The organism is Chloroflexota bacterium (assembly GCA_026710945.1).
Classification (GTDB): Bacteria; Chloroflexota; UBA11872; order VXOZ01; family VXOZ01; genus VXOZ01.
Window position 1 is genome coordinate 57,672 of sequence record JAPOQA010000059.1, and the last position, 57,671, is coordinate 115,342.

The 57,671-nt window shown below is 59.5% G+C and carries 42 protein-coding genes (1 of these 42 only partly in view); 22 read left to right on the forward strand and 20 right to left on the reverse strand.

All coding sequences use genetic code 11. The annotated features are described in order from the left end of the window. The first annotated feature begins 477 nt into the window (after positions 1-477). The 4 genes from OXE05_12060 (at position 478) to OXE05_12075 (ending at position 5,628) form a co-directional block, all read left to right on the forward strand. Entirely contained in the window at positions 478-624 is a 147-nt protein-coding gene (locus OXE05_12060; GenBank protein ID MCY4438052.1) for a YHS domain-containing protein, read from the forward strand. 426 nt (positions 625-1,050) lie between these two features. Then, complete coding sequence (locus OXE05_12065; protein ID MCY4438053.1) at positions 1,051-2,412, forward strand: extracellular solute-binding protein; 1,362 nt, start codon at positions 1,051-1,053, stop codon at positions 2,410-2,412. Between the two features lie 115 nt (positions 2,413-2,527). Beyond that, positions 2,528-3,895: an extracellular solute-binding protein gene (locus tag OXE05_12070; GenBank protein MCY4438054.1), complete on the forward strand. Its 1,368-nt coding sequence runs from the start codon at positions 2,528-2,530 to the stop codon at positions 3,893-3,895. Positions 3,896-4,266: 371 nt separating this feature from the next. Beyond that, entirely contained in the window at positions 4,267-5,628 is a 1,362-nt protein-coding gene (locus OXE05_12075) for an extracellular solute-binding protein (protein ID MCY4438055.1), read from the forward strand. Between the two features lie 188 nt (positions 5,629-5,816). Here OXE05_12075 and OXE05_12080 read toward each other — a convergent pair whose 3' ends face one another. The 6 genes from OXE05_12080 to OXE05_12105 form a co-directional block, all read right to left on the reverse strand. Then, complete coding sequence (locus OXE05_12080) at positions 5,817-7,247, reverse strand: sulfatase-like hydrolase/transferase (protein ID MCY4438056.1); 1,431 nt, start codon at positions 7,245-7,247, stop codon at positions 5,817-5,819. A 298-nt stretch (positions 7,248-7,545) separates the two neighbouring features. Beyond that, positions 7,546-8,601 (reverse strand): zinc-binding alcohol dehydrogenase, encoded by a 1,056-nt coding sequence (locus tag OXE05_12085; GenBank protein ID MCY4438057.1) that lies wholly within the window; start codon positions 8,599-8,601, stop codon positions 7,546-7,548. A gap of 542 nt (positions 8,602-9,143) precedes the next feature. Next, positions 9,144-10,856: a CocE/NonD family hydrolase gene (locus OXE05_12090; GenBank protein MCY4438058.1), complete on the reverse strand. Its 1,713-nt coding sequence runs from the start codon at positions 10,854-10,856 to the stop codon at positions 9,144-9,146. A 296-nt stretch (positions 10,857-11,152) separates the two neighbouring features. Then, the gene (locus tag OXE05_12095) at positions 11,153-11,440 is read right to left on the reverse strand and encodes a DUF2442 domain-containing protein (protein MCY4438059.1); all 288 of its coding nucleotides are present in this window, start codon (positions 11,438-11,440) and stop codon (positions 11,153-11,155) included. Between the two features lie 45 nt (positions 11,441-11,485). After that, positions 11,486-12,568, reverse strand: coding sequence for a type I restriction endonuclease (locus OXE05_12100; protein MCY4438060.1), 1,083 nt, complete (start codon positions 12,566-12,568; stop codon positions 11,486-11,488). 224 nt (positions 12,569-12,792) lie between these two features. After that, positions 12,793-13,983, reverse strand: a complete 1,191-nt coding sequence (locus OXE05_12105; GenBank protein MCY4438061.1) for a PmoA family protein — start codon at positions 13,981-13,983, stop codon at positions 12,793-12,795. 422 nt (positions 13,984-14,405) lie between these two features. Between OXE05_12105 and OXE05_12110 the strand changes: the two genes are divergently transcribed. Beyond that, complete coding sequence (locus OXE05_12110; protein MCY4438062.1) at positions 14,406-15,791, forward strand: extracellular solute-binding protein; 1,386 nt, start codon at positions 14,406-14,408, stop codon at positions 15,789-15,791. Between the two features lie 472 nt (positions 15,792-16,263). Here OXE05_12110 and OXE05_12115 read toward each other — a convergent pair whose 3' ends face one another. Both OXE05_12115 and OXE05_12120 read right to left on the reverse strand, forming a co-directional pair. Next, complete coding sequence (locus OXE05_12115; protein ID MCY4438063.1) at positions 16,264-17,805, reverse strand: hypothetical protein; 1,542 nt, start codon at positions 17,803-17,805, stop codon at positions 16,264-16,266. 1,109 nt (positions 17,806-18,914) lie between these two features. After that, the gene (locus OXE05_12120) at positions 18,915-20,567 is read right to left on the reverse strand and encodes a hypothetical protein (GenBank protein MCY4438064.1); all 1,653 of its coding nucleotides are present in this window, start codon (positions 20,565-20,567) and stop codon (positions 18,915-18,917) included. A gap of 992 nt (positions 20,568-21,559) precedes the next feature. On the opposite strand from OXE05_12120, the gene OXE05_12125 reads away from it, so the two are divergent. Both OXE05_12125 and OXE05_12130 read left to right on the forward strand, forming a co-directional pair. Further along, positions 21,560-22,795, forward strand: a complete 1,236-nt coding sequence (locus OXE05_12125) for a DegT/DnrJ/EryC1/StrS family aminotransferase (GenBank protein ID MCY4438065.1) — start codon at positions 21,560-21,562, stop codon at positions 22,793-22,795. Between the two features lie 1,214 nt (positions 22,796-24,009). Further along, the gene (locus OXE05_12130) at positions 24,010-25,185 is read left to right on the forward strand and encodes a tetratricopeptide repeat protein (protein ID MCY4438066.1); all 1,176 of its coding nucleotides are present in this window, start codon (positions 24,010-24,012) and stop codon (positions 25,183-25,185) included. An 819-nt stretch (positions 25,186-26,004) separates the two neighbouring features. On the opposite strand, the gene OXE05_12135 is transcribed toward OXE05_12130, so the two are convergent. After that, the gene (locus tag OXE05_12135) at positions 26,005-26,724 is read right to left on the reverse strand and encodes a hypothetical protein (protein ID MCY4438067.1); all 720 of its coding nucleotides are present in this window, start codon (positions 26,722-26,724) and stop codon (positions 26,005-26,007) included. A gap of 213 nt (positions 26,725-26,937) precedes the next feature. On the opposite strand from OXE05_12135, the gene nusA reads away from it, so the two are divergent. The 7 genes from nusA (at position 26,938) to OXE05_12170 (ending at position 35,534) form a co-directional block, all read left to right on the forward strand. Beyond that, on the forward strand, positions 26,938-28,125 hold the full coding sequence (gene nusA / locus OXE05_12140) for a transcription termination factor NusA (GenBank protein ID MCY4438068.1): 1,188 nt from the start codon (positions 26,938-26,940) through the stop codon (positions 28,123-28,125). Between the two features lie 154 nt (positions 28,126-28,279). Continuing rightward, complete coding sequence (locus OXE05_12145; protein MCY4438069.1) at positions 28,280-28,564, forward strand: YlxR family protein; 285 nt, start codon at positions 28,280-28,282, stop codon at positions 28,562-28,564. 62 nt (positions 28,565-28,626) lie between these two features. After that, entirely contained in the window at positions 28,627-30,516 is a 1,890-nt protein-coding gene (gene infB / locus OXE05_12150) for a translation initiation factor IF-2 (GenBank protein ID MCY4438070.1), read from the forward strand. Between the two features lie 702 nt (positions 30,517-31,218). After that, entirely contained in the window at positions 31,219-31,644 is a 426-nt protein-coding gene (rbfA, locus tag OXE05_12155; GenBank protein ID MCY4438071.1) for a 30S ribosome-binding factor RbfA, read from the forward strand. 429 nt (positions 31,645-32,073) lie between these two features. After that, entirely contained in the window at positions 32,074-33,093 is a 1,020-nt protein-coding gene (locus OXE05_12160; GenBank protein MCY4438072.1) for a DHH family phosphoesterase, read from the forward strand. A 45-nt stretch (positions 33,094-33,138) separates the two neighbouring features. Continuing rightward, entirely contained in the window at positions 33,139-34,032 is an 894-nt protein-coding gene (gene truB / locus OXE05_12165; GenBank protein MCY4438073.1) for a tRNA pseudouridine(55) synthase TruB, read from the forward strand. Between the two features lie 542 nt (positions 34,033-34,574). Next, a complete protein-coding gene (locus OXE05_12170; GenBank protein ID MCY4438074.1) occupies positions 34,575-35,534 on the forward strand; it encodes a bifunctional riboflavin kinase/FAD synthetase in 960 nt (319 codons plus the stop codon). Positions 35,535-36,099: 565 nt separating this feature from the next. Here the strand turns inward: OXE05_12170 and OXE05_12175 are convergent. From OXE05_12175 to OXE05_12210, 8 genes are all read right to left on the reverse strand, one after another. After that, positions 36,100-38,037, reverse strand: coding sequence for an ABC transporter ATP-binding protein (locus tag OXE05_12175; GenBank protein ID MCY4438075.1), 1,938 nt, complete (start codon positions 38,035-38,037; stop codon positions 36,100-36,102). 677 nt (positions 38,038-38,714) lie between these two features. Next, on the reverse strand, positions 38,715-38,972 hold the full coding sequence (locus OXE05_12180; protein MCY4438076.1) for a hypothetical protein: 258 nt from the start codon (positions 38,970-38,972) through the stop codon (positions 38,715-38,717). A gap of 45 nt (positions 38,973-39,017) precedes the next feature. Next, positions 39,018-39,380, reverse strand: coding sequence for a hypothetical protein (locus OXE05_12185; protein ID MCY4438077.1), 363 nt, complete (start codon positions 39,378-39,380; stop codon positions 39,018-39,020). Between the two features lie 129 nt (positions 39,381-39,509). Further along, entirely contained in the window at positions 39,510-39,872 is a 363-nt protein-coding gene (locus tag OXE05_12190; protein MCY4438078.1) for a hypothetical protein, read from the reverse strand. A 165-nt stretch (positions 39,873-40,037) separates the two neighbouring features. After that, positions 40,038-40,397, reverse strand: coding sequence for a hypothetical protein (locus OXE05_12195; protein ID MCY4438079.1), 360 nt, complete (start codon positions 40,395-40,397; stop codon positions 40,038-40,040). A gap of 249 nt (positions 40,398-40,646) precedes the next feature. Further along, positions 40,647-41,654 (reverse strand): Gfo/Idh/MocA family oxidoreductase, encoded by a 1,008-nt coding sequence (locus tag OXE05_12200; protein ID MCY4438080.1) that lies wholly within the window; start codon positions 41,652-41,654, stop codon positions 40,647-40,649. Positions 41,655-42,237: 583 nt separating this feature from the next. Then, the gene (locus tag OXE05_12205) at positions 42,238-42,645 is read right to left on the reverse strand and encodes a transposase (GenBank protein MCY4438081.1); all 408 of its coding nucleotides are present in this window, start codon (positions 42,643-42,645) and stop codon (positions 42,238-42,240) included. 495 nt (positions 42,646-43,140) lie between these two features. Then, complete coding sequence (locus tag OXE05_12210) at positions 43,141-43,989, reverse strand: sugar phosphate isomerase/epimerase (protein MCY4438082.1); 849 nt, start codon at positions 43,987-43,989, stop codon at positions 43,141-43,143. Between the two features lie 474 nt (positions 43,990-44,463). Here OXE05_12210 and OXE05_12215 point away from each other — a divergent pair, with 474 nt between their 5' ends. The 3 genes from OXE05_12215 (at position 44,464) to OXE05_12225 (ending at position 47,161) form a co-directional block, all read left to right on the forward strand. Then, positions 44,464-45,117 carry a hypothetical protein gene (locus tag OXE05_12215; GenBank protein MCY4438083.1) on the forward strand — a complete coding sequence of 218 codons (654 nt, stop codon included), beginning with the start codon at positions 44,464-44,466 and terminating at the stop codon, positions 45,115-45,117. Positions 45,118-45,521: 404 nt separating this feature from the next. Then, positions 45,522-46,694 (forward strand): ImmA/IrrE family metallo-endopeptidase, encoded by a 1,173-nt coding sequence (locus OXE05_12220; protein ID MCY4438084.1) that lies wholly within the window; start codon positions 45,522-45,524, stop codon positions 46,692-46,694. Continuing rightward, positions 46,691-47,161: a DUF4411 family protein gene (locus OXE05_12225; GenBank protein MCY4438085.1), complete on the forward strand. Its 471-nt coding sequence runs from the start codon at positions 46,691-46,693 to the stop codon at positions 47,159-47,161. The genes OXE05_12220 and OXE05_12225 overlap by 4 nt, the downstream gene beginning before the upstream one ends. A 100-nt stretch (positions 47,162-47,261) precedes the next feature. Here the strand turns inward: OXE05_12225 and OXE05_12230 are convergent, their stop codons facing one another. Continuing rightward, positions 47,262-48,692, reverse strand: coding sequence for a sulfatase-like hydrolase/transferase (locus tag OXE05_12230; GenBank protein MCY4438086.1), 1,431 nt, complete (start codon positions 48,690-48,692; stop codon positions 47,262-47,264). Positions 48,693-48,799: 107 nt separating this feature from the next. On the opposite strand from OXE05_12230, the gene OXE05_12235 reads away from it, so the two are divergent. From OXE05_12235 to OXE05_12255, 5 genes are all read left to right on the forward strand, one after another. Beyond that, complete coding sequence (locus OXE05_12235) at positions 48,800-49,675, forward strand: methylated-DNA--[protein]-cysteine S-methyltransferase (GenBank protein ID MCY4438087.1); 876 nt, start codon at positions 48,800-48,802, stop codon at positions 49,673-49,675. Positions 49,676-49,859: 184 nt separating this feature from the next. Next, positions 49,860-50,645: an ABC transporter ATP-binding protein gene (locus tag OXE05_12240; protein ID MCY4438088.1), complete on the forward strand. Its 786-nt coding sequence runs from the start codon at positions 49,860-49,862 to the stop codon at positions 50,643-50,645. Continuing rightward, positions 50,642-51,352, forward strand: coding sequence for an ABC transporter ATP-binding protein (locus OXE05_12245; protein ID MCY4438089.1), 711 nt, complete (start codon positions 50,642-50,644; stop codon positions 51,350-51,352). Before OXE05_12240 ends, OXE05_12245 begins: the two co-directional genes overlap by 4 nt. A 427-nt stretch (positions 51,353-51,779) precedes the next feature. Then, complete coding sequence (locus OXE05_12250; protein ID MCY4438090.1) at positions 51,780-52,697, forward strand: branched-chain amino acid ABC transporter permease; 918 nt, start codon at positions 51,780-51,782, stop codon at positions 52,695-52,697. 338 nt (positions 52,698-53,035) lie between these two features. After that, complete coding sequence (locus OXE05_12255) at positions 53,036-54,025, forward strand: branched-chain amino acid ABC transporter permease (protein ID MCY4438091.1); 990 nt, start codon at positions 53,036-53,038, stop codon at positions 54,023-54,025. Positions 54,026-54,183: 158 nt separating this feature from the next. On the opposite strand, the gene OXE05_12260 is transcribed toward OXE05_12255, so the two are convergent. Both OXE05_12260 and smc read right to left on the reverse strand, forming a co-directional pair. Further along, the gene (locus OXE05_12260; protein ID MCY4438092.1) at positions 54,184-55,077 is read right to left on the reverse strand and encodes a PASTA domain-containing protein; all 894 of its coding nucleotides are present in this window, start codon (positions 55,075-55,077) and stop codon (positions 54,184-54,186) included. A 296-nt stretch (positions 55,078-55,373) separates the two neighbouring features. Further along, positions 55,374-57,671, reverse strand: the 3' portion of a protein-coding gene (gene smc, locus OXE05_12265) for a chromosome segregation protein SMC (protein MCY4438093.1). Its footprint extends 1,221 nt past the window's final position; 2,298 of the gene's 3,519 nt are visible here — the last part of the coding sequence; the start codon falls outside the window, past its right edge; it ends in the stop codon at positions 55,374-55,376.

Consider the following 57,671-nt stretch of genomic DNA (forward strand, 5'->3'; position numbering starts at 1 on the left):
TCAACTGCTTGCGCGTTAGGCAGCGGGGGTAATAGTCAACATGCAGTCGCGCAAACCACTGTGGCGAGGGAAACGAGACTCTCGATCCGCTCACATCCTCGGTAGCGCAGGTTTGCAACCTGCGTCTGCTGTAGGGAAAGTCTCTATGTGCCCTATTCTCTCGTGTGACAATGTTGGAAAATACGCCCTGTGCTACTTACTCCTGCGGTAAGCCCTCTTGCTAGCTTAACGCGAAAGCATGAGGCGCAAGTCCCCGCGCTACGGCAAGTGCAAGAGTCTCGTGGGTAGCGGCACCGGCAGTCCGGCAAGAGTGGATCACTTTGGAGACACGGTCATTGCGAAATCCAAATGGGAAATTGCGTAGAATGAACGTAGCATACAGAGGCTTACGCCTTGCCACTGGCCGGACGGCAGGAGCAAGCCCACTCTCATGCAGACACCGGCCACGATCGAATAGACGCTGAAAGGAGCGCCACAATGGCAAAATGCGCAACCTGTAATGAATCAGTAGACACTGCTACTGCCGAGACCAAGGTAGAGTACCGGGGCACGGTCTACTACTTCTGCTGCGGCCACTGCCAGGCCGCCTTCGAGCAGGAGCCGGAGCGGTACGCCGAGGCCTAGCCGGAGCAGTGGAGCGGAAAGGCCTCACCGCTGCCTCCCCCTTTCATACGCGTGAGATGTGGTGGTCTTCGCGCACGATCTTTACAGTGATACCCGCATAATGTCTAGATTCTTAGCTGTTTCTTAGGCAGCATTGCAAAGACCCCCGATTCCTTGCAATATGAGGGATCCACGGCGTGTCTTGCCTTCAAAATGCCATTTCAAGTCCTGCCCAAGCGGCAGGACTTCGTCCTTTAATGCTTGACATACTGCATCTCTGTGCAACCATGGATTCAATACTAGGCGCCGGATTGGGCAAAGGCTTGGGGGTGTGTAGGCGTCGTAAAACCAAGGCGTCGCTTGGCGCTCTTGCCAGACGACATGAGCGTTTTCACAAGCGATTGCCAAACTGTCTAGAACTGCACTTTGGGGGAAAGGAGCAGAGCAATGCTTACACGTCGTTCGTTACTGGGAAGCACGGCAGTTCTCGGAGGTTCGGCGGTCCTTGCTGCCGGCTGCAGTACGGCGTGGAAACCCTTTGCGCCGCCTAGCGCGCCGCAGGATGCGGAAGTTAAAGTCGCGGCATTCACGAGATCCATTTATCTCTCAATGCCCTACGGCAGTTACGTAGATGGCGACGACAATGAAGATAGGTTCGAACGGGCCCTGGTAGCGCTTGAGGAAGATGAGGCTAATGCGTACGGCCCGAAGCGCGGCGGATACTCGCTGGCACTGCGGTTTGTAGAGAACTTTTACCCACCGTATGAAGAGGCCGCTGAAGAGCCCAAGACGGATGAAGAGATCGAAGTGGCCCGGGAGGCAAGCCTTGCCTCGGTTGCAGAGACGTTGGATACCCTTGATGCCGACCTCGTGACCGTTTGGCCGCATGAGGCCCGGTGGTGGGGCGAGAAAGGGCTCCTGCTGCCTTTAGATCGCTTCAGCGGCGCCGAGGAGTCTGAACTCAATCGGGAATTCTTCCCCACCGCACTCAATCAATACCGGCGCGACGGCGCGCTCTACGCGCTGCCGGTGGACACGGCCCCGCTCATGCTCTTCTACGATCCGGAACACTTCTTCAATCAAGGTGTGCCGATGCCGGACGCGACTTGGGATTGGGATGACCTGGTGAGAAGTGCCGTCAAGCTCATAGCTTCGAAACAAAACGGCACGGTGGCGCGTTGGGGCCTGATCGCGCATGCCAATGGCGTCTCCTGGGCACTCTGGCAAAATGAAGCAACCATAGTTGATGTAGATACGCAACAATGCCACTTGCAGGAACCAGCGGCTGTGGAAGCTCTGAAATTCGTGCACGACCTGCTGCACAAGCACCGCGTCTCACCGTTGGCAGAGATGCGGGACCTTTGGGACTACCTCTGGGTAACGCCGCCGGCCATGTTATACGACTATCCTCCCATGATTCTCAATCAGAGGAATAGCTTTCGCATGGCGTCGCTGCCTCGGGGCAAGGTGTCCGCAACGCCGGTAAGAACCCATCTTGGGATCGGCATCGCCGCCCGCACGCAAAGAACGGAGGCGGCGTTCATGGCCCTAAAAGGCTTCAACCGCGCCATGCAGGAGCATGTGGCTATACCTGCCGGTAGAGAGGCCGTCGCGCGCTTGGCAGACATCCGCACGGATATTAGTCCGGAGGAGGTCGTAGCGGTGCAGAGTTCTCTAGATCACGGGCGCGAATGGCCGCAGCACGGGTTGCAATTGCAAATTATGTGGGAATTGACACAGAGTCTCGGCCGGGGCGACGACGTGGCAACCATCGTCAATCAGGCCTGCTCCATCGCCCACGAGTACTAGACCGCAGGTTTTCTAGGCGTCTCCTCCCAGGAAGAAGGAGACTCCCATTGATGCAGTCATGCGAGCGACCAATCCGAAATTGCGTTCCGAGGACAAGAGTTAGGGAAGCAAGATAATGCTTACGCGTCGATCGTTACTTGCGGTCCCGGCGGCGCTCGCCGCCGGGTGCAGTGCGTTCGGGGCACGGGTCTCGTCCCCTGTAGCGCCGCAGTCCTCTGAGATAAACGTCGCAGCATTCACAAAGTACGCGTCCCTTAGCACGGCGTCTGGCGCAGGCGGGTTGCACGAGAGTCCTGAAGAGAAATACCAACAGGCGGCCGCGGTGCTTGCGGAGGATAGGGACAGCCCTTTCGGCCCGGTGCGCGGCGGCTACACGCTCGCGCTGCGGTTCTTCGAGGATGATTATTCGAAAATGGAAGAGCCGCCCAGATCGCAGGAGGAATTTCAGGAGGGGCAAGCGGCCGCACTCGAGGCTGCAGCGGGCATTCTGGATAGCCTTGAGGCCGACCTCGTGACCGTGTGGCCGGAAGAAGCCCGGTGGTGGGGCAGGAGCGGGCTCTTGCTGCCGCTAGACCGCTTCACGGGACCCGAAAGCACTGAGCTCAACCGCGAGTTCTACCCAAGCGTACTCAACCAATATCAAGTAGACGGCGTGCAATACGCGCTGCCGGTGGATGCGGCCCCGCTCATGCTCTTCTACGACGAAGCATATCTCGCCAGTTTGGGGGTGCCGCCGCCGGACACCAATTGGCACTGGGACGACGTAGCTAGGCATGCTGCCACGCTGACACGGCGCGGCAGTAGCGGCTTCGCCCTGCGCTGGGGGCTGGTGGCCCGCGGACAGCGCATCTTCTGGGCGCTGTGGCAGAATGAGGCGTCCCTGGTGGATATGGACACGTTGCAGTGCAGTTTGCAGGAACCGGCGGCAGTAGCAGCCCTGCAATTCGTGCACGACCTCATGCACAAACACCGTGTTTCCCCGATAGCAACCCGCCGGGATCTGTGGAGCTACATCTACCAAACGCCGCCGGCGCTGCTGTACAGCTATCCCCCCTTGCATCTCAATCAGCAAAGTGGCTTCCGCATGGCGCCGCTGCCCCGCGGCAAGGTGCACACGGCGCCGGTGCGTACCACGTTTGGCATCGGCATCGCCGCCCGCACGCCGAAGATGGAAGCGGCGTATACGGCGCTGAGGGGGTTCACGCGCGCCATGCAGGCGCAGGCGGTCATCCCCGCGAGCCGGGAAGCAATGGCGGGGCTGGCGGATACCCACAAGCATTTCCTCCCGGAAGAGGTTGCCGCCGTGCAGCACACGATGGCTCATGGGCGCGAGTGGCCGCAATATGGGCTGCCCCTGCACGTCATGGACGAATTGACCGGCAGTCTCGGTCGCGGCGACGACGTTGCAACCGTGGTAAACGCCGCGTGCAGCACGATAGACGATTTTCGGCAGACAGGCAAGCTGCAGATGCCATGGGACTAGGACACACCGTTCTCCACTTGGCCACTGCCGGAGAGCGGCGGCTATTTGCCGCCAAAGGGTAGCATGGGGGCTTGTCCCCAATGGTTTCGCATAAAGGTAGCGCGGGGGCTTGTCCCCCGCCGGAGCAAAGGGAAACAGGCACGCACAGGATTGACCGTACAGGAACACAGGTGCAAACCTGCGCTACCGGAGACCTGGGGCGCGGTTTCCTTCTTCATGAAGTCTAATGCGACAGCATTAGGGCTTGTCTCCCGCTACCTGGAGGAATTGACAGCACAAGTGTACGTCAGCTATCGAGAGACAGGTCAGCCCCAACTGCAAAGGAGAGGGAATCGGTCTCAATACTGTAGCGTGACCGAAGGAGCAGGGCTATGCTTTCGCGCCGTTCGTTACTCGCAACATCGGCGGCGCTTGCCGTGGGCTGCGGGCGCGTCACGCCGCCGGTGTTGGAGCCGGTCCAGCTAAACGTGGCTGCGTACATTGGGTTCGTTACTATTGAATTGCAGGGAGTGCGGTGCTATGAGGGAGCGTACCAAGATGTGTTAGCGGCGCTAGAGCGAGACACGGAAAGCCCGTTTGACCCAACACGGGGTAGATACGAACTGAAATTAAAGTATATTGAGGAATTGTTTCCAGGGGCCGATTGGGAGACGCCGGCTGACGAGGCACTTGACACGGTTGCTGCATTACTCGACGAGCTTGACGCAGACCTCGTGACCGTGTGGCCGGAGCTCGCGCAGTGGCTGGGGAGGCGCGGCCTCCTGATGCCTTTAGACCAGTTTGGCGGGGCGGATAAAGAGACTCTTGAGCGGGAGTACTTTCCGGTTGCGCTTGACCGCTATCGAGCCGATGGCGCGCTCTACGCCCTGCCGGTGAGCGTCTCGCCGCTCATGCTCTACTACCATGCCGGTCACTTTCTCCGGCAAGGGGTGCCGCCGGTGGACACGGGTTGGGATTGGGACGATCTGGTAAAGCAGGCGACCGCGTTGACAACCTACGGAGAAGACGGCGGCATACAGCGATGGGGGTTAGTAGCGCACGGGCACCAAATCAGAACAGACATCTATTGGGCACTATGGCAAAACGGGGCGGAAGCGCTACACCCAAACACCTTGGCCTGTCGCTTGCAGGAACCGGCAGCCGTTGCGGCTTTGCAGTTTATCCGTGATCTCATGCACACGCATCAGGTTTCACCACCGGCTTCCGACGTGGAACTCTTAAATGTAACCGAATCCATACCGCCCGCTATGAGGTATTCCTACGCGCACAACCGTCCCGATCCCGCCATCTACCGTATGGCGGCGCTGCCAGAGGGGCAGGAGTTCGTCGTGCCGGTTCATGACGGCTTTGGCATAGGCATAGCCACCCGCACACCCCGCACGGAGCGCTCGTTTACGGCTTTGCGGGGACTTATCCACGCTATGCAGCAACGAGTATCGATGCCCGCAAAGAGGGAAGCCGTCGCTGGACTAACGGGCTTTCAGGTAACGCTAAAGCCTGAGGAAGTTGCGGCAGTCGCGCGTTCGCTGGAGCACGGGCGCCCTTTGCCACAGCATGAACTGCAGGATCTCGCTACGGTCACCGTTGTGGAGTCACTGGCGCGCGGTGAGGATGTCGCTACCGCAGTTAACAAAGCCTGTGCCATCATCGAAAAGTACGCGGATATTGGTGACTTGACGCCTGCTGTGCCGCTACGTCCGAATCCATGGGGTAGGTGTGAATCGGTAAGGTGACACCTCCGCTCCGGTTGAGTCATAGATTCCGATTGTTCCTGTGCGCACGTGTCCCGGATGGGGGGCAATCCCCCGCCCTGCGAATTTACCGCCAAGCCGCGCCGGTACCCAGCCGGAATTGCCGGCGTCGAGTCCCGGGCAGGCTGTTTCCCATGGGCTTACGTCGCTGTAATTAGCCCGCGCCAGCGCTACGGCCACTCCGGTCCGATCATGTCCAGGGGCGGCGTGGTGGTGGCGAGTAGGCGTTCGGTGAGCAGGCCGTGGTATTCGCGGATGCGGGATTGGGCGGCGGGATCGAGGGCGAGGTTGCGCATTTCGTGGGGGTCTTCCTGCAAGTCGTAGAACTCGCTGCCGTATTCCTGTCCCCAATAGGCGTACTTATAGCGATTGGTGATAACCGCCGTGCCGCGCGTGACGCGGTCGCCGTGGATGTAGTCGGAGAACGCCATGCCGGGCAGTTTGGCTGTTCCTTCGATGACGGGTCGCAAGCTGGTGGCGGCCATGGCCTCGGGGACGGGGATACCGGCGTAGTCGAGGATCGTGGGGGCAATTTGAAAGGTCTCCACCGCGTCCTCCACCACCGGAATGCGTTCGTGACCGGCGGGTGGAATCACGATGAGCGGCACCCGCGCCGACGGCTCCCAGAACGTGCCCTTGCCGCCGCGCGACCAATCGCCCATGTGGTCGCCGTGGTCGCTGACGTAGATGATGAGCGTATTGTCCAGCGTACCGGCGTCGGCCAGCGTCTGCACCAACTGGCCCACCATGTCGTCGATCATGGTGCAGAGACCCCAGTACTTGGCGATGGCGTTGCGGATGATGCGGTCGTCGGGCTCTTTGGCAAAGCGGCCGCCGCCGTTCTGCAGGTGCTTGGGCTTATCGCTATCGTCGGCGAGATACGTCACCGGCATGTCCACCTCGGCGGGATCGTACATGCTGGCATACGGTTCCGGCGGGTCCAGGGGGCCGTGGGGACCGCAAATGCCGCACCAGGCGAAGAACGGCCGGTCGCGGCTCTCGCGCATGAAACCGGCGGTGTTATTGGTGATCCAGGTGTCGATATAGTCTTCCAGCGGCAGCACGTTCGTGATGGCCGTCATCTCTTTGTACTGCGGCTCGCGCCGCTGGGTGTAAATCTTCTCATAGCCGCCGGGATGCCGCTCTTCCAGCCAGGCGGCGTAGATGGGCCCCAGGGGCCCGGGCCCCAACGACAGGCCGGATGATTCCGTCCAGCGGGAGCCCTTGCCCTCGGTCAGCACCGTAAAGCGGAAGCCTTTCGGCGGCCACATGTGGATTTTGCCAAACGCGGCGGTGTAGTAACCTCCCACGTCGTGAAGGTGCTCCATGAAGGTCAACTCATGATGAGGCAGTCCCGGCGTGCGGTCGATGGGATTCGCCTGAAAGGTGACACCGTGCTGGTGAATGTAACGTCCGGTCTGCAGGCAGGCACGGGCCGGCGTGCAGATGGTGTTCTGCGTGTAGGGACGTTCAAAGCGAGTTCCCTGAGCGGCCAGCGCATCGATGTTGGGCGTCTTGACCTTCTTGTTCCCATAGCAGCCAAGCGTATCCCAGCGCTGCTGGTCGGTGGTGATAAGTAAGACATTCGGGGCTTGAGCCATAGAGCGCCTCCAGGACGGGGTTTGGATAGCAGCGGATGTGTCTGTATTAGGAAGTATAGCCTTTGTGCTGCGCCTTTGAAACGTGCCAACGTTATCCGCGCAGGCCGCGCGTTCGGCAGCGAAGATCCGACAATGCCCGTTTACCCTTCGACAGGCTCAAGGCGAACGAATGCAGCATCTCTCGCTGGCCACCGTTCGTACTTCGTTTGTGCAGCAAGTTCAGGACGGACAGCCTCGGGACGAACGGATCGATTTCCACGGTTAAGAGTGTGTAGGGCTTTGGACAACTATTCTGCCGTTATGCGTATTCCAATGCTACGCCAAGGGCTTCCGCGGGCAGATTGATGGCGACTTCCGCTGCTTCCGGCGCTTGGTCGAATGGGAAGCGGTGGGTGAGCAGCGGGTCCACGCGCACCTTGCCGGTCGCTTGCAGGGCGAGGAGGGCTTGGAGGTTCTGCTCCTGGTCCCAGCGCACAAAGCGGTCCGGGTAGTCCGTCTCGCCGCGCAGGTAGTCCCGTTCGCGGCTGCCGGGGCCGCGTCCGTTCACCCAGTGGATGTTGATTTCCTTCGTGTGGGGGTCGGCGTCCGGGTGGGTGGGGGTGAAGTCCCACATCACGCGGCCGATAAACAGCAGCCGGCCGCCCTCCCGCACCAAGCGCACGGCCAAAGACGCCGGACCGCGGATGCGGGCCGAGGTTGCCACGAAGACGGCGTCCGCGCCCCTGCCTGCGGTGAATTCATCCACTGCAGCAGCCACTTCGTCGTCGGTGCCGCTCGCCGTGGCCGCCGCGCCAAGTTCACGGGCTTTCGCCAAACGGTATTCGTGCAGGTCCACGCCAATGACCTGTCCGCCCACCATGCCGACGAGCTGCGCCGTGATCTGCCCCACCATGCCGAGACCGAGCACCACCGCCGTCTCGCCCGGCTGTAGCACCGCGCGGCGCATGGCGTGAAATGCCGTGAGGCCCACGTTCGTGGTCGCGGCTTCCAGTGGCGACAGACCGTCCGGAATCTTGGCAAATGAATGCTTCCACACGAAGCCCTGCTCGGCGTGAAAGCCGAACCCGCCGCCTGCCGCCGCCACCAAGTCGCCCGGCTGGAAGCGGTCCTGCAAGTCAGGCGACACCTGCAGAATCTCTCCGGCTGATTGATAGCTGTGGGCCTTTTCTGAAAACGCACCGGGGTCTTGGCCCTCCGCCAGCGCCTTTCTCCGACGTCCCACGCCCGCCATTTCGGAACCGGCCCCAAAGACCGACGCCATCGTCCGAATGACCACGCCGGAGCCCTGCAACGTGGGCTCGGGGACTTCTTTGAGGTACACTTCGCCGCGATTGTTCGAGTAAAGAGCGCGCATTGTGACTTTCCTTGAGTAGTGTCCGGCCTTTTGGTATGACGGTTGCAATGCAATCATTGTACACAGTCATCCGTTCACCCTTCGACAGGCTCAGGGCGAACGGAACTGCTTCCAGCTTGCCCTCACGCCGTTCGTGCTAAGCTTGGCGAAGTACGTCCGGATTTGCTCCCACTTCGCCTTCACGCCTCTCACCCTTCGACAAGCTCAGGGCGAACGGAACTGCTTCCAGCTTGCCTTCGCACCGTTCGTGCTGTGATTGTCGAAGTACACTCAGAATCACTCCCACTTCGCCTTCACGCCTCTTACCCTTCGACAGGCTCAGGGCGAACGGAATTCCCTCCAATTTGCCTTCGCACCGTTCGTGCTGAGCACTTCGATAAGCTCAGTACAGGCCTGTCGAAGTACGATCGGCGGAAGCGTCTCTCCATGCCAAGCACAGAGCACGTCCAGCATGTTTCAATCGCAAGAGCTACCCAGGTGCACCCGTGGTCTCTTTCTCGCAAAGTGGACGGTCAACATTTTTTCCAAGCGTAATCGAGCACCTATTGCGGTATCACCGGCAGTGTCACGTGCGACGGCCGGCTGTGATCGTGAAAGATCGTTTGACGCGCGGTAACCAGCGTCCCGTCGGCGTAGTCGTCCAGGCCCGTGTTGTGGTTGCGGTCGAAGTTGGGAAAGTCGCTGCTGGAGATGTCGATACGCAGGCGGTGACCGGCCCTGAAGAGGTTGCTCGTTGGATTCACATGGATCGTGTACTTGTAGACGCCATTCGGTTCGATAAGCGTGGGTTCCGTGTAGGAATCCCGGTAGCGGGCGCGGACGATGCCGTGGCAGAGCTCTTGCGCAAAACCATCCGGCCACACGTCGATCAGCTTGACCACAAAGTCGGTATCGCAGGCAGATGATGCCGCCCACAGCGTGACCGTGATCGGCCCGGTGACCTCCAGCGGTGTCTCGAGCGGCGGCGTGGCGAAAGTGAGAATATCCTGCCGGTGCGCCAACGCGCTTTGGTCGTGGGGCTCCTGCTGGCCGGGACCGGAATAGAGGGTCATCACAGGATCGCGCGGATCGTACAGAAACTCATCCGGCGGCTCGTCCGTGGGCGCTGCCCGCGAAAGCACGCCGTCACCAGCAGGCGTGTTGGCGCTGCCGCCGCTGTGGAGATAGAAGTCCGTGTACTGCGTCCGCGCCAGCGGCCATTCGTTCTCGCCCCGCCAGTGGTTCGCGCCCATCACGAAGAGCTGGATCGGCGGCCAATTTTCGATGCCGCCGGGGTCGTCCTTGAGCCAGGCGCGGAACCAGGCATCGGAAATTGCGTAGTAGTCGCGCACCGCCTTCGGGCCGAAGTCTACCGAACCCACCGTACGTTGAAGATCCACGGCGGTGTGCGTCCACGGGCCGACGATGAGCTTTTGGTTCGCGCGCGCATGTTGGGTCATGCCATTGGCCGTCATGCCGGTAAAGTGCTTGATGGTGCCGATCTGCTGGTCGTACCAGCCGGTAACGCTGAGCACCGGCACGTTCACATCCTGGTGCTTCTGCAAGAAGCCGAAGTGGTCGAGCGTGTGGTCTTCCAGCCAGTAACGAAAGTGCGGCGCGACATCTGACAGAACGTGGTCAGGTATGTCCAACAACGGCAGGAACCACAGCCACTTGGAGCGGTCCTGTTCTTCCCAGATGCGCTGGGCCTCCTCAGTGGTGATGGGCCCATCGGTTTTTCTTGCGCGCAGTCGCAAGTCCGGCGCCAGCGTATTGACGGACCACCACAGCACACGCCCAAGTCGCAGCACAGCGGAGAGCTCGCGGTCAAGCAAGTTGGCGGCAATACCGCTGGCGTACATGGTCTTGAGACTTGGCGGTCGGGTGGGGGCAAGTTCCCACTGCGTCCAGCCGTTGTACGAGTTGCCAAAGGTACCGACCTTGCCGGTGGAACCCGGCAGCCGCGCCGCCCACTCCACGGTATCGTAGCCGTCCGCGGCGTCATAGGTGTCGCCGCGATAGAAACCGGGGCGAAACTCGCCAGCGGAAGCGTACCGCCCCCGCACGTCCTGCACCACGGCGATATACCCACGCGCGGCAAGCCCTTCGCTGAGACCGTGTGGGCTCTTATTGTACGGCGTGCGGCACAGCAGCACGGGATACGCGCCGGGCGCTTCAGGACGATACACGTCGGCGCGCAAAATCGTCCCGTCCCGCATAGGTACGGGGACATTTTCCTCTCGCGTCACGTCGAATGTGCGGTCAGTTTGTGCCATTTGATCTTCTGAATTCTCGAGGAAACCTGCCACTCAACCCATTGCGGGTATGGCTTTGGCCCATTTGCTCCGGTAGCGCAGACTTGCAACCTGCGCCTTCTTCCGTCATTCCGGCGAACGCCGGAATCCAGTTCTCCGCGAAACGGCCTCAGTGTCTCGGACAGCATTCAATCGGTAGAGCTCTTGGATCGGATAGTGCACTGACTTGACCATTCCTGTCATTCCGAGCGCAGCGAGGAATCTAGAGTACTATGCACAAGAGATTGGATACCGAGATTCTCAAACTTCCCAATCACTTAGTACATTGCACGAGGCATGATGTCTGCGACAGACTCACTGGTAAGCCGCATATAAAGCGCATCGGGGCAAAGCTCGATGTCTTCTCTCCGAGCGACTCCACCAGCCGGCGTAACATGCAACGCCTCGAAGATCGAGCGGCTCGACCATTCCTTGAATACACCACGTCCGGCCAAGTCCGAAAGATCGATCTCACCGGCAGCCCCATCTGAGAAACGAATCCAAATACAGTACCTCTCGAGTGCCTTTACTGCAGTTGGCCTAACTAGCAACTTTGACGGAAGCATAACCCTGCTCCCAAGCTTATCAATGCTGAACAGCAGCTATTTCTTTTAGGGTCCTTTTATTGAATTCTCAATTCGAGAAACCTCAGCCCGGATTCTGTCCGCATGGCTGAAGAGATCGTCTAAGTCTGCCAAGCGAATTCGCTCCTCCGACCTGTTCTCGTCAAACAAAACGATTCTAAGGGTCGACGTTCTCAGGAGCAGTCTGCAAACGGTCTTTCGATTGTTGTCGTCAAGGAGCACACCACAATAGTACTTCGTAGATCGGAGCCCTAGGCGTCGAACATCAACCACATCACGCAAGACAGCCTTGATTAAATTGAGAGCATCTACTTCAAGCGAGGTGTATTCCGGTTCATCTACTGAATCGGAAGCGGGTGGGACTTCTTCCTCCTGTAGCTTTTGGTCTTCCTGCTCTCCCTGTTTCAAGGCAGACTTCAAGCGATCGCTAATTCGATCGTTTATGTATTGCCCAAACGCGTGTCGGACAAGAGGGCCAAATTGCTCTCGAATGGCCTGGGTTGCCAGACCTTCGTATACTCGCTTCACAACAAAGTAAACGAATTCATCGGACGGATTCTCAAGTTCACGGGAGATTAACCGCTTGATTTCTGTCGTATACTTCAGTTCCCTGGCAGCATCAATGATCTCATCTAAATTGAAGGCTGCTTTTGTGAATCGCTTTAGCTCCTCTACCTCCCCCTCGGTAAAGTCGAGCATATTGAACTCGAAGAAGGGCTTCTTGTCCATGACGTTGGGTTGGTCAAGGTCAGCGAAGAACCGATACACGACTCCATCAGTGAGAATGCCGAATCGGGCGTCAGTTACCGTGAAGTAGCGAATGAGTTGGGAAATCTCTGCTTCATCGAGGTTATTGCCGAATATCTTGCACTCAATTAGAATTGCGGGCTTGCCGTCTTGCATGAGGGCGTAGTCGACCTTTTCGCCCTTCTTCGAACCCACGTCTGCTGTGAATTCCGGTACAACCTCAGTTGGATCGAAGATTGAATAGCCCATCATCTGTAAGAACGGTAGAACGAGTGCGTTTTTGGTAGCCTCTTCGGTGTCAAGGTGATCGGTTCGCTCGGCAAACCTGCTTGAGCGTGTGCGTACTTCGTCGATGAAGTCCATGTATAGTGCGTCCTTGCTGATCGCCTCGTGATTTTTTGTACTTAACTTCGTTGTGACATAGAAGCAGAGAACCTCACGGACCCTTCTCTTCAAACTTCATAATAGTCAAACGCTTACAGAGGGTCAAAGCACTTTTGACGCTACTGCCCGGACAGCTCTTGGATGCGCCAGAGGATCCAGGAGAACCCCATCCATTGGGGCCTCAATCTAGTAGCAGGGACACTTCAAACAATCTCCACCACCGGTGGGGTGATGAAGTCGTGGTACCGCTCTTTCACTCCGGCTTCTTGGGTATTGCCGGTGTGCAGGTAGACGCGGAATGTGCAGCGCAGGCGCGCGCCTTCCGGCAGGACGTAGCTGCCGTCCACGCCGGGGTGACCCAGAAACTCCCGCCAGGCGAAGCAATTCGCGTGCATCAGGCCGTAGTTGCGCACGTGCCAGTAGGTAGGGTAGCGGAAGCTGGTCGGGTGGTCGAACACCGCCAGGCCCACTGTCGTGCCGTCCACCGGCCCCACGTAGTCCATCCACTGGGCGCGGAAGCCGAAGCACTCGTCCTCGCCCCTGCCGCCGTACGCGTTCTCGATCGCGCCGCCGGCGTCCGCGTCCATGCTGCTGGCAACCCGCACCGAGAGCATGGCGCCTTCCTTCGTATCGCCGAAGCGCACGGGGCCTTCCGTGGCGTGCAGGGTCACCGCGATGTCCATGATGCGCGCGTCCCGCGCGGGGGCATACACCACCACCTGCTTCTCTTCCGTCACCACCGGCTGCTCGTTGCGACTCACCCACCGGCTGCGCGAGCGAAACGCGCCGCACACCGGCCCGCTCACATAAGCGCTCCCCGCACCGAAAGCCGGGGCAAAGTCCGCGTGGCGCTGGTAGCCGTGGTCGTCCAGCTCGCTCCAGAGGTCCACGCCGTTCACGTCGCCGTGGGCCACGTGGATCGACTTGTGATGCGGGTGGTCGTGCTTCTCGCCCGGCGCGTCGGGCACCATCGGATAGCCCCGCGTCATGCCCGCGCCGGTGGGGCCGATCACGGGGTAGAGGAATTGCTTGTTATGCTGCGCGGCGTGGTGATAGGTGGTGAAGAGTTCGCCGCCCAGGTGCACGTCCAGGCCGTATGCACCGTTAGCAACGGTTACGCCCTCGTCATTCCCGCTTTCACGGGAATCCAGACTGTCCTTCCCGCTTTCCTCCAGCGTGAATGTTTCACTAGCGTGCGCAGCTAGCTCCGGCAGCAGCCAGACCAAGCGCACGCCGTCCGCCGTCTCCACCGCCTGCGCGGGCAGCGCCGCCTTGCTCTCAGCAGACACCACCACGTAGGCCCGCGCCGGATCAAGCCCCGCGCCGCTCACCCAAACCGGACAATGCCGCCGCGTGTGATTACCGGCGTGGACTATGTACCGCATGCGTGCCATCAAGCAATCTTCCTCTTGGTGGGGAATTTCGAACTACACTACTCAATTGAAGTGCTAGCAATGAACATAGGCGCTGGCGATAGCCTTGTCAACTGAAGCCGGCCCATGCTAACTCTCCTTGCCGCAAGAGCTATAACGATAGAAAGCGCCCGTTTGTTCATCGGCTCGTTGGACAGGAACTCTTGCCCAGCAAAAGTGCCTAAATTTGCGCTATTGACACGGGAATGTGCGAGATTCCGTGGTACAATACCGTATTGATAGCGATTGTGTTGGGAGCATGGTGACGAAAGGAGGTAATGCAGACAGCGCTTTCTGGGGAGCTGTGACGCCTTCGCGGCCGATTCTTGCTTTCGTCCCCACCTGGCAGAGTGGCGGCGCACTTCCGGTGTACGCAAACTATTGACCGAAGGAGGTCACATACGATGAAGGCACGAGCGAACGCGCTTACCCGTCGGCGCCTCTTCATTGGCGCTGGCGGCATGGCAAGTATGCTGGCCCTCGCCGCCTGCGGGGCGGTGCCGGCTACTACGACTGCACCTGCAGAGGAGCAAGCCGAGGCCAAGGCCGAAGAAAAAACGGAGATGATGGAGACGCCGGTCATCAACATCGATGAGTACTTCACCGAGACCGACGGCCGCCATGCGCCGTACCTGAACACGCTCAAGATGGCCGAAGAGGAGCTGAACGTCAAGTTCAACGTAATCCCCGGCGAGTACAGCGGCATCTGGGACCGCCGCAAGACCGCCTTTGCTGCCGGTGAGGCCGACGTGGACATCTCTATGAACCAGGTGAACTGGGTCTTCTTCGGCGGGTTCAACGGCATGTTCATTGACCACATCCCGTTGATGCAGCGCGATAATATCGACATTAGCCGCTACTACCCCGCGGATATCAAAGCCTGGAGTTGGGCTGGCAAGCTGTACGCCATCCCCACCCAGTCCGGCGGTGAGTTGGTGCTCTTCAACAAGCAGTACTTCGATGAAGCCGGTCTGAACTATCCGGGCGGCGACTGGACTTATGACGACATGATCGACATGTGCCAGAAGGTCCACAAACCCGATGACAACCGCTGGGCCGTGCGGGTCGGTCAGAACAGCCTCTTCTACATGGCCAGCACATTCATGCTGAACTTCGGCGGAGAGGAGTTGACCGAAGACGGCAACAGGGTGCTCTACGGCGAGGATCCCAAGTCGCATGCCGGTGCCCAGTTCAACGTGGACCTGCACCTGAAGCACCAGTTCACACCGCCGAGCGAGGTTGTCAGGGAGCTGCTGGCCGGCCGTTCCGGCATCGGCATTCTGGAGCTTGGCCATATCGCCATGGAATTCAACGGCGTGTTCCGCTACAACGCCTCCCAGCAGCACTTGGGCGAAAAGCTCAGCGTCACCCGGCCGCCGCGTGGCGAACGCGGCACGGCCACCGTGGTCGGCAACGCCCACTCCATCATGGGTCTCTCCAAAGTGCAGGACTCGGTCTGGGACTTGCTGAAGTGGCTCGGCTCAGACGAGGGCGCGACCGGTTCCGAATACTTCGGCTGGACGTCCTGGCCGTCCATCATCGAGCACGCTTCCCACCCCGGGTGGGCGTCACGCTTCGAAGGGACAAACGTGGATGACGCCATCGAGGCCTGGGCGGAGGAAGGCCACAACTTCCTGCGCCTGCCGGAGTTCAACGAGGCCTGGGGTCCGCTGCAGCAGCCGTGGTACAGCGCGCTCCGAGGCGAGATCACGGTGCCGGAGGGCCTGCGCGAGTCGGCACAGATTCTCCAAGAGATCATCGACCGACGGCCGGATGAGCACAGGGAGTAGCAACCCTTTAGGTGACGCTTGCACGTCACCGCAATGAGCAGCACCTCGTGAGGATTGGGTGACTCTGACGAGAGGTACTGCTCATCCACGGTGTTACCGTAGCCCACCAGGGCTACCGCAGCGTCACAGAGTCATAAGGACCCGCGCTGAAATCGGTCCGTAACGAGGGAGTAGTTCGCTCAACTGCTCCCTCGTTCTTTGCGCCGGAAGCTGGTCAACCGCTGCAAGCCTCCAATGAGAGCCCGCGCCGAACCCTGTACGGAGGTCTGCCGCAGGCACGCTTAGAATGCCAAGAGACGGAGCGGCGCAAGACATGCCAAGAGCCGGTGTCCTGTTACGGACACCGGCTCTTTTTCATTGTCTCGCGAGGCTGTGCGGATCCCGTGACCGTTAGCGTGAGGCTGTCATGCCCTCGCGCCGCCGGTCACTGCGGCAAGTCGGTTGTGCCCGACGCCCGTGCAGCCACTGCGCGCTACTTAGAGTGACAAGACGGATAGTTCGGATCGGCCACTCCGCCGCTCGCCGGCAACGGCGTTCCGATCAGGGCGCGGGCGCGGCTGAAGAAATCGGCGTCCGCCGCGGTCACGTCGCACCAGAAGAAGCCCTCAGACTGGAACGTGGGAATATCGGGGATCCAACGCCAGGCGCCGTCCCGGTACACGTGGATCCTGCCATCGCCGCCGGCGTCGAAGCGGCGCACCAGTTGGTTCTCCACCGGACGCGATTCATCCAGCTTGATGGCGCTCAAGATTCTCACCGGCACCGTGAAGGGCGGATGATTGACAACAGCCCACGGCACGTCATACCGCTCGGGGCTTTCGGGGGAGATCCAAATGCGGACCACCTCGTGGTCGGACTCGCGCCGCACCACGGCGTAGGTCTGGCCGCCCCGGTAAATGTCGTTGTCGCGGATGTAGCCCGTCCGCGTGAAGTGCCTGGTGCCGTTGGGAAGCAGCCAACCGAGGTTCAGGTTGAAGTCCGCCCCGCCATCACGCCGATCAAGGCGGATGAGGTAGCGAGACAACTCCGTAACCGTTACCGCACTCGTTCTCCCGATAACCCTGGGAGCAGGCGTCGGCCTTATCGTCGGCGTCGACGTAGCCGTTGGCGTTGCCGCCTCGCCTAGCACCCACGTATTCTCGAAGACTTCCTCAAAGTCTGAGTCAAGATCAGGAGGACTGCCATCATCATATCTCAAGTGAGAATCTTCGATTTCGAACTCATAGCTAAACTCGATCGTGGCGGCGTCCACGTCTTTCTGGGTCAACGTGTAGGTCTGCGTACTCTCCAGTCCCGTAGACTCGGTCCTGAGGGGCCGAACGAAGAACGACTTAGCAGTGACCTGACCGCCAATCTTGTCGCCATTCTCGTCGTACAACTGCTTGCGGATGCGCAAGTTCCTGGTTGATCTCAGCGCGTACTTGCCGGTGGTCATCGTCATCCTAAACGTGACCTTCTCGCCTTTGGCGATCCTCCTCGGTGGCTCCATCGTGACGGTCAAGGCTATTTCCGAAGAGTCATCAGAATCGTCTTCAGCCGTTCTCGTCACCGTCACAAATTCCCTATTGCTCCGGATGGTGACTGATGAGTGCGGATTGTCGCCAGAGTGTGTCGGGGCAAATGATATTCTGAATTGAATGGGAGCGATCCGCCGCTCGGCGGGTCCCAGATCGCCAGACCGAACGGTATACTTGACCTCTTCATTGATTGCGGGTGTATTCCGATCGATACTCCCGGTGGCGCACAACTGCTTATTGATAATGCCACCAGCTGTCACACTCGTCAATGTGACAGGGCAGGGAATCTCATGCTCGCCTGTCACTTCCAAGATGACATTGAACGTCAACACCGTCCCAACTCTCATCGTTGTCTTATCGTCCGTACGGGTGATCGATAAACTGACACCATAGTCATCGTCATCCTCGGGAGTAGAGTGCGCGGACACCGTCAGGAGCGAAGCGCCCAGCAGAATAAGCGCCAACAAGACGCTCAACAAACGAGACACAGGTCTCACAGTTTCCTATCCTTTCACTAGAACGTCTGCTTCCTTAGAGCAGAACCGTTGCCAATTGCGAAGCAGAAGAGAGATCGAAAGAGACACCCGATACCGGGCAATTGGTACGCGTTGGCGAATAGGCTCCCTTCTTGATGGCTATTCCGCGCGGAAGCGGAATCGTGCGGGTATGTCACAGTCTCCGGAAGATAGACTAGTAAGGAGATCGTTGCTGACCTGGTCGGTAGCGCCAGGAGCACGGTACGCTAATGCAGAACACATCTCTCTGAACTTCATGCGCACCTACAGCGTCCACCTCCGCACCGCAGTGTGCGGCAGGGCGGGCGTACGCTTTACGGACTTACTTAAAAGTGTAGCAGAGTGGCTTGTTTGCTGCAAGAGGTACACACGGCGAAAGAAATGACGGATATGTAACCTCGGTCTTGTGGTACCCTCTCACTATCGCCGCGTTGTACGGCTATTCTACTGCGCAATGGCATCCCCCTCACCCCCATATCCAGTACGGGCAAGCTCTATCCCTCTCTCCAAGGAGAGTTTTGCATTACCCTTGCCGCGGCGAGGAAGTCCCCTCTCCCTGGACGGAGACCCTTGCATAGCCCTTCACCTTTGAGGGGGAAGGTTGGGATGGGGGTAAAATGACTTGACATCATGCTATCTAAAATTATGAAGGCGCTCTGGATTCCGGCTTGCGCCGGAATGACGGAGTTACGCAAAGGTCTCCGGTGGGAGAGGGTTGGGGTGAGGGGGAGAACGAAGATGTGCAAAGGCAAATGCAGTGGGTACGCCTAGGCACATGGAATGGAGGCGAGAGTTCTGCTCACCGCGTTCGATGAGGACGCGATCCAAAGAGGACGCGCTCATACGAGCAGGCGCTCCGCTGAGGAGGCGCACCAAACTGGACGCCATGCAAAAGGACGCGCTCCGCTGAGCACGTCCAATTAAATATACAAGAGCCGGTGTCCTGCCACAGACACCGGCTCTTGCCGTAGCATAAGGAGACTGTACAGACCCCCCGGGTCCGCTAGCGTGCGGTCATCACGCTTCTGCTGTCCCGGATACTGATAACACTAAGTGTAACCTGCCTATACAGCTTCAATGCACTTTTACTCCTAGCGGCAACTCGGATAGCCCGGCGTGGGTGATCCGCCAGCGCTCGGCAACATCGGCGCATTCATCACGTAGGTCTCGAACCTCTCGTCTGCCGACGTCACGTCACACCAGTAGTAGCTGCGCGCCTCAAACGTGGGAATATCGGGAATATGCCACCACTCGCCGGCCAAGTTGACGTAGATATGCATGCCAACCTTCACCAGTTGGTTCTCGGACGGATGCATGCCGTCCAACGGAATGGCGTTTACCGCTTCCGCCGAGAAGGTGTAGCTGGTGTTGACACTCGCCCAGTCAATCTGGCTCACGAGCGGACTAGCCGAGGAAATCCACTTGCGCACGACCATGCCGTCCGTGCGCTGCACCACGGCGTAGGTCTGACCCAGGTCACTGTCGCGGACGTAGCCGTTCGGATGGGGATCGATAACGCCCATGGCGGTGAGGGCGCCAACACCCACACTCGTCTCTGAGCCGTCAGCAAACGTGATGTGGATGATGTTGCCATCGCCCTGCATAACCTTCGCCGCGTCATTCATGCCAATGTACGGCTCTGGCGTGGCTTCCGCCTCAGGCGCTGCCATCTCCACCGTAATGATGGTGCCTTCCAACTTCACGCTGTCGTAACTCGCCTCACCATCAGCGTTAACAGAACCATGGTCACCACTCGAATCGAGGTCTATTCGAACCGCATTGTCACCTGTTAGCAGGGCTATTGGGCTACTTGCGGTTTCCGTCAGAGCAGGAAGAGCACTGCTGGTGTCAGTACCGGCTTTTAAGACCTCGCTCTCGGTGATGACGTGACTATAGGAGAACTCAAGCTTCCCGCCGTCCTCGATCTCATCAACCTCCGACTGCAGCAGCTTGTACGTCTTCGGCGTTGACACTAGCGAAGCGCTCTCCGAGTTGCTGTCAAGCTCCGGAATGGCAAACGACCCTACCGAAACCAGGTTGCCCTTCTTGTCACCATCAGCCTCATACAACTGCTTCTTGATGACTAGGGTCTTCGCTACGACTTTATAGTCGCCCGTGGTTGCCGTCAGCTTGAAGGTGACCTCTTTGCCCCTGGCGATCTCGTCAGGCACCGTCGAAGCGCTGAAGTCCAACTCCATTTGCGTCGCGCCGCCTTCAGCAGCCGGCCGCTTCATCACTTCAACTTCAACAGAACCCGTAGCTGTCTGAGGAGTTGCATGCTCACTGTCACCCGTGCCCTCGACATTGAACGTGAACGTCCACGTCAGGGTAGCGGTACGACTAGCGGCGCTACCCAGGTCTTCGGCACCACGAACCTTATACTTAACCTTCTCAAAGGCGATGTACGATACGGTGCTGCTGAGGTCAACATCGCCCTTATCACGGTTACCGGTAGCAGCGTCAGCATCAGCAAGAGCTTTGTCATAGTCAGGGCCATACAAGTTACCGCCGTCAGTAGTAGTAGTACCGCCGATCGTATGGTCGATGAGCAACTCGACGATGACCGTGAACTCCAGCTCATCACCGGGATACACCGGGTCTTTATCGTCAGTACGCTCGACCGTGACCCTAACGATATCCTTGCCAACATTGCCTGTAGCTTCGTGGGCTGCCACCGTCAGGAACGACAGGCCCATCAAAATGAGCGCTAGGAATACGCTCAACAAACGAGACAATTGTCTCACAGTCCTTTCCTTTCACTAGAACGTCTGCTTCGGTGAAGCAGACCTAGAAATCTCGAATTAACACCCAACCTTACCGGGCTATTCCGGCGCGTGCATGAAGATACACTCCCTTCTTGAATTGCTATCCCGCGCTGAGGGGGAATCGTGGGTGTACGTCACACTCCCCAGGGTGGCAGACCAGGGTGGTCATTGCTGACCCGACCGTTGACGCCAATAGCACGGTATGTTGATACGAGACAATACGTGCTGACATTTCTGTGCGCTCACGGCGTCATTTATCGTGAGCGTGCACTCGTCAGCTCGCCCTGTAGTGTAACAGACCACCCCAGGCGATGCAAGAGGTAATCTTGAAAAAAACAGCAAAACGCCCGGGCCGCAAAATAGGGTGACTCGCTCCGACCCGACCGGGGACGCTGTTCGCACGGTACACTTGAAGGGACAAAGCCAATGGACTTTCTCCTGCCCACGAAGGCTACGCAACTATAAGTTGCGCCCGCATCTATAAGATACGCCTGCAACATGGGTGTGCGCTTGTCAGCGCTTACTAGCGTAGCAAAGAGCCAAGACCAGTGCAAGCACAACTCATTGCCAACATTGGGATAGTGCTGCATCAACGCCTGGCGCGGGGATCGCGCCCGCATCCGCCCGGACTTTTTACGGAGACCCCGCGACCGGGGGACGGGACAGGCACTACCTATCTCTACCCTTCAACAGCGTATCTCTGCCATGCAATCGCAGGCCGGAGCGGGACACATTTCTCTTCAACACATCTCAGCCCCTCCCGCAGGGACGACTTACGCAATTGTCCCTCTTTAAAGGAAGCGACCGGGCGCCACGCCTCCGCGGCGCGCCCTTCGCAGGCGGCGGGAGAGAGCAGCCGCGCGGTTGCCAGCCACCAAAACCGGGCGCGCAATGATACAATCATCCATATCAATCGTGAGCATGTTGGCGCGGCGACGATCCGGCTACATTAAAGAAGAGGAGTGGGTGTGATGGAACGACTGGCCCTGCACGGCGGAACACCGGTGCGCGACGGTACGAAGCGTTGGCCCAAGTGGCCGCAGTTCGACGAGACGGAACTGCGCAACGTGCGCGCGGTCTTCGAGAGCAACCTCTGGGGCGGCACGTCGCACGGTCCCATGAAGATGGCGGCGCAGGAGCAATTTGCCGCCTACCATGACGCGAAGTTCGGCATTGGGCTCATCAGTTGTACCGCCGGCCTGGAAATCGGGCTGAAGGCGTTCGGCGTTGGCGCGGGCGATGAGGTGATCGTGCCGGCGTTTACGTTCATTGCCACGGCGTTTGCGCCCATGTACCTGGGGGCGACGCCGGTGATGGCGGACATTCACCCGGGTTCGCTCTGCCTCGACCCCGACCGCACGGAGGAGGCGATCACGCCGCGCACCCGCGCTATCAGCCCGGTGCACTACGGCGGCTATCCGGCGGATATGGAGCGGTTTGCGGAGATCGCGCGCAAGCACGACCTGGCAATTATCGTGGACGCCGCCCACGCCCACGGCGCGGAGTGGAAGGGCACGAAACTCGGCGGCATGGGCGACGCCAGTTCCTACAGCCTGGGCGGCGGCAAGAATATGAGCACCGGCGAGGGCGGCATGCTGACCACGGACAACGAGGAGCTTGCCGAGCGCTGGCTGTATACGCTCTCCAGCTTTGGCCGCGCCAAGGGCGAGCCGGGCTACGTGCACTACGAGCTGGGCGGCCATTACCCGATGAACGAGTTTCTGGCGGCGATCCTGCTGGGACAGATGGAGCGGTTCGACGAGCAGACGAAGAAGCGGAACCGCAACGCGCGGTATCTCAACAGCCTGCTGGCGCAGATTGACGGCATCGAGCCGCCGCCGATCCCGCCGGAGGTGACCCAGCACGGCATGCACATCTACACGTTCCGCCTCAAGCCGGAAGAGTTCGGCACGGACAAGCGGACATTCCTGGACGCCGCGCACGCGGAAGGCGTGCCGGTCTCCGGCGGGCACCCACGGCCGATCTACGACAATCCGATGCTCGACCTGGAAACGGGCGACATTGCGGGCGGCACGGGCAAATTCCGCGTCATGGACTGTCCGGAGTCCGAGCTGCTTACGCGGGAAGAAGGCATCGCTATGGGCCACGTGACGCTGCTGGCGGATGAGTCCGATATGGACGACATCGCCGAGGGCATCGCCAAGGTGCGGCGCAACGTGGACCAATTGCAACGAGTCGCGGTGTAGGATTTCTCATGGCGTTCGTTGGCGTGGCGCGAGTTGGACAAAGGCGCGCCGGCGTAGCGAGGGCGCGGTGGCTTTTTCTAAGGGTGAGACTGTTGAGTGCCTCACCAGTCAGCCTTGGCGCCCGGCTGATGGCTAGGCAAGGGTGCGGGGCTTTCCTTTTAATGGGGTCACCGACCGGTGTCCTGCCCGGTAGCGCAGGTTTGCAACCTGCGTCCTCCTGCTGGAACGCAGTCTTTGTGGTTGCAAGTCTCTTCTTATTGCCGCAACGCTGCACTTCCCCCTCACCCCGGCCCTCTCCCCCAGGAGAGGGGGTCTTCTCGCTTCAATGACCCCTAATATTGTCCGTTGTCAAGACTTCACAAAGTAGATTCGGTCTGTTTGTGCTGGGCTTCCGATAGTTTCACCCTCACCCTAGCTCTCTCCCGTCGAGGGAGAGGGAACACTCTCGCTTCCGCTAAGGTTATGCAAGGGTCTCCCCAGGGAGAGGGAGCAATGCACGCCTCTTGAGGAGATACGCGTTCGCTATGAGTGAAGGCACTGCCAAGCGTTCCCTTGTGCTTTTGGTGCGACAGCATTGGGGCTTGTCCCCCGCTCTTCATACTTTCCCCACACTTCCAACCTGACCGACTCCACCACGGCATGTCTTGCGGCCCACTCGCTGCGCGGGAACGGTAGATTGCTTGGACAGAGACAGACTCCCGGTTTCGATGGGCAATCTGTTATCCAAAGGGTCTGTCGCTGGCGGCGTCCAGCGCAATACTCCGCCGGCAACATGAGACCCCCTTTCATTCCCGAACAGAACCTTCGGCAAACTCTGCCAAGAGATCGGTCTCGGACAGTGTGGACGAATTCACGCCCTCACTGCAGCCCTCGCTTGCCAACCCTTGCTCGTTCCGGGGGCAGAGTGAGCACACCTAAAGTGTGAGCACACCTAAAGTGTGAGCACACCTAAAGTGTGAGCACACCTAGAGTGTGAGCACACCTAGAGTGTGAGCACACCTAGAGTGTGAGCACACCTAGAGTGTGAGCACACCTAGAGTGTGAGCACACCTAGAGTGTGAGCACACTTACAACGTGTGCACGTTTACAACTTGAGCACCTCGACAACGTGTGCATGCCTGCCGAGCCGGTGTGGAACCGAGCGCGCAGGCGCGCTACGGGTGGTAGAATGAAATTAAGGCAACCCACTAGTTGAAAGCGAGCGTCATAGCCAAATGCGTGTATGGAGGCGGTGGAGGATAGCACTAGCCGGTGTCTTGCTTACGCTGGCTCTCGGCGCTTGTGCGCCAAGTATTCCGTTCTTTTCCGGCGATGATGTCGGTGTTGATGAACTCTTGGCGCAAGGACAGGAAGCTCTGCAAAAGGGCGACCTGGAATCAGCTATGGATATTTACAATGAGGCCGTTGATAAGTATCCCAATGAATCCCACCCGTATCATCAGCGCGCACTTGTACACGCGCAGTTGGGAGACATCGCCAGCGCGCTGCGGGACATGGATCGCTCGATTGAACGCGATCCCAACGACGCCAGCCACATCTTCTTCCGGGCCGGCATCTACCTCAACATAGGGAACCTGCAAGGGGCGCTAGATGACTTAACGCGGCTTATTGAACTCGATCCGGGTTTTGTTGAGGCCTATTTAGCACGGGCTTCAATCTACTATGCGCAGAACCGCATGGACGAGGCTTTGGCAGACGTGGGCATGGCCATAGAACTTCGTCCCAACGAAGCGGAACTCTACTTCCGTCGCGCCAGTTTCCTTTTGACGCGAAACGACTACCAAGGCGCTGTTGACGACCTTTCCAAAGCAGTGGAAGTCAACCCCGATTATGCTGAGGCGTATTACCTGCGGGGTCTGGTGGAGCAGGTGGAGGGCAACTTGGAAGCCGCGCTCGCCGACCTGAGCAAGGCCGTGGAATTGGCGCCGGAACAGCCGCAGCCGTACGTGGCCCGCGCGGGCATCTTACAAGAATTGGAACGCTACGACGATGCTCTGGTAGACCTGCAGCAAGCGGTAAACATAACCCCGCAAAGTCCGGAGCCCTATGCTGCCCGCGCTGAGGTCTATCGAGCCATGGGCCAGCTTGCGCGCGCGCTCGATGACGCGAATCGGGCTATTGACCTAGGCGAAGGCGACCCGCGGTATCTCTTGACCCGCGCGGCAGTTCTCGCCGCTCAGGACAATACCACCCAGGCCCTGCGTGACTTGGACACTGCGGTGGAGGCGGACCCAGGCTTGGCGCAGGCGTTCTTGCAACGCGGCGAGATCTACGAAAACCTGGGCGAAACAGAAAAGGCGATAGAAGACTACACCCGGGTGCTCTCCATTCCCGCTTCGGACCAGATGCTCGAGCAGGCCCGCGCGGCGCTGGAACGATTGCGCAGTTAGGCGGATACGGGCTCTCGCTTCTTCTGCATCTGACGCGCTTCGGTTGAGCGCGTAACTCGAAGAGGATCGCACGCTGCGGCGAGCGTGCGATCCTCTTCGGACATCATTGGGCTTTCCACTCCGGACCAATTCGGTCCCAAATCCCTCGTTGAGACCATTGGAGTGCTCCGTCAAGCACGCCAGCATAGGCTGGATGCGGCGAATGTGCTCCCTCACACCGGCTCCTTCCCCAGGAGACCTTCGCATAGCCCTACTTTCAAGCAAGGGCACTCCCTCTCCTGTGGAGACCTTTGCATTACCCTCGCCACAGCGCAGATGTCCCCTCTCCCTCGACGGGAGAGGGCTAGGGTGAGGGTGAATCTCCTGAATTCTCTCCATAGCATACCGATATTTGCTCGGCTACCTCTTGACACTGCACCAGCGCAAGGGGCCACTGCAACATAAAGATCCCCTCACCCCGACCCTCTCCCCGGGGAGAGGGAGGTTTTCTCGCCGACAGGTGAGTTACGCAAAGGTCTCCCCAGGGAGAGGGAGAATCACCTGTGCGTTAAGGGACGCTCCGCCGGGAAGAGCGAGCGCCGGCCGCACTCGATCCGTGGAATTCCTTGAGGGAGGGGGTAATGTTCGCGCCTCTGGTACGAGTTACCAGGGCGTCTCCCATGGGAGGAAAGCGCTTCAGCTTGGATTCGGCCGTTTGCGATTCAACCGGCAATTCCGGCCGCCCTCACGGCAACAAGGTGCAGGGGAAATAGGCCCAAGCCTCACTTCGCTGCGGCACACGAGCCGGCGGAAGCTACCGCCAGCCACACAAGCGGTGTCTTAGGTACACTGCCAGGCCGGATCGATATTCACCACGCCGATAATCCAATTTTGCAACACCCAGGCGTCGCCTTGGCGCGCAAACGTATAGCTCTGGCCGGGGTAGTTCACGACTTCGCGCGACGTCTGTTCATCATCGCTCGCCGTGCAGCTCAGCACAGCGTCGTAGGTCCACACCTCTTGGGTCTCCACGACCACTTCACTTTCATCATCGGAAACGCTCTGCAGGGCGCAGGTACTCACCACAGGCACAATCGTCGTTATACGGACAACGCTATAGGTATCGGTGCTCTTTGCGAGCAGTGACTCGGCTGACGATTGGGCACGCGCGGCCATGGCGCCCCATGTGGCGCTGAGTTGCGACGCATTGATCTCGCCCCGCATGAGGGCAGACTGGCTATTGTTTGCCGCGGCAATCGCGGCGCGGAGTTCAGTCGTGCAGGGATCGCCGGCAGCGAGAGCCGGCAGCGGCGTAACTTCCGCGACCGCCGTCGGCGCCGGCGGCGGGGTAGGAATAGGAGCCGGTGTCGCCAGACTCGGAAGGGGGGTTACTAAGGGCGTTGGCGACGGCGGCACTTCTGTCGCCTGCGGCATTGGCGAGGCCTCCACCACTTCTTCGGTACCGGGATCAGTAAGCCGCAATGCCACGATCGTCCCTGCAACGACAAGCAGGACAACCACCAGAATGATGAGCATTCGAACCACCCACGACCAACTCATATTCACACTCCTATACGCTACTGCTTGGCTTCATACTACCCTTAATCCGCGCACAATGCACGTCAAGGACACCGACACTATGAGAGCAAGGTGCTATAATGAAGGTGATTGCGGAAGTGGGCAAGGCTCACTCGGAAGTGGGAATATCCCACTTTTCTTAATTCCTGGCGGTTGCCTCAGGAGGTTGCCGGCAGGACTGGGAAGGTATCGCGCATGAAGAGCGACTTTGTATCTGCAATTGCGCAGATTGCCAGTGAAAAAGGCTTAGACCAAGAAGACGTCATCGGCGCGCTAGAGACTGCGATCCTTTCTGCATATCGGAAAGTTAGCGGCGACCCGGTGCCGAATGCCGTTGCGTACTTTGACGCGCAATCCGGCGAATCGAAGATTTATGTACCCAAGCTCGTCGTGGAAGACGTAGCGGACCCGGAAGCCGAGATCAGCCTCGCGGACGCGCAAACTATTGACTCTGAGGCGGAACTCGGCGACGAAATCGAGGTGGAGATTACGCCACCGAACGTGGGCCGCATTGCCGCGCAAGCAGCGCGGCAAGTACTGCTACAGTCTTTGCGCGAGAAGGAACGAGACCACGTTTACGACGACTTCATCGACCGCGTGGGGGAAGTCGTGAGCGGTCGGGTGCAGCGGGTTGACAGCCGTGGCGTGGTGCTGGACTTCGGCCGCGCGGAAGCGCTGATGTCATCCGCAGACATGGTACCTGGCGAGCGCGATCGCTACCGCTTGGGCCAACGGCTACGCGCGTACATCGCGGAAGTGCGGAAAGATCTGAAGGGACCCGTGGTTCGCGTCTCGCGCGCCCATAAGGACTTCATCCGACGCCTTATCGAACAGGAAGTCCCCGAAGTGCAGACGGGAACGGTGGAAATCAAGGAAGTTGCCCGGGATCCGGGCTCGCGCACCAAGGTCGCCGTGGCAGCGAACCAAGAGGGCCTGGACCCGGTGGGTTCCTGCGTCGGGATGCGAGGAACCCGCATTCAAAATGTGCTCCGGGAACTCGGCAATGAAAAAGTGGAGATTATCGAGTGGAGCGGGGATACTGCCACGTTCATTAAGAATGCGCTTTCTCCGGCGGAGGTCCAACGAGTGGAACTCATCGAGGTTGACGAGCAGCAGGTAGCATCCGTGCTCGTTAGCGCCGATATGGTGTCGCTGGCTATCGGCCGCGAAGGCCAAAACACGCGACTCGCCAACCGCCTCACCGGATGGAAGATTAACATTCGTTCACTGGAGGATGAGCAAGGCGCCACTGATGCATCGCCCGAAATTTCGGCGGAAGCCTCAGCCGAGGCCGAGGCCGAAGCAGCGCCAGAGCAAGCAGCTCCAGATGAGCAGCCTGCGGCAGAGTCTTTGGCAGCAGAGGAGACCACAAGCAGTGCCTAACCGGCGCTGCGGCAGAGAATCGATGCAGACTCGCCCTGCGCTGCAACCACTGGCTGCCATATAGCGGCGGTCCATCTGCCCGAATTCGCAAGGGAGAAGGGAGCCTCGGAGGGAGGGTGTGGTGAATTCAACGGCCACGCCACAGGAAAAGCACATACCGCAGCGCACGTGTCTGGGTTGCCGGGCGATAAAGCCAAAACAATCTTTGATCCGCATAGTGCGCACGGCAGAAGGGGGCGCACTAGTCGATACCACGGGGAAGGCACGTGGACGCGGCGCCTATTTATGTCCCACTGCGGCTTGTGCAAAAAAGGCGCTCAGAGCGAATATCCTGAATCGAGCGTTGAGAGTCACCTTAGATAATGCGGCGCTTGCAGAATTGCGGGCTTCGGTCGAGCAGATTTCCGAGACGGCCTGCACGTCCGCGCATGCGCCTTAAGCCGGTCTTCCTCCCCAGGCCCACCGCAGCGGGAGAGTACTCCCCCAAGAGGAGGGGCAACTATGAGAATGGGTTCTAGGTATGGCGGCGCGCGTCCACGTCGGCGTTCCTCCAGGCGTGGATCGTCGGACCAAAGAGATCGTAACGCAGTTGCGTCGCAAGGGGCTGTTGCCAGCCAGACGGCTCCGCCGCGGAAGATCAAGCTTCCGCAAGACATTACCGTCGCCCAACTTGCGGAGCGCCTTGAAGTAAGCCCTACAGCCATTATCAAAGAGCTATTTACACGCGGTACCGCAGTTACCATTAACCAAACACTCGATTACGCCACCGCTTCGCTCGTGGTCGAGGCGCTGGGCCATAGCGTAGTGAAAGAGGAAGCCAAACCGGCGGCAGCAAAACAAAAGGAAGACGTCGTATTCGAACTTGCCAAGCAGACGGGCACCACCACACGGCGACGGCGGCGCTTTGAAAAACGATCTCCGGTGATTACCGTGATGGGACACGTCGACCACGGCAAGACCTCACTGCTGGACGCGCTGCGCGAGACCAAAGTGGCTGAAGGCGAATTCGGCGGCATTACCCAGCGTATCGGCGCCTATCAGGTAACAAACAATGGCGACACCATCACCTTCATCGACACGCCCGGCCACGAGGCGTTCACCGCTATGCGCGCGCGCGGCGCCAAGGTCACAGACCTGGCGGTCATTGTCGTTGCAGCCGACGACGGTGTGATGCCGCAAACCGTTGAAGCCATCAATCACGCGCGGGCGGCAAAAGTCCCGCTGCTCATTGCACTGAATAAGATCGACCTGCCGAACGCCAATCCGGATCGTGTGAAGCAGCAGCTTACGGAACACGAAATCCTCATCGAGGAATATGGCGGCGAAACGGTGCTTGTAGAGGTCTCCGCCCAGACCAAGGAGGGCCTGGATGACCTCCTGGAGATGATCGCGCTGCTTTCCGATATCGAAGGCGTGCGCGCAGACCCCCGCATTCCGGCGCGAGGCGTCGTGATCGAAAGCCACATGGACAAGAGTCGCGGCCCCGTTGCAACCGTGCTTGTGCAGGAGGGAACCCTCAACGTGGGCGAAACGGTGGTCTGTGGCAAGACGTCCGGCCGCGTGCGCGCGCTTTTCAATGACAAGGGCGCTTCCCTGGCCGATGCAGGCCCCTCTGTGCCCGTGGAGATACTCGGTCTTGGCGCGCTGCCTGCTCCCGGTGAGACACTCATCGTCGTGGTCGACGAAAAGGCTGCGAAGGTTCTGCTCCAAGAACTCGCTGAACGTGATGAGACAGAGCGGATGTCGCTGGATACACTCAGCGCTACTGCCGGGGAGGGCGTGGAAGAGCTGGACATAATTGTCAAGGCTGATATTCGCGGCTCGGTAGAGGCGATTCAGCAAGCATTAGAGCACCTCTCCACCGAAGAGACCCGGGTACGCGTCATCTATAGCGGCGTCGGCCCCGTGAGCGAATCGGACGTGCAACTGGCTATTGCGGGAAACGCGTTGATCACCGCGTTCAACGTGCGCCCCGATACCGCCGCTCGTTCCCTGGCGGAAGCAGAGAAAGTGGAGATTCGCACGTACAACGTCATCTATACCCTCATCGAGGAGATGGAAAAGGCCCTGCTGGGCTTACTGGAGCCTGAATTCGTCGAGGTAATGGATGGGCAGGCGGAGGTGCGGGCGGTGTTTAACCAGGTGCGCGGTCAGAGCGTGCTCGGCGCCATCGTACGCGAAGGCACAATGCGGCGCGGCGCCCAGGTCCGCGTACTACGCAACAAGCGGCAACTGCTCAAGACGACCGTTACGAGCTTGCGCCGCTTCAAGGACGCTGTGCGCGAGGTGACCAGCGGCTATGAGTGCGGTATCGGCATTGGCGAAGTTTATGAGGCCCGCGAAGGCGATTCCCTCGAGACGTTTCATATCGAAGAAAAAGCACGCTTCTAGCACAACCAGAAGCATGCTTGCGCCGCCTGCAGGTGGTGCAAGCTCAGAGCTGCGGGTCTTCGGGCCCGCAGTTTTACATTACGTGGAGGTACACGACCTGAAGACACGCGACGCCGGCCGTACGATTTCTGCCGCTGCGGTACCACGAGCGGCAGCAAACTTCAGCCGGGCGGTTGCGTTCAGAATGCAGAGTATCTCTTTAGGGAGGTGAGCTCCGCACCGCAGCGGTACAAGGTGCACGCAGGACTCCCTTCCCTGGGAAGACCTGTGCGTATCTTCGACCGGAGGTGCAATAGATACACCGTCCCCTTGGGGGAGACCATTGGGTAACAAGAATCTGAGCGATATGTGTTTCTCCCCGGGGAGAGGGTTGGGGTGAGGGGTTCTTGCCAATCCGGTTTCCCTATCCCGTGGAACTTATGCGTATCAGAGCAGTACTGATGATGAATGAGTCTAATTGCGGAGATTCCCCCTCACCCTCTCCGACTGGAGACCTTTGCACAACCCTTGCCGGGGCGGGAAAGTCCCCTCTCCCCAAGGAGAGGGAGTAGCTCGTGCGCCTCCGGCCGGGTTTACTTAAAGGTCTCCACTGGGAGAGGGAACATACTCGCTGCGGCTAGGTTTTCGCGAGAGTTTCCTCTGGGAGAGGGGACAATCTCAGATTGAGCAGGGCAATGGAAGAGTCTCGGAAGGAACCAGCAAATGGACTTGCGGAAACTGGAGCGGTCTACTGCGCTATTGCGTGAGGAGCTGACCGATATTCTGCGCTCGGAAGTGCGGGACCCCCGTCTCAACGTGGTTTCGATCTCGGCGGTGCGCCTCTCCCGCGATCGACGCTACGCCCGCGTATACGTGAACCTCGCGGAATTGGAGCAGGAAGAGGAGCAGGCGATTCTTGCCGCGCTGCGCCGCGCTGCCGGTTTCGTGCGCCGCTGCCTGGCGCAACGGCTGACGTGGTATAAGGCGCCGGAGATTTCGTTTCACCTCGACGAGGGCATGAAGCAGGGCGACCGCGTACTCGAGCTCTTTCGCGACCTGGAGACTGAGGAGCGCCCGGAGCCGGACGCCGCGGAACCTGCGGCCCAGGAGAACGGCGCCGGAGACGCTGAAGATACTCCTCAGCGATAATGGACTCACGCTCGGCAGCACCGCCTGCTATGGGGCACTCTTCCCATGCACAGGCCGGCAGGCGAGAAGACATCCACTCCTTGGGGAGACCCTCGTATCGGGGCACAAGTCTTGCTCTTCGCTAAACCATGAGCAGGCCTTGCATTGTGTTGGTCAAGTTTGCAGGTATTACCTCCTCTCCCTGGGGAGAGATTTAAGGGTCGTATCGGGGGCACTGGTCTTGCTCTTCGCTATACCCATAGCAAGCCTTACTTAACATCGGTCAATTGTGCAGGAATTGCTTCCTCTTCCTTGGGGAGAGGGTCGGGGTGAGGGGAAGTCTTCACCAATCCAGCCCACGTCTGCATTCGCGACGAAGCCGGCGTCTGCGACGAAGTCAGCGTTTGCGACACAGTCGACGTGCGCGTCAGAGTTTCAGAGAAATTTCCAATGGTTGACCCAAAACGTCTCAACACGGCGAATACAACTGATGAATGGGCACAGGCGTGTGCGCTGGTGCTGGAAGCGCAGCGCGTTGTCCTCACGACGCACGCCGGTCCCGATGGCGACGGCATTGGCTGCCTGGTCGGCCTCTCCATCTCGTTGCGCGCGATGGGCAAGACAGTGGCGATGGTGAGCGCGGATCCGGTGCCGCAAGACCTCGCGTTCTTACCGCACGCAGACCGGATTCAGGTCGTTCACAATCTCGAAGCGCTCACCTTTGCGCCCGATCTCATCATCGTTTGCGATTCTGCCAGCCTGGCGCGACTTGGCGCAGTGTACACCGAGAGCCTATCCTGCTTTGCGAGGCTACCAATTCTCAATCTCGACCACCACCAGACAAATACGCGGTTCGGCCGAGTCAATCTCGTGGATACTAACGCAGCCGCAACGGTAGAGATTGCGCACGAGTTACTGGAACGACTGCACGTGGAACCCACGCCGGAAGCGGCCACGGCGTTGATGACGGGCCTCGTTACCGACACGTTGGGGTTCCGTACCGACAGCGTTACGCCGCGGACGCTTGGCTTGGCGGCACACTTGCTGGAACACGGCGCGCCGCTGGAAGAGATCAATCATCGTGTCTTCCACGCCACGCGCTATGAGAAACTGAAACTCTGGGGGTACGGCCTTTCCAACCTGCAGCGCACTGAAGACGGCCGTATCGTCTGGGTGCAACTCCCGCGTGAAGTGCGCATGGAATTGGGAGCCAAGGAGACCGACTTGATGGGTCTGGCCTCCCTCGTCGAGGGTATCGAGGGCGCGGAAATTGTCATCGTCGCTTGGGACAAGAGGAAAGACCCACTGCGTACGGGTATTTCCCTGCGGTCGCGCACCGTGAACGTTGCCGCTATTGCGCAGACGCTGGGCGGCGGCGGTCATGCCGGCGCTGCCGGTGCGTTGCTTTCCGAACCGCTGGCAACGGGATTACGCAAAGCGGTAGCGGCGGCTAAGGCACACCTCGACTAATAGGTTTAACGTATTCGCTGACCTGCTTGGGACAAACTCTGCATCGTGCGTCACGGCTTTCTCAACATCGCAAAGCCTACTGCCTGCACCTCCCACGACGTTGTAAACGCCGTGCGCCGCCTTTTGGGCCAGCGGCGCGTGGGACACGCCGGCACCCTGGACCCACTCGCAACAGGTGTCCTGGTACTCGGCATCGGGCACGGCACGCGTCTCATCGAATACCTCGCGGCCACGCGCAAGACGTACCGCGCCGGTATTGTGCTTGGCCGGACGACGACGACTGACGACAGCGCGGGCGAATTGCTGAGCGAACGGCCGGTAGACGTGGACACGGCAGCCGTGCCTGCCGCTCTACCGAAGTTTACCGGCACAATCGAACAAGTGCCGCCTGCATTCGCTGCCATCCACGTGCAGGGCACGCGCGCATACGTGCGGGCACGGCGAGGTGAGACGGTGTCGTTGGAACCGCGGCAGGTGACAATTCATCGCATTGAAATTCTGGACGTGCAACTCCCACGGCTCAGCCTCGAGGTGGAATGCTCCACCGGCACCTATATCCGCGCCCTGGCGCGCGACCTGGGCGAGACCCTCGGCTGCGGCGCCCACTTGGAATCTCTCACGCGTACGCAGGTAGGCGCCTTTTCGCTGCAGGATGCTATTCCTCTCGGCCAACTCGCGGACCGTGCGGCTGACCGGGGCTGGGACGAACTGCTGCTGCCTTTGGACTGGCCGTTGCGTCACTGGACCGCTCGCCACTTGAGCGATGAAGAGGCGTCACAGGTGCTAAACGGTGGGCGCGTGACAGCGGATGGCGCAGCTTGCTCAGGACAATGCGCGCGCGCCTACGACCCGCAGGGACGCTTGATCGCGGTAATGCAAGCGGTGGATTTGCCGACACCACTCTGGCAGCCGGTGAAAGTGTTTCGCTATAATCCCTAGTGGTGCACGCGAAAACGAACCGATCCTCAGGAGACCAATGTGTGACAATGCGAGTCAGTGGGAAGTGAGCGGATAGGGGTTTGCATTCCCCTCACCCCGGCCCTCTCCCCTGGGAGACCTTTGCGAAACCTAAGCGGGAGCGAGAGTGTTCCCTCTCCCTCGACGGGAGAGGGCTAGAGCCTGCCCCGTACGTGATACGGGGGTGAGGGTGAATCTCCTGAAATCTCTCCATATGCACACCGATTCTGCCTGATACGTCCTGACACTACTCAGCGTAAAGGGCCATTGTAGCTAAGAAACCCCCTCACCCCAACCCTCTCCCCCAGGAGAGGGAGTGCCCCTGTTTGAAAGTGGGGTTATGCAAAGGTTTCCCTGGGGAGAGGGAGTCTTAAGGCCTGTCGCGATCGGGCTCTCTCTAGGGTGAGGGGGTCATGTGACCCATCGCGGTCGGGCGCTCTCTAGGGTGAGGGTTGGTTTTCTTGATCGGGCTACGCCACGGTTTTCTTTGGTCGCACAGGCAGGCGCAAGGATAGGCAATCGCAGTGCAGGTGTATTTCAGGGACCCTGAGTCACTTGTTCCAGACCGTCCCACTGTGCTCACTATCGGTAAATTCGACGGCATTCACCGGGGACACCGGCACGTGCTGGAGGCAGTAGCGACGCGGGCGCGCGCCAATAGCTGGCAGTCCGCCGTTATCATCCTCTGGCCGCCGCCGCCGGAAGTCCTGCGACCCGGCGCTCAAATTCCTCGCCTCTCTACACTGGCCGACCGAGAGTCAGCCATTGCCGCCAGCGGCATCGATCTCTTCATCCTCTGGCCGTTCACGCTGGAGCTCTCTCGGCTCTCGCCGCGCGCGTTCATGCAGGTCTTGCGCGACCGCCTCGATCTCCGCGTGCTCGTCATAGGCAGCGACTTTGCCCTCGGCCACCAGCGCAGCGGCACGCCTGACGTGCTGCGGGACTTGGGAGATGAAATGGGCTTTGAGGTGGTTGTTTCGCCGCCCTTTGTGCATGAGGGACAGGTCGTCAGCAGTTCCCGGATACGCGAGCACCTGACCGTGGGCGACGTGGGGCAAGCGGCGCGTCTCCTCGGACGCTGGCCCACGCTCACCGGTACTGTGGCGCGGGGCGCCGGACGGGGCAGACTCTTGGGTTTCCCCACAGCCAACCTTCATCTGACCGAGCCGCTCGCCGTGCCCGCCCACGGCATCTATGCTACCTTTGCGGCACTCGCGCCCACCGGCGGCGCTCCTGCGTACCCGGCAGTCACCAGCATCGGCGTGCGCCCTACCTTCGACGACACAGACAAACGCACCATCGAGACCTTTCTCCTGGACTACACCGGCGACCTCTACGACCAGGTGCTCCGCCTGCACTTTGTGGAGAAGCTCAGGGACGAACTGAAGTTTTCATCTGTGGAGGCCCTGATCGAGCAGATGGAACGGGACGTGGCCCACGCCGCCGCGGTGCTCGCCCAACACGCGCTGCCAGGACTGACTTGAGCCCAGACGAGACTGCGCCGATATCTTCTGTCATTCCTGTACGTGTTGAGTAATTCGATGACAGATATTGTAAAAGATTCCTTGTAGCAGAACTCTGCGCTCGCCTGAGTACTTGTCATTCCTGTAAATGTCAGGTACTTCGTTGACAGATTTGAAAACAAAAGCAACTGAACGCAGTACTCTACATGAACAGTACACATGTCATTCCGAACGGAGCGCAGCGAAGTGAGGAATCTAAGATGTTGAGCCTATTGGGCGACACGTTGCATGGGCCCTAGATTCCTCGCTCCGCTCGGAATGACATGATCTGTAAACACTGCCAATTTGGGAGAGATTTCTGTCAACGAATTACTCAACACTTACAATTCCGAACGGAGTGAGGAATCTAAGCCGTCCGCTCTAACGAGCGCCGTCGTTCTGCCGCAGTAGTGCGTAAGCCTTAGTGCCGAGCGCTAAAGAACGGCGCATTGCCCATGTGCAAACGCGCACACCATCGTGGACAAGGCGCCAAGGAGACCTTGCATCATGCAGCGCCTAGCATAGCAGATGTGCAACCGCCCACACTCTACTCCGGCTCTGTGCCGGGAATCTGCCCAGGGGTTTGAAAGCCGGGCATTCTCCCGCCGCCCGGTCGGCGGCGGCCAAACGGCGGCATAGGACCACCGGACTCGGCTTCAGGCGCGGATGGCGGCTCCGGCTCGGTGCGGAACTGGATGCTGTGCAGCTTGGCGTAGAGGCCGCCCTGCGCCAGCAATTCCTCGTGCGTGCCGGACTCGGCGGCGCGGCCCTCCGCGAGCACCAGGATGCGATCGGCGGCGCGGACGGTAGAGAGGCGGTGCGCGATAACGAAACTTGTCCGCCCCTGGCGCAACGTGTTCAGCGCCTGCTGGATGAGCTCTTCAGACTGGGAATCGAGCGACGACGTGGCCTCATCCAGGATGATGATGCGCGGGTTCTTCAGGAAGACGCGGGCGATGGCCACGCGCTGCTTCTCACCGCCGGAGAGCCGGAAACCCCGCTCGCCGACCACGGTTTCGTACTTTTCGGGTAAGCCCTCGATGAAGTCGTGAATTTGCGCCGCCTTGGCAGCCTCTACGACGTCAGCTTCCGTCGCTTCCGGGTTGGCGTAGAGCAGGTTCTCCCGCAGCGACGTATGGAACAGGAACGGCTCCTGGGTCACCACGCCCACGTGCCGCATGAGCGACAAGTATTGCAGGTCGCGCAGGTCATAGTCGTCCAGCCGCACCTGACCGTTCACCGGATCGTAAAGCCGGGGGATGAGATACGTCAGCGTGGTCTTGCCGGCGCCGCTGGGGCCGACGAGGGCGATCATCTCGCCCGGTTCGGCCGTAAACGTAATGCCTTGTAGCGCCCACGCCGCCTCGTCGTTGTAGCGGAACCAGACATCGTCAAAGGAAATACGCCCCTGTACTCTGGCGACCTCCCGCGCATCCGGCGTGTCGAAGATCTCCGGCTCCATGTCCAGGTAGCCGAAGATGCGGTCGAACAGCGCCATGGCGCCCTGCACGTCCACGTACACGTTTGCCAGTTGCGACGACGGCCCGTAGAGATTCCGCAGAAACGCGACAAAGGCGACAATGGTGCCAAGGGTTAGTTCATCTTGCATCACCTGGCGGCCGCCGAACCAGTAGATCGCCGCGGGGCCGATGGAGGCGAACAGGCCCAGGAACATGAAGAACCAGCGGCCCACCATGGCCTGCTTGATGTTGAGGCGCAGCAGGTCCCGGCCGATGCCGCGAAAACGCGAGTCCGCGCGCTGTTCGCCGGAGAACGTGCGCATGAGCAGGTAGCCGCTGATATTCATCATCTCGTGGAGGAAGGCGCTGAGATCGGCTTGCTTCTCCTGGGTCTCGCGGGAGACCTGACGCCGGTAGCGCCCCACGCGCCGCGTCGGCAGCACAAATGCCGGTGTGACGATGAGGGCAATTATCGCTAATTGCCAGTTCATAAGAAAGAGCACGACGACCGTAAACAGCACCGTAAAAATGTTCGTGATGATTGAGATGATGGTGCCGGCAATAACGCTCTGCACGCCGGCGACGTCGTTGTTGATGCGGGAGATGATCTCGCCGCTGCGAGTCTTGGTGAAGAAGCGCAGCGACATGCGCTGCATGTGCCGGAAGAGCTGCTTGCGCAGGTCGTAGACGATGCGCTGGCCGACCAAGGCGTTTAGGTAGCTCTGCAGCACGCTGATCAGGCCGGAGAGGAACGGCAAGGCAACCATGCCGAAAACGAGCAGGTTGAGCAGGCCGAAGTCCTTATCCGGTAGGGCGGTGTCGATAACGCTGCGTATGAGGAGCGGCGGAATCAAGCCAAGGCCGGTGACGGCCAGCACGCAGATAAGAATGACGATTTCGTGGGGCCAGTACGGCAGCAGGTAGCCGAAGACGCGGCGCACGCCGGCAGCCGTGAGCGCCACCTTGGGCTGGTCTTCGTCTGATCGGTACGGGCGGTTCATGTGCCACCCGCCGCCATACATCATGCGCGCCATTCCGTATTGGTTACGTGCCTACGTCTTGCCATGTGCAGTCTCAAGCTTCTCGCCGACGGTAGCCTGGGTAGCCGCACAATCCTCGTCCTCCGGTAGCGCAGGTTTGTAACCTGCGACGACAATCCCCATTCCTCCGGTAGCGCAGGTTTGTAACCTGCGACGACAATCCCCATTCCTCCGGGTAGCGCAGGTTTGTAACCTGCGTCCCATCTGGTTGATACGTGACCTGAAAGGCCCGCAGCCACACCTACCTAGCAGCGCATGACTACCCGTGCACCCGGCTTGGATTCACGCGGACTCCTATGGCCGTGCAAACTCGCAATCCTCTCCGTAATCCAACTGAGCGGACGAGCAACCATGCAAGCGCCTGCTACGTCTATATTAACCATTACGTGAATGTTGCACAATGATAATGCAGAGGTAAGGAGCAAGGAATGCATGGCAGCGCCGCGCCAAGCGATATGGGCGACACGGCAGAGCCAGGGGCGAATAATAGAGAAAACGGTCACCCCGTCGCCGCTGAATCCGGCGGATGCCGGAGCCAGGAATGCGGTGGGACTAAATTGCGGCGCTCAGCGTGCGGAACAGGCACTCTCCCGCATTAACGGCGTAGGGGCACGATATATCGTGCCCCTACGCCATCAATCGTCATTGGGGGAAGAGACGGCTTATGGGTGTTCTTCTTTGCTCGCTTCCCCGCGCCTGAGCATATCCCGCAAGCCCTCGAACAACCCCTCGAGGCGGGCCACGCGCTGCTCAAGATTGGAAACGCGAATGCCCAGTTCGCCCACGCGCGTACATATTTCGCGCAATTCCGCGCGGAGCTCGTTGCGCAGGTTATTCTGTCCATGCGTAACGAACGTGGCAACCGCAATAGCTGCCAGCACGACGGTGGCGATCGTGGCCCAGAACTCGTAGTTTTCCATTAGCTACTTCTCATGCAAAGAGCGACACAACAATGCCGGAAACGGTCAGAATATGTCGCTGATCTTCTTGCCGGAGTAGAAGACGTTAACGACGACGATCGCTGCCCAGACGAGGCCAACTCCCAGAATTCCCGCACCGAAGTCAAGCATGATCGCGGTCAACGGGATTGCGAAGACGAGCGAGCAAATAGGGACGGCGGGCGACACGCTCTTCGGTTTGACGTCCTGCAAGCGTGCTTCCACGCGACGGTCGATCACGGTATCCAAACGCTCGATGAGCATGTCGGTCAGTTCCTCGTTGTATTCCGCGCCGAGTTCCTGCCGCGCCGAGAGGATAGCGTCCAGTTCCTCCCGGGTGCCATCCGCTTTTACGCGCTCATCTTTGTTGTGCCCTGCACTGCTGCTCATGCTCTCTGTCCCATTTGTTCGCTGCCAAAGTGCTCGCCAAGGCACTCTCTTTGTCTAATTTTCCAACTGCCCAACTTACAGACGTGACACGGAAGTAGCTAGGGGAATGCTGCGTTTGCTCCGAACCCGCTAGAAGATATCGCCAAGCTTCTTACCCGAATACAGAACATTGACAATGATCAACGCGGCCCAGACGATGAGAACGCCCCTAATGCCTAGCATAGCGGCCGCAATCGCGGTCAAGGGAATTGCAAGAGCTAAAGTCGTAATCGGCACGGCAGGCGAAAGAGAACTCTTAGGGGATTTATCCAGACGCGCTTCCACGCGGCGGTCGATCACGTCGTCCAGCCGCTCCATCAGCATGTCCGCGAGTTCTTCGTTGTACTCGGTGCCGAGTTCTTGCCGCGCGGAAAGGATGGCGTCCAACTCCTCGCGGGTGCTCTTAGCCTCTTTGCGTTCTTTCTTGTCCTTGTCTTTCCCGCTCTTGCTCATGGTCTGCTTCCCTCTGGCCTGGACTAATCGTTTTCGTTTTGGCAGGCATCCCGCCAATTGCCAATCGCGGTAAGCCCTGAATTTCTGTCGGCGTGAACGAGTACTCGCTATATTAGTTGCCCTGCCGTCGTGCCGGCGCACCGATGTGTCCGGCAGTGTCAAGCCCTAGTCTCGTCTGCCAACGGCCCAGATAACGTTGAGAATGATAATGGCGATCCAGGGAGAAAGGATGACAAGCGGCGAGGCAAATCCACCCATTGCAGCACCGGCGATGGCCATGGCCGGGAGTCCGGCAAAGAGTGACAAGACCGGCAGGACCAAGGGAGAGGCGCTGCCCTTGCGGTTCTTGATACGGGCCTCGATGCGCTGGTCGATGGTAGCGTGCAAACGCTCGACAAACGAGTCTGCCAACTCGGTGCCGAAGCGCTCGCCCAGCTCTTGATGCGCGGCGACCATGGCCTGCACCTCCCGCCGCAACTGCGCATCGCTCGGTGGCTCCTGCTTTTCCGACTCTACCGCAGCCATAGACCACCCTTCGAGATCTTTAACCACTACCGTCCATTTATCCTGATTTCAGACATTGTAACTTGAAATGTTAGAAGAGTATTGCAAGCCTCTTAAGTTAAGGGATATACCACACACCGTCGGACAGTGCAACTTACCTGGCGGCGCTCCGCGAAGGTTTACGCAACAAAGTGCTCGCACACCTTCGCGCGGGGATTGCGCAATATGCGAAGATTGCGCAATATGCGAAGACTGCGCAGAATGCAAAGACTAGAGCTTTACAACGCTGCCAGTGCGGCTGGCCTCGTAGGCGGCCAGAATGATGCGCAGGTTCATCAGGCCATCCGCAGCGGTGGTCGGCACGGGGCCTTTGCCGTCCAGGGCATCGCAGAACTCTGTAAGTATGGAGGTAAACCCGTCGGCGCCTGATTGTAAAGGCTTGGGATACTCGCAGTGGTCGCCCTTCCAAAGCTCGATGGGGTGCTCCGCATTGCCCCTGAGCAGGATCGACCCCTCTGATCCCTGCACTTCGCGGGCCGGCATGCTTCGGTCCGCGCCCCAGCCGTTCTGGATGGAGGTGATGGCGCCGCTTTCGTGACGCAGTAGTGCCAGGGCGGTGTCTTCCACTGAGAAATCGCGGGCAAAGGTGCCCACCACGCCAAACACCTCTTTGACCTCGGACTGCAGCACGTACCGCGCCAGATAGATGCTGTGATAGCCGTTGTCGAGCAAGGCGCCGCCCCCGCCGCGACCGGCATCGGCCCGCCAGCTGGGGTCATACGCCGCTGTGCCCAGGTAGTGATAGTCGCCGAAACCCTCGTACCGCACCAGGTAGGGCGTGCCGATGGCGCCTGCGTGCACCAACTCCACGACGCGGGCGGGTACACTCTGGCGCGAATAGTTGTGGATGAGCGAGAAGACGATGCCGGCCTCTTCCACGGCGGCGATCATCTCCAGGGCCTCGTCCTCGCGGGCGGCGATGGGCTTCTCCAACAGGATGTTGTGTCCCGCCTCAGCCGCGGCCAGCGTGGCCGGGTGGTGCAGGTGGTGGGGCAGGCAAATGTCCACGAAATCCAGATCGTCACGGCCGAGTAATTCATGATAGTCGTCGTAGCGCGCTTCGGCTGGAATTTGGAATTGCTCGCCCAGCAGGTCGCGCCGCTCCACGGCCGGGTCCGCCACCGCGACGACGCTGAGACGGTCCGCCAGTGCTGTATAGGCGCTTTGGTGCCCTCTGGCGGCAATTTGGCCGCAGCCGATGATGCCAACACGTTTCATAATGCAGGTTCCTTCATGGTGTCATTGGGTTTGCCGACCACAACACAGATTGTGATCGCGCCAGTAAGACTCTGCAAACACGGCCGCCACACTCACCGAATTCATCTATCTGTCGGCGACTCTTGAATCGGTGACGTCCATCTTCAGTAGCGCGGGGGCTTGTCCCCCGCCTCTTCGCACCAACTGGGTCAGGTTCTGAAGCTGGTTTTCGATAAAAGCCACACATTCTTCGACAGCGTCAACGCGAGGTGTCGTCCGCATCTTCGTAGCGCGGGGGCTTGTCCCCCGCCTCTTCGCCAGGGAGACTACACTCGCGAGAATGGATGCGGCATCTAGACAGGTGACGCGGTTGTCGGGCAATCAGCAGTCCTTTCACCGCTCCCTTTTGCAGTGGGTCATCGAACGCCTTCTCTCTTCCGTAGCGCGGGGGCTTGTCCCCCGCCTCTTCGCACCAACTGGATCAGGTTTTGAAGCTGGTTTTCGACTAAAGCCACACATTCTTCGACGGCCTCAATGCGAGGTGTCGTCTGCATCTTCGTAGCGCGGGGGCTTGTCCCCCGCCTCTTCGTGCGAACAAGAGGCTTCAGAGCCATCCGCTCAAATCGTATACCAGCGAGCCGGAGAATTCATAGTCTCGCCACTCGGCCGCGAGGCCCTTGCGCACTGGATTATGGAGCACGTACCTTACTACCTCGTCCAGGTTCTCTTCCTCGCGCACGAACCGGTCCCAGAAACTTACCTGCCAGATTCGACCGGTCACACCGAGTTTCCAAACTTGCCGCTGTGCAAGGTTCTTGAACTGACCAACAAAGGCTATAATATCGCAGTTTTGAGAAGGTCCGAGGACGAGGTGCGCATGATCCGGCATCAGGCAGTACACGTAGACTGGCACTCCGGTCTTGTGCGCATGCCTGTGAAGCACGTCGCACGCAGGTCCCGCGATCTTTGGATCTGCGAAGATTGAGTGTCGCTCTCGTGCGCCAATAGTCACGGAGCAGATCGTGCCAGGTTGGGCATAGAGCTATCGCTCCAGGCGAATACGTTTGTGAAAGCGATTATTGGAGCGAGTATCGGAAACCATGTTCCTTACTACCACGGGTGTGCGGGGGACAAGCCCCCGCGCTGCGGCGAGACCGCATTCAATCACGACAAGGCCTTGGGAGGTCTTACCTTTTCTCAGACAAGAAGCGGGGGACGAGCCCCCGCGCTACGGCTGGACCGCCTCAAATCTTGACAAGGCTTCGGGAGGTCTTGCCTTACTTCAGGCAAACAGCGGGGGACAAGCCCCCGCGCTACTCTAGATATCTCGTTCATGATGGGGCTAGTTGGGCACCCGGGCCGTAATGAAGCAGAGATCGAGAGGCAGAATTCCGCGCCTCTCAAGTATACTCTCACTCTACTGCGGGCAAAGAGCGGGGGACAAGCCCCCGCGCTACTGAAGAGCGTTGAATGATCGGTGACTGTTCGCCACCAGCACTTTCTCTTGCTACCCCACCGGCAGGTTCAACTCCTGTTCGACGAAGGCTTTATTCGTCGCGGCGCTGTCCTTGGGTGTGGAGCGAGAGCGGTCGAGCTCGATCATGAGCCAGCCGGCGTAACCGCTCTCCTGAAGCTCCTGGACGCAATCTTTCACGTGCACCACGCCGGTGCCGAGTTCCACGAAGTCGGGCAAGATAGCGGTTGCCGCATCGGCGCCCTGGGCCGGCTCGGTCTGCGAATCGGCAAATGCCTGTGGATCCCAATCCTTCAGGTGCACGTACTTCACGCGGTCGGCATAGGCCCGCACTACTGACACCTCATCGCCGCCGCCTTTGCGCAGGTGCGCGGTGTCCGGGCAGAGGAAGACGTAGCGCGGGTCGGTGTAGTCCATCATGATGTCGATCTCTTCCTCCGTTTCCACTGTGGTGGCGTAGTGCGGGTGGTAGCAGGCCAGCACGCCGTAGTCCAGGCAGCGGCGGCCGATCTCGTCCATGCAGTGGGCCTGGTTGAGCAGCTCTTCGTCGGATGGGCCGCCCGGCGCGCGCGAACCGCCGCCCAAGACCAGCCGGTCAGCCCCATGAGCCGCCAGGAATTTGGCAAAGCCCACGTTGCGGGCAACCATTTCGTCCATGCGGTGGGATTCATTCATAGGGCCGCCGCCATAGACGGTGACAAGCTCTAGACCCCGTTGCGCTATGAGGTCTTGAAACTCGCTGACCCTACTGCCGTACGTGTCCACCACCGCCGCGAAGGTCTCAAAGCCCTTGAAACCCAGCCCGGCAATCTCGTCCAACGCCAGTTCGAAGCCATCCATGCCCCAAGTGATTGTATGGTATCCGACCCGAATGTCTGCCATGTTTGAAATCTCCCTTTGGGTTGCTCTCCCGCCAAGCGACGGCCTGCACTCATGTATTTCAGTACGAGCCCTGATGACTACGCATCATTATAGTAGCAGCGAACACCTTCTGGAGCGCGCCGAGCCGGGGAGATCAGACGCTTGTGTGATTGCTGCCCTGTTATACTACAAGACAAGCTGACAAGCGTCCGCCCACGTATGGTTGGGACGCCGCGGGCGCAGCGCAAAGTCAGTCGGTTGTGTTGCGTTTCAATATAGCGTGCAATTGGCGTCAAGCGGTCGAATCTGCAGTGGTCACTCTCGTCTACTCCCTGCGGAGTGTGACGTACGCCCACGATTTCCCCTCAGTGCGGGCTCGCCAGCAGGTAGGGAGTGCCTGCATGCGCCCGCCGGAGTTGCCCGGAATTGGGTTTTCATTCGCGGTGTCAACTATTGCTTTGCACAAGCAGAGGTACTGGTGAAAGGAATTGAACGGTGAGACTTCTGTCTCGTGTGCCGGGTGTCTTACTGGCCCTGGTGTTGCTTGGCGCTTCGCTGATGACGTTGTCGGCCTGTATAGTTTCTGACACGCTCTCCATGGGCGACGCGGTGGAGGAGCCGGTTACGAGGAGCAACTCGTTCGCTACGGCCACCTTTGGCCCCGGCGCTGTTGTTCACATTGTGCGCAAAGACACCGGCGAGGAGCTCACGATTCGCTCGGGTGGATACCTGCGTCAGGCTGACTCCGGCGACGGCCGCGGCGGTCAGACATATCGCATCGATGGTTCTGACGGCGACATAGTCCGGCGTTGGTTAGCGCCTGACGACCCTGAAGTCAGATACATTCCCTGGGCTTTGCTCATCGAGAGCTACACCGTGCCTGAAGGTGTCCTGGCCCTCATCCCGTTGGATGACAAGAATCCCGTGCCCTACCAGTTGGTTCAGGCCTTTGGGGACGACAGAGTCTATGTGTTCACCCCGACTGGTGGGTGGCGATGGATCCCCGACCTCGCGACCTTTACGGCAAACGGCTTCTACTGGTGTGACGTGAGTACAGGCGACGCTGAGTTCTTCACCCGTGTCACGAAGGGCGACCCATTGCCGCTGAGAGCGGAGGTCCCCAACCACCCGGGTTGCCACAACACATAGCTCATCCCAACCACCCGAGTTTGGGAGCGAACAAATACATGCCATCCGTAAAGGCATCAGATACGTCCGAGCTATCAGTGACCGGAAGAGCAAGCGCAAGCCGATTGCACGCTAGCGGAGCTGGGGGGCTATGAAGTCTCCAATTGCCACGGCGAGAGCCGGCCCCTACCTCTCATCTATTCAGTAACTTCCTGAACCAATTTCCAGTGGCACAGCAAATGTCCTTGTGCAAGAATAACGATTGTAGCGTGCAAAACTAGAGTCACCAGGTTGCGCATGCCAAGCGGGAAACGAGCTTAGGGAAACAGACTCGTGGCGAGAGCAGAATCCCTACATGTCAGGCCCCCCTCCAGGCCGTACTGGATAGGCCATGAGACCCAAGTCTGGAAAATGGGAATGGCACAATGACAGACTATGTATCAGGTGTCAATCCTGACGTGCTGCGTTGGGCTAGAGAGAGTTCTGGCTTCTCTTTACAGGAAGTTGCTAGATTCCTGAAAAAAGAGGAGGCAGCAGTTATTCAATGGGAAACCGGCGAAGCTAGTCCAACATATGTCCAGCTTGAGAAGCTCGCGTACAATCTATACAGGCGACCGGTCGCCGTGTTCTTTTTCCCAGAACCTCCGCTGGAACCAGATGCCACAGAGTCATTTCGAACCCTTCCTGAGTTTGAAATTGCCAATCTGATCCCTGATACAAAACATGCCTTGCGGGAGGCTCAAGCCATGCAGATGGCTCTGCGGGAACTCTCTGGCGGGCAGAACACAAGCGAAAAACAGCTCCTAAAAGATGTTCACGTTGATCCTAGTGATGACATACCCTCAATTGCTAAATTTGTGAGAAGGTACCTAGAAATACCACTCTACCAGCAAGAGAAGTGGAGAAGCGCGGACAAAGCACTGCATGAATGGCGTGAGGCCGTGGAAGACAGTGGCATATACGTTTTCAAGAGATCTTTCAAGCAAAGTGATGTCTCAGGTTTCTGCTTGCAGGATGACGAATTCCCGATAATCTACCTAAACAACAGCGCAGCCAAGTATCGCCAAATCTTTAGCCTATTTCACGAATTAGCACACGTACTCCTACAGACGTCAGGTGTGACGAAGTTGAATGACCGTTATGTCGCTCAACTCTCAGGAGAAGCCCAAGACATAGAGGTATTCTGTAACAGGTTTGCAAGTGAGTTTCTGATTCCGTCTACTGACTTCAACAGTAGACTTAAGGAAGATGAGACTCCAGAGGAAACTGCAGAAAGGTTGTCTGAGCACTACAAAGTCAGCCGGGAAGTAGTGTTGAGAAGGCTCTTGGACAAAGGGACAATTGATGAGAGCTATTACCATGGCAGAGTCGCCGAATGGAACGAGAGATTCGAGGTGAATCGGCGGGAGCAAAAGGGAGGGGGTAACTATTACAACAATCAAGTGACATATCTGGGCAGGAAATTCCTTACCCTTGCGTTTAGCAGATTCCATTCGGGTCATGTGAGTTTTGATGAACTAGCCGGTTACTTGAATGTGAAGCCCAAGAGCATACCGGACCTTGAAAAGCAAGTCCTCGGGAGTATCTCTTCCCGATGACCTACGTGTTAGACTCCAGTAGCTTTATAGTGCTCGGCCACTTTAATCCAGACCTCTTTCCATCCTTCTGGGAAAACTTCGACCACCTCGTAGCCAGTGACCGGGTCATCACTGTAAGGGAAGTTCGGAAGGAAATTGATAACCATATCGCAAGGCCATCACTAGTTGCTTGGATAAAGGAGAACTCTTCAATCTTCTTGTCACCGACGGCAGAAGAAACCGAGTTCTTACGGAGTGTTTTTTCTATAGAGCGATTTCGTTCGCTGCTAAAGCCGAGCCAATTACTGCGAGCTGGGCCCGCCGCAGATCCGTTCTTAGTTGCTTTGGCGCATTCAAGAAGAGCCTGCCTTGTTACCGAAGAAACAAGAAAGAACAATGCGGTGAGAATTCCCGACGTTTGTGACTTCTACAGAATCGACTGCACCAATCTCGATGGAATGATGAAGAGAGAAGGATGGCGATTCTAGATTGACCTGACACAACAAAACCAGGAGATGGGTCTTCGGGCTTGAGACCTAGCTCTTGTGGTGACGGTCCTTTGGTGGCTGCTACTTTTCGCCTTCGGACCTATCGTGCTGCCTTATATGCATCTTCCGCCGTATATGCCTCTTCCAGCTTTACGCGGAAGGGTTCTTGAGGGCGGGAGACGGCGGCGCATTGGTAGGCGTGGTTTTGGAGGTTATGTGCGACGAGCAGGCCGCGCATATGGGATATGACCTCCGCGTGTGCGCGGCTGTCCGCTAGATTCTCAATTTCATCGGGGTCGGATTCCAGATCGTAGAGTTCGCTTTCGCCGGTGGCGTAGTGGGCGTACTTGTAGCGGGCGTCCCGTACCATCTGGCTGCCCATGTTCTCGCTGAAGACACTGCCGCGATGGGGAAGCGCGGGATCTGTCAGCAATGGCCCAAGGCTTGTGCCTTGCAGCGTGTCCGGCGGTTCCAGGCCGCAGGTGGTGTAGAAGTGCGGCACGTAGTCAAGAGAACTCACCAGCGCCGGGCAGCGCGACCCACCAGCCACCCCAGGTCCCCGGATAATGAGCGGCACGTGGGCCATGGACTCGTAGTAGAAGCCTTTGTACGGCAGGCCGTGGTCGCCCAGGGCGTCACCGTGGTCGGCGGTGTAGATGATGAGGGTCTTGTCCAACGCGCCGTTGGCTTCCAGCGCAGCCAGCATTTTGCCGACCTCCTCGTCGATGAGCGAAATGTTGGCGTAGTAGTGAGCGCGCCACATGCGATGCTGCTCCGGCGTTGCCTCCGAAGGGCTCATGCGGTACATGGAGTTCTTAAGGTTTTCCTTGCCGGCCATCTGTTGGGCGCGGGGCTTGTTCACAAGCTCCGCCCGCGAACCGACAGGCCGGGGAATCGGCGCGTCGTAATACATGTCCGCCATTTCCTCCGGCGGGTCGTAAGGGTCATGTGGCCCGGCAAAGCTCACCCATGCCGCAAAAGGTTCCTTGCCGTTCTCCGCCAGCCACTCTGCCGCCTGATCGCCGATGAAGCCATCCACGTGAAAGCGCTTCGGCAGCGGCGTTACCGAGGCGTTCAGTGTGTCGAAATAGCCGGGATTCTGGGTAGGATGCGCGCGCTGGTGGCCGTGGGCGCGCAGGAACTTGCTGTGGTCGTCGGGCAGGTACGTATGCCGCTTGTCCTCCGCGCTAATGCGCTCTTGAAAACCGTTGCGGGCGTCCCAGGGAAAGAAGTGCATCTTGCCGACGGCGGCGGTGTTGTACCCGGCGTCGGTGAGTTCCTGGGGCCAGACGGGGAGCTTGCCCTCGTCGAGCCAGTGTGAATTACCGAGCACGCCGGTGGCGGACGGCCACTGGCCGCACAGCAACGCCGCGCGCGTCGGCACGCAGAGCGGCGCGGGCACGTAGCAGCGCTCGAACACCATCCCTTCCCGCGCCAGCCGGTCGAGATTAGGCGTCTGCATGAAGTCCAGACCGTAGCACGGCAGGCTATCCCAACGCTGCTGGTCTGCGGTGATGAAAAGCAGATTCATGGAACCCCTCTCGTCCAATTTCCTTGCCAAGTACGATAGCAAGATTCGGGTGGTTACTCAACACGCTGCGGGGGTACAGTAACCTTAATGAAGAAAGGGAATGCCGCATGGAACAATGTGACGATTATCGCCGCATCGAACACGCTATTGAATTCTTGGCGCACAACTTCCGCAACCGGCCTCGCCTCAACGAAGTCGCTGCCAGTGTGCACCTCAGCAAGTATCATTTTCAGCGGCTCTTCAAGCGTTGGGCCGGGGTGACGCCGACCCAATTCTTGCATTACCTCACCGTCGAATACGCCAAAGAGCAGTTAGCCGCAAGCCAAAGTATCTTCGAGACGACGCTTGACGCCGGTCTCTCCAGTCCCAGCCGTCTTCACGACCTCTTCGTCACGTTCGAGGCCATGACACCCGGCGAATACAAGCGCCATGGGACCGGCCTGGAGATCGACTACGGAATTCACCCTACACCCTTTGGGGAGTGCCTGCTCGCCACCACGGCGCGCGGTATCTGCGCGCTGCGGTTCGTTGCGCCGGAGAACAGAGGGCAAAGCGTCACGCAGCTAAGAGAGGAGTGGCCGCACGCGCAATTCGCGCACCGTTCTGCTGTAACCGAGCCTATCGTCCGGCGCGCCTTCAGTCCCACAGACTGGCGAGAGGCGCCTCGCTTTCATCTCTTGGTCAGGGGAACGAACTTCCAAATCCAGGTTTGGCAGGCATTGCTTACCCTCCCCTTTGGCGCCATGGCAAGCTACCAGACTGTAGCAGCACATTTGTCTGCTCCTACTGCGGCCCGCGCAGTAGGTGGCGCAATCGCGCAGAATCCCATCGCGTACCTCATTCCCTGCCACCGAGTCATCACGAAAGTGGGCACAGCCCACCGCTATCGCTGGGGCACTGCCAAGAAGCAAGCCATCCTCGGCTGGGAAGCAAGCCGCCTGCACAAGGATTCAATCCGACTGCGGCAGACTGGCAACGCGTAGACGTTCCTCTCACGTCTTGAATCACCTTTAACCAGCTCGAAAGGTCTGTCGCACGATTTAATGGCGGTCACCGTCCCCGTTGAAATCTACTTCCAGGGTCTCGCCTCGCGCCGCTCCGCTAGCAGGCAGCACACGTATCCCTTACGATAGGGAAGATTGATCGAATGAACGAGCGGAGTAAGCCGTGTCTACGGATTCTGCGGACGCCCTGTTAGAGGTTGACCACGTTACCAAGTCGTTTGGCGGCTTGCAGGCGGTGCGCAACTGCTCACTGCAGGTGCGGCAGGGCACGATAACGGGTCTGATTGGGCCGAACGGGGCCGGCAAGACGACGCTGTTCAACCTCATCTCCGGCTTCTACGCCCCGGACGCCGGCAGCATCGTATTTCAGGGTAAGCGCATCGACGGCCTACCGCCGCACCGGGTCTTCCGCCACGGCCTCTGCCGCACCTTTCAAGTGCCCAAAGAACTCAAGCAGATGACGGTGCTGGAAAACCTCATGCTGGTGCCTTCCGGCCAAACGGGTGAGTGGCTGGGGGCCGCGTGGCTCATGCCGTGGCGGGTGCGGCAGCAGGAGCAGGAAGCCTACGACAAGGCGCTGAGCGTTCTAGAATTCGTGAACCTGGCGCATCAGCGCAACGAATATGCCGCCAATCTCTCCACGGGCCAGAAGAAACTGCTGGAGCTCGCCCGGGCGATGATGACCGATCCGCAACTCATCATGCTGGATGAGCCGGGGGCCGGCGTAAACCCGACGCTTTTGCGCAGCCTTATGGAACAGATCGAGCGGCTCGTCGCCGAGCGGGGCATCACCGTGCTGCTCATTGAGCACAACATGGCCGTAGTGATGGGCCTCTGCAACCCCGTGATCGTGATGAGCAACGGCGAGAAACTTGCGGAAGGCACACCGGCTGAAGTCCAGAAGAACGAGCAGGTACTTGCGGCGTACTTGGGAGGCCAAAACCGGTGAATTTACTCGAGGCCACCGGCATCGTCTCCGGCTACGGCGAAATAGAAATCCTGCATGGTGTCTCTCTTGCCGTCGGCGCCGGCGAATTGGTGACCATCATTGGTCCCAACGGCTGCGGCAAGTCCACGCTTATGAAGACAATCTTCGGCCTGCTGGAGCCTACCAAAGGGAAGATTTCGTTCAACGATACCGACATCACCGGCATGCCGCCCCACGAGATCGTCTGCCTGGGCTTGAGCTACGTGCCGCAGGCAGACAACACGTTCTTGAGCCTCACGGTGCAGGAAAACCTGGCAATGGGCGCGTTCCTACGCTCCGACGGCTACGCGAAACAAACGGAGATGGTCTATGAGCTCTTTCCTGATCTCAAGGAACGCCGCCAGGCCAAAGTCTCGTCGCTGAGCGGCGGCCAGCGGCAAATGGTGGCGATGGCCCGCGCGCTGATGCTCGATCCACGGCTGCTGCTGCTCGACGAACCCACGGCGGGCCTCGCGCCGGTATTTGTAGAGACGGTGTTCGCACAGATAGCGCACGTCAACGCACAGGGCATTGCGGTGCTTATGGTGGAACAGAACGCGCGCATGGCGCTGGAACATACGCAGCGCGGTTACGTGCTGGCGAGCGGAGAGAACCGCTTCACCGACGCCAGCAGCGCGCTGCTGGCGAACGAGGAAGTTGCGCGGCTCTATCTGGGAGGAGACATTTGATTAGCTCAGTCATTCAGGTGAGAGCCGGGTTTCAACGGCATAAGGTTGCGCGCGGCAGCTTGTTCTCAGACCTTACGTACTCCCATCCCAACCCTTCTCCAGCAAAGAGAGGTCTGTATTGCTCTGCTGGGCCGGTGGATGTGGGTTGGATGGCGAGTATTTCCCCTCACCCCGGCCCTCTCCCCAGGGAGAGGGAGTCATTTGGGCCCGGCCCTCTCCCGAGAGTGAGGGGGTCATTCGGTCCTGGCTGTCTCCAGAGTGGGAGAGTCTTCTTCCGTCCCGGAAGTATTCAGAGAGAGGGAGGATCTTGCCGCCTTTCGTCCGGGGGAATGCAGCAGACTGAACGTCCGCCCATTCTTCGCGGCACGTTGCGGAGGTCGCAGGCAAGGGAGAAAGAGTACCGCAAGGGTCTCCGAGGTGGAGCGGCATGATTGCGCTGGTCGTGGACGGCATCATTCTCGGCAGCATACTCTCCCTGGGCGCGGTGAGCCTTACTTTGGTGTATGGCATCGTGCGCTTTGCCAACTTCGCCCACGGCGACTTGATGGCCGTGGGCGCGTACGTGGCGTTCTTCCTCGTGAACACGGTCTTCGCGATGCTGGGTGTGCCGAATGTCACATTTGGGCCGCTCTCGTTCGGCTTGCCAATGCTGCTTGCACTTCCGATCGCAATGCTCGTTACAGCGGTTGTTGCCGTGATTGTCGATCGGCTGGTTTTTCGTCCCATGCGGCGGCGGCGCTACGCTACGGTGATGTTCGTTATCGGTTCCTTAGCGGTCGCCTTTGCCGTACGCGCCTTGCTCTTCATCATCTGGGGGCCGGAGTTTCACTTCTTTACGCAAGCCTTGCGGCCGGCCATGCAACTGCCATTCGAAGTCCGCGTAAAGCCCGATCAAGTTTTCATTCTGTTTGCCTGCCTCGCCATGGTTGCGGGTCTGTATCTCTTCTTGCAGCGCTCGAAGATCGGCCAGGCGCTCCGCGCCACGGCGGATAACCCGGATTTGGCACGCATCAGCGGCATCAATACCGAGCACATGATGGTCTGGACCTGGGCTATCGGGGCGGCTATGGCGGCGACCGCGGGCATACTGCTCGGCATCGACTCGCAATTGCGCCCGGAGATGGGATGGAATTTGCTGCTGCCGCTCTTTGCCGCAGCCATTCTCGGCGGCATCGGCAACCCGTACGGCGCGTTGGTCGGCGGTATGGTAATAGGGATCGTGCAGCAGGTGTCGACGGCGTTCATCTTGCCCACGTATAAGCCCGCCGTGGCGTTTGTGATTCTGATATTGGTGCTGCTTGTTCGCCCGCGGGGGTTATTCGGTAGCGAGGAACGGGGGTTTTAAGCGTAGTTGGCGGGTAGCGCAGGTTTGCAACCTGCGTTGTTCGCGATGGAAGTGAGAGTGGTGGCCGTGATGATGTCGCTGCAAAGCACATGAGTTTCGTTGCGGGGAGTGTCGGTTTACGTGGTGGTCCGGGGTTTCACGTCCGATAGGCTGCGCGAGGCGGCTGCGAAATCTCGGTATTGGGTGGGAGCAGGGCAGACAGGACGCAGGTTACAAACCTGCGCTACCGGAGGAGCGGCTGCGCGCGATGTGCCCCGCGTCGTTCGTTGCAGCGGTTACTGCGGCAGCATTGGGGAGGGTAACTTTGGTCACGATGCACGAGGAGCGCAAACACTAGCATGACTCTCGAGGCAATCCTGAGTTCCGGCATTCTGAATTATCTGGTCGGCTTCCTCATCGTCGCCGGCATCTACGCGCTGTTCACGCTCGGCCTGAACGTGCACTTCGGCGACACCGGCCTCATCAATTTCGGTGTCGCCGGGTTCTTTGCCATTGGCGCCTACACGGCGGCGTTGGTCACAAAGCCGCTGCCCACAGGTGAACTTGCCCGCTACACCCAGCAGGCGCTCGGCCTCAACCAGCCGTTTCTCGTGGGAGTCATTGCCGCGGCCGTCGTCTGCGGCATCGTGGCTGTGCTCATAGGGATACCCACGCTCCGGCTCCGTGAGGACTACCTGGCAATTGCTACCATCGGCATCGCCGAGAGCATTCGGCTGGTATTCAACAACGAGCAGTGGTTGGCCAATGGTTCGAAAGGACTGGTGGGCATCCCGCGACCGCTCTACGACCTGGTGCCGTCCGCGTACTACAACTACATCTATCTCGGCATCGTTGTGCTCGTGGTCGCGTTCGTCGCCATACTGCTGGAGCGGATGATCCGCTCACCGTGGGGGCGCGTGCTGCGGGCAATCCGGGAAGATGAGGTGGTGGCTGCCGCCTATGGAAAGAACGTGTTCGGCTTCAAGCTGCAAGCCTTGGTGCTCGGCGCGATGGTAATGGGCGTGGGCGGCGCGCTTTACGCCCACAACGCCGGCACCATCAGTCCCAGCGTGTTTGAGCCGGTCTTCGGCACGTTCATCGTTTGGGTAATGCTCATACTGGGAGGCAGCGGCAACACGAAAGGCGTCATCCTCGGCGCTTTCGTCTTCTGGGCCATCTGGGCGGGAACGCAGTTTGCTACCGACGCGCTCGTACCGCCCGCCTTGAACGCCCGCGCCCCGCACTTCCGCTTTCTCCTCATGGAAACGCTGCTCGTGCTGATGCTGCTCTTCCGTCCCAAAGGCATCCTGGGCGAGGAACGCTTCGTGTCTAATCTGCGGCCGCACTGACCCAAGTAATCCTATTCCCCCGGTTGTTTGGGAACAGGATTGCTGCCGATTCTCGTCCGTTTATACTTCGACAAGCTCAGTACGAACGGAGGCGCTCAGTACGAACGGAGGCGCAGAGTAGAGCCACCAAATGGAGATAACCCGCAACGAAGTGTGTGCTACGGTGGCGTGCAGCCGGGGACGCCGCGAATGTTGAGGGCAACTTCGGCATTCTGTTCGGCTGGAATGCCGGGTAATGGATTCTGGCTGGCCACCGTGCCGCATTCCCCTGAGTCGTTGGTAAGGGTGATGGCGAGCTTACCGCGAAAACCGCTCGCACTGAGGTCTTCCAGCGCAATGGCGTATAGTTTGTCGCGCACATCCGGTACGGGTACACGGTCAGCCCCTTTGCTCACAATGAGACGCACGATACTGCCCGGCTCTACTTGCGTGCCACTCGTGGGCTCTTGAGCCAGCACCATACCCGCCGGGACGGTAAAGTCGCCCTGCTCTATTTCCTCGACCGTCACACCCAGCAGTTGCAGTTGCTCGCGAGCATTCTCTACCGTAATGCCCACCACTTCCGGCATTGTCGGATTCTCGGGTCCCTTGCTGATCCTGACCGTAACGATGAAGCCTTCATCTACCTCGGCATTGGCCGCCGGGGATTGGCTCACAACACGACCGGGGGCGACAGTTTCGTCGAATACCTCCTCTGTCTCGGCGGCTAACCCGTACTGCTCCAGCAAGGCAACCGCCCGCTCCTCAGAAAGCTGGATGAGATTCGGCACGGCAGTGCGCGGTGTGGGAGAAGGCTGCGCGATTTGGCCTCGCGACGGCGTAGGCACGGTATTGGGTGTCGGGCGTATGGGTGCCCTGGGCTCGCTGGTGGCGGAAGGCGAAAGAATGGGAACATCGTCAAGCAGCGCTCCCAGGTCCGGCACCAGGCGGAATCCAAGCCACAGCGCGATGATCGCCGCGATGAATATGAGAGGGATACCCCAGCGGGATGCCGGTTCCGGCGACCGCCTGTCCGGCCTCTCAGGTCTTCTCGATCCCCCCGATCCAAGCAATCTCACACTCCTCGCTATGCCTTGGCGCGATGCCGCTTCCGCTGTTTATTCTCAATTCCGCTCAAACTAAGAAGACTAATCTCTGTAACGTGCCAGCACCTGCGCCAGGCCGCCCATCTATCGATCCTGCAACAAGCCTGTGCTGAGCACTTCGGCAAGCTTAGGACAGGCAGCCTCAGAGCTTGCACCGTCCTCGATACAAATTTATCGACACGATACAGCGTATCGACACGATACGGGGACGTACAAATGCCACCTCGCATGTACGGAAGAGACTCTGCGGGGAGCTCCGCCGCTCAACCCACGGGCGAGAGCATCTGGTCGCGCAACTCTTCCAGGTGGAGTGACAGCACCTGCGATACGCCTTCCTCCGACATGCTCACACCGAAGAGCGCATCCGCCATCTCCATAGTGCCACGATTGTGGGTAATGACCAAGAACTGAGTCTCCCGCCCGTACTCGCGGAGCAAGCGGCAGAAGCGGCCGATGTTCGTTTCATCCAACATCGCGTCCGCTTCGTCGAGCAGACAGAGCGGCGTGGCCCGGGCACTGAGCAAAGCAAACAGCAACGCCAAAGCCACCAGCGCCCGTTCACCGCCGGAAAGGAGAGAGAGTGCCTGCCGCCGCTTACCCGGAAGCCGCACTGTAATCTCGATACCGGTCTGGTCCGGGTTTTGGGGATCGGTCAGCCTCAAGTCGGCGTCACCGCCGTCGAACAGCACTTTCACCATTGCGCGGAATTCCTCCGCGACGCGCTGGAATGTCGCCGTAAAGTCCTGGCGAATAGTGCGGCGGAGTTGTCGTTTTACCTCGTCCAGGTCTTCCTCGGCGGCTTCCAGATCGGCAATCTGCTCGCGGAGAAACGTCGCACGCTCTGCCAGCAGAGAGAATTCCTCCACGGCAAGCGGGTTGACGGGACCGATCCGCCGCAACCGATTCCGCAGCGACGTGACACGGTTTTGCAGTTCTTCCAAGGGCTCGGCTGCAGGCTTGGGTACCGGCTCGGCGTCCGGTTCGTCGCTCAGCCAACGCAACACCGTATCCTCGCGGCGCTGTTGTATGCCCGCCAGCACTTGCTCGGCGCGACTGTAGTCCACCGTGCGCGCGGTCCGCTGACTCTCCAAGTCGGCCTTGGCCCGGACAAGCGCGCCATGCCGCACGCCTAGTTGCTCCAGGGCGGCGCGCTGCTTCTTTCTCCGTGTATCGGCTTCTTCAAGTTGGACCGCAGTCTGCTGGGATGTCTCAGCGGTTGACGCCACTTCCGTCTGAAGCGCGCGGAGCGCCTCTTCTCGCTCCAAGCGCGTGGCCGCGAGCGTGCTGCGCTCGCGCAGGAGACCCTGTTGCTCCGTACGCAATTGGGCAATGGCGCGGGTCAGATGCTCTTTCCGCTGCTGCTGTACGGCAAGCTGAGTTTGCAGAGAATTCACCGTGGCACGCTGAGTCTCTACTTCCTGCTGCTGCGCATCGCATACGCGCTCATTTTCGCCAATCTCGCGCGTTAGGCGCTCTTTGGCGGCGACGGCCAACGGCGCTTCGCGCTCTCGCGACGCGATGCCATCTTCAAGCTCGTCTTGTTGCGCGCGCGTCTCCCGCTCCACCTGCTCCCACCACGCGCACTGCCGCGCCAATTCATCGTATTCGTGGGTGTGCCGCTGTAACGCGGCGTTGGCAGTTCGCGCCTCTTCAGCACGCTGCGCATGCGCCTTGGCCGCCGCGCGTTCTTCTCCGCGCAGTTGTTCTTGCCGGGCACGCAGCGCGGACTCTTTCTCTTCCAACTCTTCACATTGACGACGCACCTCTGCCAAGCGCGCGGAAAGCGTGCGATACTGCGCTTGTTGCTGCCCGCGCTGCACCGACGCCTGCGCATAGCGGTAGACGCCGTTACTGTAGACCACGCCGTCTACGCTCACGATCAGAGGCCAGGGGTGCCGGGCGGCGAAAGTAGGAATGGCGGCAATGTCCTCAACCACGAGAATCGCTTCAAGCAACGGCTCTAGGGCAGCACTCTCGGGAGGTAGCGCTATAAGATCGGCGGCGCACCCAATGACGCCGGGATGATCGGGAACTGAGCGTGCTTCCGATTGCAGAAGTTCAACCGCCAGCACGGTTGCGTTCGCGGCAGCCACGCTCACCAAGTGTTCGACGAGTTTCTCCGCATCTCGCACACTCTCGGTGAAATACGCCTCGCTCGGCAATGCGGCTTCGATAGCGGTAGCGATGTCTGCGGGCAGTTCCGTCGCTGCGATTGGCGGCAGCAGCGTCACGCCAACCTTGGCCGCTATTGCCGCAGGCTTCGATTCTTCGTCTGCCGCGGCTCCTGCCAGGATAGCGCGTAAGGCTTCTGTGCGGCCTTCCAAGTCAGCGCGATGGCGGAGGGGACGTTGTCGCTCCTTCTCAAGTCGATGCAGTTCCTGCTCCACCAACGCCAGCGCGGATTCGGCTTTCTCTTTCGCGGCAAGCCGGACGGCTTCCTCGGCCTGAAGTGTGTCCGCCTGTTCCTGCAGCGTTGCCAGGGACGCGGCACGGTCGCGCTGCTGCTTGCGCACGTGTTGCAGTTGTTCCGCCGCTTCGGCGGAGCGGGTCAATACCGCTTC

Bases quoted from the DNA above. Each gene is read 5' to 3' on its own strand.
- OXE05_12085 (MCY4438057.1), bottom strand. From the start codon at position 8,601: ATGCGCGCTCTTTACTCGAACAATCGCGGCGAAGTGTACCTCAAAGAA.
- OXE05_12135 (MCY4438067.1), bottom strand. From the start codon at position 26,724: ATGAGTTGGTCGTGGGTGGTTCGAATGCTCATCATTCTGGTGGTTGTC.
- OXE05_12070 (MCY4438054.1), top strand. From the start codon at position 2,528: ATGCTTACGCGTCGATCGTTACTTGCGGTCCCGGCGGCGCTCGCCGCC.
- OXE05_12065 (MCY4438053.1), top strand. From the start codon at position 1,051: ATGCTTACACGTCGTTCGTTACTGGGAAGCACGGCAGTTCTCGGAGGT.
- OXE05_12125 (MCY4438065.1), top strand. From the start codon at position 21,560: ATGGAACGACTGGCCCTGCACGGCGGAACACCGGTGCGCGACGGTACG.
- rbfA (MCY4438071.1), top strand. From the start codon at position 31,219: ATGGACTTGCGGAAACTGGAGCGGTCTACTGCGCTATTGCGTGAGGAG.
- OXE05_12180 (MCY4438076.1), bottom strand. From the start codon at position 38,972: ATGGAAAACTACGAGTTCTGGGCCACGATCGCCACCGTCGTGCTGGCA.
- infB (MCY4438070.1), top strand. From the start codon at position 28,627: ATGAGAATGGGTTCTAGGTATGGCGGCGCGCGTCCACGTCGGCGTTCC.
- OXE05_12060 (MCY4438052.1), top strand. From the start codon at position 478: ATGGCAAAATGCGCAACCTGTAATGAATCAGTAGACACTGCTACTGCC.
- OXE05_12235 (MCY4438087.1), top strand. From the start codon at position 48,800: ATGGAACAATGTGACGATTATCGCCGCATCGAACACGCTATTGAATTC.
- nusA (MCY4438068.1), top strand. From the start codon at position 26,938: ATGAAGAGCGACTTTGTATCTGCAATTGCGCAGATTGCCAGTGAAAAA.
- OXE05_12080 (MCY4438056.1), bottom strand. From the start codon at position 7,247: ATGGCTCAAGCCCCGAATGTCTTACTTATCACCACCGACCAGCAGCGC.
- OXE05_12250 (MCY4438090.1), top strand. From the start codon at position 51,780: ATGATTGCGCTGGTCGTGGACGGCATCATTCTCGGCAGCATACTCTCC.
- OXE05_12195 (MCY4438079.1), bottom strand. From the start codon at position 40,397: ATGGCTGCGGTAGAGTCGGAAAAGCAGGAGCCACCGAGCGATGCGCAG.
- OXE05_12185 (MCY4438077.1), bottom strand. From the start codon at position 39,380: ATGAGCAGCAGTGCAGGGCACAACAAAGATGAGCGCGTAAAAGCGGAT.
- OXE05_12100 (MCY4438060.1), bottom strand. From the start codon at position 12,568: ATGGACTTCATCGACGAAGTACGCACACGCTCAAGCAGGTTTGCCGAG.
- OXE05_12095 (MCY4438059.1), bottom strand. From the start codon at position 11,440: ATGCTTCCGTCAAAGTTGCTAGTTAGGCCAACTGCAGTAAAGGCACTC.
- OXE05_12105 (MCY4438061.1), bottom strand. From the start codon at position 13,983: ATGGCACGCATGCGGTACATAGTCCACGCCGGTAATCACACGCGGCGG.
- OXE05_12190 (MCY4438078.1), bottom strand. From the start codon at position 39,872: ATGAGCAAGAGCGGGAAAGACAAGGACAAGAAAGAACGCAAAGAGGCT.
- OXE05_12160 (MCY4438072.1), top strand. From the start codon at position 32,074: ATGGTTGACCCAAAACGTCTCAACACGGCGAATACAACTGATGAATGG.
- OXE05_12110 (MCY4438062.1), top strand. From the start codon at position 14,406: ATGAAGGCACGAGCGAACGCGCTTACCCGTCGGCGCCTCTTCATTGGC.
- OXE05_12175 (MCY4438075.1), bottom strand. From the start codon at position 38,037: ATGATGTATGGCGGCGGGTGGCACATGAACCGCCCGTACCGATCAGAC.
- OXE05_12090 (MCY4438058.1), bottom strand. From the start codon at position 10,856: ATGGCACAAACTGACCGCACATTCGACGTGACGCGAGAGGAAAATGTC.
- OXE05_12075 (MCY4438055.1), top strand. From the start codon at position 4,267: ATGCTTTCGCGCCGTTCGTTACTCGCAACATCGGCGGCGCTTGCCGTG.
- OXE05_12225 (MCY4438085.1), top strand. From the start codon at position 46,691: ATGACCTACGTGTTAGACTCCAGTAGCTTTATAGTGCTCGGCCACTTT.
- OXE05_12210 (MCY4438082.1), bottom strand. From the start codon at position 43,989: ATGGCAGACATTCGGGTCGGATACCATACAATCACTTGGGGCATGGAT.
- OXE05_12255 (MCY4438091.1), top strand. From the start codon at position 53,036: ATGACTCTCGAGGCAATCCTGAGTTCCGGCATTCTGAATTATCTGGTC.
- OXE05_12200 (MCY4438080.1), bottom strand. From the start codon at position 41,654: ATGAAACGTGTTGGCATCATCGGCTGCGGCCAAATTGCCGCCAGAGGG.
- OXE05_12130 (MCY4438066.1), top strand. From the start codon at position 24,010: ATGCGTGTATGGAGGCGGTGGAGGATAGCACTAGCCGGTGTCTTGCTT.
- OXE05_12230 (MCY4438086.1), bottom strand. From the start codon at position 48,692: ATGAATCTGCTTTTCATCACCGCAGACCAGCAGCGTTGGGATAGCCTG.
- OXE05_12220 (MCY4438084.1), top strand. From the start codon at position 45,522: ATGACAGACTATGTATCAGGTGTCAATCCTGACGTGCTGCGTTGGGCT.